The following is a 55227-nucleotide window of genomic DNA, read 5'->3' as shown; positions in this document are numbered from 1 at the left end:
GGCTGCTCGGCCGGGTGATCGGCGCCGCCTATCTGCTGCCGTTCCTGTATTTCCTGTGGCGCGGCACGGTGAGCGGTGAGCTCGGCCGCCGGCTGTGGGTGATCTTCGGCCTCGGCGCGCTACAGGGCGGCGTCGGCTGGTGGATGGTGGCCTCCGGCCTCTCGGAGCGTGTCGAGGTGTCGCAGTATCGGCTGGCGACGCATCTGGTGCTGGCGCTGCTGATCTTCGCGGCTATCGTCTGGACGTTGCGCCGCCTGACCGACCGTCCGCCCGTGATCGCGCCCGCCAGACTGAAGCTCACGAGCGCGGTGCTGCTCGTGCTCACTTTCGTGCAGCTCTATTTCGGCGCGCTGGTTGCGGGCCTGCGCGCGGGCAGGGTCTACAACACCTGGCCCGAGATCGACGGCGGCTTGATCCCGTCCGCCGATCGGCTGTGGTTCGAGACGCCGTGGTGGCGCAATCTGTTCGACAACACGCTGACGGTGCAGTTCGAACATCGCATGACCGCGTATCTCTTGTTCGCGCTGGCGATCGCGCATGCGATCGATGCCGTGCGGTCGCGCGCCGCCGGTGGCGTGATCGCAGGCGCCTGGTGGCTGGTTGCGGCGATCACGCTGCAGGCGACGCTCGGCATCCTCACGCTGCTGCATCAGGTCCCGATCGATCTGGCGCTGACCCACCAGGCGGTCGCGATCGTCGTACTGACGCTCGCGGTGCTGCAGGCCGAGCGGTTTGCCGCGCGCCGAACGGAACAAGGCCAGCCGAACCTCGTTCCGGCAGGCCAGTCCCTTTGATCGATCAGGACAGGTAGTCGAGCCCGATATCGAGCGCGGCCGAGCTGTGGGTGATCCAGCCGACCGAGATCAGGTCGACGCCGGTGGCGGCAATCGCTGCGGCAGTCGCAGCCGTGATGCGGCCGGAGGCTTCGGTGATCGCCTTGCCGCGCGCCATCTGAACCGCCTGGCCGAGCTGCTCGGTCGTCATGTTGTCGAGCAGAACAGCGTCGACGCCGAGCGCCAGCGCTTCCTCGAGCTGCGACAGCGTGTCGACCTCGACCTCGATCTTGACCATATGGCCGGCATTGGCCTTGGCGCGTTCGATCGCGGTGCGGATGCCGCCGGCGAGCGCGATATGGTTGTCCTTGATCAGCATCGCATCGTCGAGCCCGAAACGGTGATTGCCGCCACCCCCGGCGCGCACCGCATATTTCTCCAGCGCCCGCAGTCCCGGCGTGGTCTTGCGGATGTCGACGATTTGTGCGCGCGTGCCCGCGACCGCTTTCACCAGCGTGGCGGTTGCGGTCGCGACGCCGCTGAGATGGCAGAGGAAGTTGAGCGCGGTGCGCTCCGCGGTGAGCAGGCCGCGGGCCGGACCGTCGATGATCGCGATCACCTGGTCGGGCTCGACCGCGCTGCCGTCGGGTCGCTCGGTGCGCAGCTCGATTGCTGGTGACACCATCTGGAACGCTGACCGCGCCACGTCGAGGCCTGCGATCACGCCGGGCTGCCGTGCCCGCATCACCAGCCGCGCCTGCTGGCCGGCCGGCACGATCGCGTCCGCGGTGATATCGCCGGCGCGGCCTAGATCCTCGCGCAGCGCGGTCTGCACGATCGGCTCATAGAGCAGGGGCAAGAGGGGATTGAGGGTCATGATAGAGCACTCCTGGCTGATAGCTTGGATTCAACGATGTCGCGGGCGGCGGTGAGCGCATCGGCGCGGGTGAGGGTGGACGGCGCTGCCGACACAGCGGTGTGCGGGAAGTCGGTGCGGAAATGACCGCCGCGGCTTTCCTCGCGCCGGATTGCGGCGACGGCGATCATCAAGCCGACCAGCGCCGGGTCGGACGCTGCACCGTGGCTGCGCGCGAGCGGATAGAGGCTGCCGATTGCGCGTGCGATGCCGTCGCGGTCGCGCAGGACGCCGAGCCCTTGGGTGAGGATCGGGCGCACGGCGGATGGATCGGAGGCCGGCGGCGTCGCGTCGTCGCGCAGCATGGCGCGCGGACCTGCGCCCACGCCCTCGATGCTCTCGGCGACCCAGCGTGCGCAGACGATTGCCTCCATCAGCGAGTTGCTGGCGAGCCGGTTGGCGCCGTGCAATCCGGTGCGTGCGGCCTCGCCGCAGGCCCACAGGCCCTGCACGGTGCTGCGGCCAAAGCCGTCAACCGCAATGCCTCCCATGTGGTAGTGAACCGCCGGCCGGATCGGGATCGGGTCCGTGGCGGGATCGATGCCCGCCATCTTGCAGAACGCGCTGATCACGGGATAACGTTTGGCGAAATCCGCGCCTGGATGCTGGCGCGCATCGAGGAAGGTGCGATGCCCCGCGGCGCGGTGGCGCCAGACCGCGCGCGCGACGATGTCACGTGCCGCAAGCTCGGCGCCGGGTTGATCGGCCATGAAGCGCTGTCCGGTCTCGTCGATCAGAACGGCGCCATCGCCGCGGATCGCCTCGGTCAATAGCGGCATCGGCCGCGACGGCCCGTCGAAGGCGGTCGGATGGAACTGGACGAATTCGATGTCCGACAGTGTTGCGCCGGCATGTGCCGCAAGCGCGAGCCCCTGGCCGAAGCATCCCCCCGGGTTGGTGCTGTCGGCGAACAGCCCGCCGATGCCGCCGGTCGCGATCACCACGCGGTTGGTTGTGATGGTCAGCGCGCCGCGGTCGCTCGCCGCAAGCACGCCTCTGACCGCATTGTCCTCGACCAGCAGACGGCGCGCCTCGACGCCTTCCAGCAATGTGATCGACGGTGTCCGACGGACAGCGGCGATCAGCGCGCGCATGATCTCGCGGCCGGTGCCATCGCCGGTGGCGTGCACGATGCGATTGCAGCGATGCGCGGCCTCGAGGCCGAGGCGCCAGCTGCCGTCGGCATTCCGGTCGAAGGCGACGCCGAGCTCGGCGAGATGCTCCACGGCGGCGGGCGCCGCACGGACGATCCGGGATGCCGCTGCCGCGTCGCAGAGGCCGGCACCGGCCGCGAGCGTGTCGGCGAGATGCAAGGCAGGGCTGTCATCCGCACCGACCGGCGCGGCCAATCCACCTTGCGCCCACATGCTGGAGGCTTCCGCGCCGAGCGGGGATTTCGAGATCAGCACGATGGGCTCGGGCGCGAGCTGCAGCGCGGTCATCAGCCCCGCCGCGCCGCCGCCGATGATGACCGGGCGGCCGTTCAGATCGGAAAGATCGGTACTCATATGGCCAACATCCTTTCGACGCTCTTGCGCGCGCGATCGGCGATTTCAGGGTCGATCGTGACTTCATGCTGATTGGTCTCCAGCGCGTGGCGGATGTTCTTCAGCGTGATCCGCTTCATGTGCGGGCAGAGATTGCAGGGGCGGACGAAGTCGACGTCGGGATTGCGCGCCGCGATATTGTCGCTCATCGAGCACTCCGTCAGCAGCACGACGCGCGGCGGACGCTTGGTCTCGACGAATGTCTGCATCGCAGCCGTCGAGCCTGAGAAATCCGCTTCGGCGACGACGTCGGGCGGGCATTCCGGATGTGCCAGGACCGTGACGTCAGGATAATTCTCGCGCAGCTGGCGCACGTCTTCGGCGGTGAACAGCTCATGGACCTCGCAATGGCCCTTCCAGGCGATGATCTTCTTGCTGCTCTGCTTGGCGATGTTCTGCGCCAGATATTCGTCCGGCAGCATGATGACGCGCTCGGCATCGAGCGATTCCACGATCTTGAGCGCGTTGCCCGAGGTGCAGCAGATGTCGGACTCCGCCTTCACCGCGGTCGAGGTGTTGACATAGGCAACGACGGGCGCGTCCGGATAGCGCGCGCGCATCAGCCGCACGTCCGCGGCCGTGATGGAATCCGCGAGCGAGCAGCCGGCTTTGAGATCGGGGATCAGCACGGTCTTGGCTGGGTTCAGCAGCTTTGCCGTCTCGGCCATGAAGTGCACGCCCGCGAGCACGATGACGTCGGCGTCGACCTTGGTCGCTTCGCGCGCGAGCAGGAGACTGTCGCCGACGATGTCGGCAACGCCATGGAAGATCTCCGGCGTCTGGTAGTTGTGCGCGAGCACCACCGCGTTGCGGCGGCGCTTCAGCTCCAGGATCGCGTCGACGTCCTCGGCGAAAGTCGCCCATTCGAACGGCGGGATGACGCGTTTGACGCGCTCATAGAGCGGCGCGGTGCGGGTGAGAAGATCGGTATCGAGCAGGGCCATTTATACTCTCCGTGAGCATAAGATGGCTTATACTTATCCTGAGCATAAGGCGTGTCAAGTGCGCGAAAGCGGAAGCTTGGTGCCGGCGACGGCCCGTTCGGCCAATACGCCATGGCGGAAGCGGAACAGCTTGGCCGGCCGACCGACGGTATCGGCGGCCATTGCGCCAGTCTCTTCAACGAGTTCCTGCTGCTCGATCAGCCGGCGGAAGTTCTGCTTGTGGACCAGCCGGCCTGCGAGCGCCTCAACACTGCGTTGCAGTTGCAGCAGGGTGAACTCGGCCGGCATCAGCTCGAATACCACCGGACGGTATTTGATCTTGGCGCGCAGCCGCGCGATCCCGGTCGCGAGGATGCGGCGATGATCCGCCGTCATCGGCTTGCCCGGCACGACCGATACTTCACGACTTCGCGTGCGGTCGGCTTCCGGAATCAGCGACGCCTCCCAGAGGAGTTCGTAGCGCTGCAACACCAGCTCTTCGTTCCAGTCGCGGTCCTCGAGGCCGAAGGTGATGGCGCAGCGTTGCCAGCGCTCGCGCTGCAAGGTTGGTGAGGGGGCTGCCTTCGCCCACGCCTTCAGTTTCGGCGCGATCATCTTGGCGATAAACGCCGGTGCGCCATCGCGATGATCTTCCCAGGGAAAGTAGTCGTACCAGCCGGACCAGTGCGCCTCGAAGCCTTCGCCGACCCGGTCCTCGCGGGTCAGGCCGAGATAGCTGATCGAGACGCTGTGCGGCGACTTGGCGTCGCCGGACCGGCCGCGGTCGGCAAAGGTGTAGAGCTGTTCGACATAGCCGAGCGGGTGGCCGGTCTGCGCCTCGACCCAGGCCCGCAACGCGGTTTGCAGGGAGCGGTGGGTGAACTCGAACGGTCCGCTCGGCAGCGCGGCGCCGCCGGCGATGGTCATGATCTTGGGGGTGCCGTCGGTGACGGCGACCAGCACCGCGACGAGGTCGGCGGTGACCGCGTTGCCCGAAGCGTGTGCGCTGGTTTTCTGCGGCGATCTGGCCACGCGATCGTCCCGGGCTAGCAGTAGCCGTAGACGCCGCAGGCGTAGGGCAGGCGGTCCCAATAAGTCACATAGGCGCCGCCGTAATACGGGCCGAGATAGCTGTAGGAGCGGTGGTCGCCGTAATAGCCCGGCAGCGCCGCCGATCCAGGGAGCAGCGGTTCGCCGGGCGGGAACACGATGTACGGCTCTGAATTGAGCGGGATCACCTTGGGCTCGACGACCACGAGCTGGCGTCCCCGCCGCACATAGGTCGGTCCTGTGATGGTGGTGCGGTAGGCGTAGTGCCGGCGCGGCAGTCCCGCCGGCAGCTGGCGCGCAGCTTTCACGGCGGCACTCTTCGGGGGGACGGGGCCGTCGGCGGCGTCAGCAGGCGACATCGCAGACAGTGCAATCGCGAGCGGCAATATCCAGCGCAGCATCAATGGTCTCCCGAATCATCCGGAGCCTATCACTGCCACTTTAAGCCGGATTGAACGTTAACGAGAGACTCGTCGGAATTAAGCGTTAACGCGACCGTGGTTTGGGGAAATTGCCGGAGCGATGCGGGCGCACCGCTCCGGAACCAATGTGCATGATCCGGAAAAGTGCGGAGCGGTTTTCCGAAAAGATCATGCGTAAACAAGAATCTAAAGCGCGATCTCATCGCGCTTTAGATGGGGTCAGGCGCGCAGCGCCTGGTCGAGGTCGGCGATCAGGTCTTCCTTGTCCTCGATGCCGATCGAGAGCCGCACCACCTCGGGCGCCGCGCCCGACTTCACCTTGGCGGCGTCGTCGAGCTGGCTGTGGGTGGTGGAGGCCGGGTGGATCACGAGCGAGCGGGTGTCGCCGACATTGGCAAGATGCGAGAACAGCTTCAGGTTCGACACCAGATTGACGCCGGCGTCATAGCCGCCCTTGAGGCTGAAGGTGAACACCGCACCGGCACCCTTCGGCGCATATTTGCGCTGCAGGGCGTTGTATTTGTCGCCGGGCAGGCCGGCGTAGTTGACCGCGGACACGGCCGGGTGGGTGGAGAGGAATTCCGCCACCGCCTTGGCGTTGTCGCAGTGCTTCTGCATGCGCAGCGGAAGCGTCTCGATGCCGGTCAGGATCATGAAGGCGTTGAACGGCGACAGCGCCGGGCCGAGGTCGCGCAGGCCGAGCACGCGGCAGGCGATCGCGAAGGCGAAATTGCCGAAGGTCTCCTGGATCCGGATGCCGTGATATTCCGGGCGCGGCTCGCTCAGCATCGGATATTTGTTGTCCTTCGACCAGTCGAAGGTGCCGGCGTCGACGATGATGCCGCCGAGCGAGTTGCCGTGGCCACCGAGGAACTTGGTTAGCGAGTGCACGACGATGTCGGCGCCGTGGTCGATCGGCTTGATCAGGTAGGGTGAGGCCAGCGTGTTGTCGACGATCAGCGGCACGCCGGCCTTGCGCGCAACGGCGGCGATCGCCTCGATGTCGGTGATGCTGCCGGCGGGGTTGGCGATCGACTCGATGAAGATCGCCTTGGTGTGCGGTGTCACCGCGCGTTCGAAGCTTTCGATCTCGTCGGGATCGGCCCAGGCCACGTTCCAGCCGAATGCCTTGAAGGCGTGGGTGAACTGGTTGATCGAGCCGCCATAGAGCTTGCGCGCGGCGATGATCTCGTCGCCGGGCTTCAACAGCTGTTGCAGCACGACGAGCTGCGCGGCGTGGCCGGAGGCAACCGCGAGCGCCGCGGTGCCGCCCTCGAGCGCTGCGACGCGCTCCTCGAGCACGGCGTTGGTCGGGTTGCCGATCCGGGTATAGATGTTGCCGAACGCCTGCAAGCCGAACAGCGAAGCCGCATGGTCGGCGTCGTTGAAGACGAATGACGTGGTCTGGTAGATCGGCGTCGCCCGCGCGCCGGTGGTGGGATCAGGCTGTGCGCCGGCGTGCACGGCGAGGGTGGAAAATCCCGGGAGGCGATCGGTCATTCTTTGTGTCCTGTTGTGGCCTGGTCGAAATGCGCGGCATGCTGATGGTGGCGGCGCCCGCCGTCAAGCCGCGTTGGCGCGCGCGCCGTGGTTTGAAACGGGCATGCTGCGCTTGATCGGATGATCGCGACGATTATTCCGCCGAAACGTCAGGTCGTCTCGGTCTTGTTCTTCGCGGCGCGGTCGGATGCCGCAGTCTGGCCGCCGCCGAAGCTGGTGCGGTTGAGCGACAGCCGCATGCCCTGGGTCGGGATCGGCGCGCGCTTGGAGCTCAGCGTGCGCGAGTTGACGCCCATCCAGGAGATCTCCGACGACAGCCGGCCATACTCGATCTTGGGGCAGCGGTTCATCACCACCTTGAGGCCCGCGGACTCCGCCTTCTCGGCCGCGGCATCGTCGCGCGCGCCGAGCTGCATCCAGATCACCTTCGGCAGCGGTGATAATTTCAGCGCCTCCTCGACGACGGGCATGATGTGGCTCGAATTGCGGAAGATGTCGATCATGTCGATCGGACGATCGATGTCCGCAAGCGAGGCGACGAACGGCTTACCCATCAGCGCCTTGCCGACGTGGCCGGGATTGACCGGGATCATGTCGTAGCCGCGCTGCGCCAGGTATTTGAAGGCAAAATAGCTCGGCCGCACGTTGACCGGCGAGGCGCCGACCATCGCGATCGATTTGACGTTGTTCAGGATGCTGCGGATGTAGTTGTCGTCGTACGCGTCGTGATTCATTTTCTTACTTGTCTTGCCACTTCGGATCGCGCTTCTCGATGAAGGCGCCGATGCCTTCCTCTGCATCGCGTGCCATCATGTTTTCGGTCATCACCTCTGCCGCGAAGCGATAGGCGTCGCTGAGGTTCATCTCGGCCTGGCGATAGAACGCCTCCTTGCCGAGCTTGACGGTGTAGGCCGATTTCAGCGCGACCTTCTCGGCCAGCGCGATCGCGGCGTCGCGTTCGGTGCCTGCCGGCACCACGCGGTTGACAAGACCGATGCTCTGCGCCGTCGCTGCGGAGACCGGCTCGCCGGTCAGCAGCATCTCCATCGCCTGCTTGCGCGGCACGTTCCGCGACAGCGCCACCATCGGCGTCGAGCAGAATAGCCCGATGTCGACGCCCGGCGTCGCAAACGCCGCCGCGTCGGAGGCGACGGCGAGGTCGCAGCTTGCGACGAGCTGGCAGCCGGCTGCAGTGGCGATGCCCTGGACGGATGCGACCACCGGCTTCGGCAAATGCACGATCGCCTGCATCATCGCGCTGCAGGCGTTCATGATCTCAGCGAAATAGCCGCGGCCGCGGTCGGCGTCGGTACGGCGCGCGGTGAGCTCCTTGAGGTCGTGGCCGGCGCAGAACGCCGGGCCGTTGGCAGCGAGCACGACGGCACGGATGCTCTTGTCACCGCCGATATCGTTCAGCGCAGCGTGCAGCTCGCCGATCAGGCCTTCGGAGAGGCTATTGCGCGCCGCCGGGCGATTGAGCGTCAGTAGCGCGATACTGCCAACGGTCTCGCGCAGCAGGATCGGCTGATGTTGCGGCGCTTCCGCGCGGGCGGCTTGGGCGGACATGACGAAATTCCTCTATCGTGCCTGTGACAATTTAATGTAACAGGCAGGCTGAAGCGAGGGCAGGGACCGCATGGCGATTGCGAAAATGAGCGTGGCTGAGCTGGAAGAGTTCCTGCGCGAGGAATTTCCGCAGGCGTTCACCCACGACGACATCCGGATCGAAAGCGCCGATGGCGAGACGGCCCTGCTGCGCCAGCGCTTCAGCGAGCGCATGTTGCGCCCGGGCGGTACGGTGTCGGGACCGACCCTGATGGGGCTCGCGGATTTCGCCATGTATGTGGTGCTGCTGTCGGCGATCGGGCCGATCGGCCTGGCCGTCACCACCAATCTCAACATCAACTTCCTGCGCAAGGGCCAGCCGAGCCAGGACGTGCTCGCGGTCGCCAAGCTGCTCAAGCTCGGCAAGCGGCTGGCAGTCGGGGAGGTGAACCTGCTGTCCGGCACCTCGCCGGATCCGATCGCCCATGTCACGGCAACCTATTCCATTCCAAATCAATAGTCTTTCTCGCGGTATTATTGCACCATATTTATAAGTAGATGTTTTTGCTGATCTAATTCTCGTGCGGCGACGTTGACGCGCGCTCGCGGCTTCTCTAGAAAGCCGCCAGTTCGGCGCATACGGCGCCGATTTCTTTTTCACGGATTTCACACATGAGCACGTTCTCGGCTAAGCCCGCCGAAGTGACGAAGAAGTGGGTCGTGATCGACGCCAAGGGTCTGGTCGTCGGTCGTCTCGCCACCCTCGTCGCGATGCGCCTGCGCGGCAAACACCTGCCCACCTACACCCCGCATGTCGATTGCGGCGACAACGTCATCATCGTCAACGCCGCGCATGTGGTGCTGACCGGCCGCAAGCGCGACCAGAAGACCTACTACAAGCACACCGGCTTCATCGGTGGCATCAAGGAGCGCACTGCGAAGCAGATCCTCGAGGGTCGTTTCCCTGAGCGCGTCGTCGAGAAGGCGATCGAGCGCATGATCCCGCGCGGTCCGCTCGGCCGCATGCAGATGGGCAATCTGCGCGTCTATCCGGGTGCCGAGCATCCGCATGAGGCCCAGAGCCCCGAGAAGGTCGATATCGCTTCCCTGAACCGCAAGAACACGAGGGCCGCATAATGTCCGATACGTTGCAGTCCCTCGACCAGCTCTCGCAGGTCAAGCCGGCGGCTCCCGACGCGCCGAAGTACGTCAAGAAGGTCGACAAGTACAATCGCGCTTACGCCACCGGCAAGCGCAAGGACGCGGTCGCCCGCGTCTGGGTCAAGCCCGGCTCGGGCAAGATCTCGGTCAACACCCGCGAGTTCGAAGTCTACTTCGCCCGCCCGGTGCTGCGCATGATGATCCAGCAGCCGCTGGTCGCTGCCGCCCGCAACGGCCAGTACGACGTGATCTGCACCGTCGCCGGCGGCGGTCTCTCGGGCCAGGCCGGTGCAGTTCGCCACGGCATCTCGAAGGCGCTGACGAACTTCGAGCCCGAGCTGCGCGGCGTCCTCAAGAAGGGCGGCTTCCTGACCCGCGACAGCCGCTCGGTCGAGCGCAAGAAGTACGGCAAGGCGAAGGCCCGCAAGTCCTTCCAGTTCTCGAAGCGCTAATTCGAGTTGTAAAATTCGCGGCAATTGCCGCGTGCATCGAGTTGCAGAGGGCGCCGCGAGGCGCCCTTTTTGCTGCGCCCAACGGCGCGCGCTTCGACGTGAATTAGCGCAGTTTTTCATGAAAACTTGCGTGTGCGTGCAAACGAAATTGGAACTCGGGCCTTCTAGCGTGCGATCTCGCACTGGCGCTGCATCACCGTATTAATTGCGCCTGCGGACGTTGCATCACACCGGGCTGGGGTGACTTATGTCGTTCGATCCATCGACGCTTTATCTGTTCGCCACCATGGTCGCGGGCATGCTCGGCGCCATGCTCTGGTTGTTCGGCAGGCAGGAGAACATTGCCGCGCTGAAATGGTGGGGCACCGCTTATCTGCTCGGCGCGGCCTCGGTCGCGCTCTGGACGGTCGGCAGTACGACGCTTGATCCGATGGTTCTGCTGGGCCTCAATGCGATCGGCTTCGGCGCCTGCGGCATGGTCTGGAATGCTGCGCGCATCTTCCATGGCCGCAAGGCCAACCTGCCGGGACTCGTGCTCGGCCCGATCGCATGGATCGGCGCGGTGACGACGGTCGCCGATCCGGCGCTGCGCCTGACCATCGGCGCCGGAATCGTGGCGATCTACGCCGCGTTGACCGCCTCCGAACTCTGGAGCGAGCGCCGCCGTGCAATGCAGCGGCGCTGGATCGCGATCGTGATCCCGGTCGCCCATGGCTGCGTCCTGATGCTGCCGATCCTGGTCGGCGACGTGCTGCGGCTGAACGGCCAGAACTTCGTCAGCAACTTCTGGGTCACGCTGTTCTCGATCGAACTCGTGCTGTACGCGATCGGCACGGTGTTCGTGATCTTCATGATGGTGTCGGACCGCGCGGTGGCCGTGCACAAGACGGCTGCCTCGATCGATCCGTTGAGCGGCATGCTCAACCGCCGCGGATTCACCGAAGCCTGTACCCGGGTGATCGAGCGCGAAGCCGATGGCGGCCGGCCGGTGACGGTGATGATCTTCGACATCGATCACTTCAAATCGATCAACGACCGCTTCGGCCATCCGGCGGGTGACGAGATCCTGAAGCTGTTCTCCGCCGTGGTGGTCAACAGTCTCAGGATCAGCGATCTGTCGGGCCGGATCGGCGGCGAGGAGTTCGCGGCGCTGCTGCCGTGCTCGCTGGAGGAGGGCGTGCTGGTCGCCGAGCGTGTGCGCGAGGCGTTCGAGAACAGCAACATCAGTTGCGAGGAAGGCGCGGTCGAGACCACGGTCAGCATCGGCGTCGCCGGCGGACCCGCCGGGACCGAGCTCGAGGTGCTGCTGGCCGCGGCCGACACCGCGCTCTACCAGGCCAAGCGCGGCGGTCGCAACCGCGTCGAGGCGGCGGAGGAATTGCCGCTGTCGCTGGAGAATTGGCGGCGCAAGACCGCGGGCCTGCCGGCATCGGCGCGGCAAAAGCCGGCGAACGTCGGCGCGTGAGCGTGGTAACGACTCGTTAACCATTCGATCCCATGCTTTCGGGCATGGAGTCGATCCGCACCCGCAATCCGCAGTCTGCCCTGATGTCGCTCGAAGCCGACGCTGTTTCGGCGCGCAGCGGGTTCGCCTGCCTGTTCTCGGATTCCGAAGAGTACGAGACCGCGCTGATCGCCGAACGGCGCGCGCAGGGGCGGTACGAGCAGCGGAAGCATCACTGGCCGATCGCGATGCTGCTCGGCGTGATGCTGATGGTCCTGGGAACGGTGCTGCTGTTCTCCTAAATCCTGCCGTCATTGCGAGGAGCGACGGCGACGAAGCAATCCATGCTTCCGACTACGCCGCGCGTTGGATTCTTCGCTCGCAATGACGGGGATCAAGCAACGCGCAGCCCATCATCGTCACCCTTAGTGAGATCAGGCTGCTTTCGCCGGCGCCTCGTCCTCCGCCTTGAAGTGATCGATCATCACCTTGGCGATCGCCATCAGCGGCAGCGCCAGCGCCAGTCCCCAGATGCCGAATACGACGCCGAGCAGGATCTGGAACGCGAACAGCGTTGCCGGCGGGATGTCCAGCGCCTGGCGCTGGATGATCGGAGTCAGGATGTAGCTCTCCAGCGCGTGAACGCCGAGGAACAGGACGAAGGCCGACAGTGCCGCGATCCACCCCGTCGCGAGGCTCGCCAGCACCACGATCAGCCCGCCGAGGATCGCGCCGACCGTCGGGATGAAGGCGAGCAGGCCGGCCTGGATGCCGAGGATGAACGAGCTCGGAATGCCGATGATGGCAAGCCCGATCCAGGTGACGAGGAACACCGCGGTCATGGTGATGATCTGCGCGATCAGCCAGCGCTCCAGCGTCTCGCCGATACGGTCGACGATGATGGTCGCTTGCGCGCGGTATTTTGCCGGCGCCATGAACAGCAGCCCGGCGCGGTAGATGCTCGGCTGGGCCGCGAAGGCGAGCCCGAGGAACAGCACGATGAAGAAGTTGCCGACGACGCTGACGGTGCCGAGCAGCACCTTCAACGTCTGGCTGATGATGGCGCCGCCGCTGGAGGCCAGCGCGCCGGCGCCGGGGATGCCATGGGACTGCGACGTTGCCGGCGTGGTGGTCGTCGTGGTCGCCACGGCGGTGCCGTCCGGCTTCGCCTCGCCGGCGGCATTGGCGAAATCAAGATAGCTGGTGTCGACACCGTGCTGCTCGAGGAACTCCTTGACGCTGCCGAGCTGCGATTTGATCGTGTTGCTCAGCACCGTGGCCTGCTGCGCGATGGTGGCGCCGCCGAGGAACACGATGCCGGACAGCAGTCCCGCCAGCGCCAGGCAGACGATTGCAAGCCGCAGCGCATGCGGCAGCGGAAACAGCCGGCCGAGCAGGGTGGTCATCGCGTTCAGGCCGACGCCGAGCAGCATGCCCGAGAACAGCAGGAACAGGGTGGCGGCGAACTGCCAGGCGAACAGCAAGAGGGCCGCGAATAGCACGATGCCGATACCGCCGACGGCGATCGCCCACGCCATGTCGTTTCGCGCCTGCAGGCGATTGTCAGCCGAGTCTGTCACGGGTGATTCCCCCTTCGCGACGGTGTCCGGAGCAGTCTTTGGCGAAAACTCCGCCGGGATCAAGCTGCGAGCGCTGTGCCGGTTTGCCGCCGACCGTCGGTTGTGGCGGCGAGGCCGCCGGCTGGGGCGTTTCCGGCTCCTGGCGGCCGTTTGGGCATCGCCGGACCTGGCCTGTGCAGGACTGCAAGCCCCCCTGTGCAGAACTAGGCGGTTGATCCCTGGGGAACTCGAAGGCATGATTGTCTCCGCAACGTCGCAAACCTAGAAGAATCATTGCGCGAGACTTCAATAATGAGACGGCCCGTGGTCGGCGTGATCGGAAACGCCCATCGCATTGAAAATCGTTTCACAGTCCAGATGGTCGGAGAGCGCAACCTTCGCGCGGTTGCCGAGGTCTCGGGTGCCGTGCCGCTGATGTTCGCTGGCAGCCCCGAAATCACCGAGGTCGGCGCCTTGCTCGACGTGGTCGATGGCGTCGTGCTGACCGGGGCCCGCGCCAATGTCCATCCGACCCGTTTCAACACCGAGCCCTGTGCCGCGCACGAGCCCTATGACATCCACCGCGACGATGTCGCGCTGGCGCTGTCGGAGGCCTGCGTCGCGCGCGGCGTGCCGATCTTCGGCATCTGCCGCGGCCTGCAGGAGATGAATGTCGCGTTCGGCGGCTCGCTGCATCCGGAGATCCGCGAGATTCCTGGCCGCATGAACCACCGGATGCCGCGGCTGGAGAACGGCGAGATCCATCCTGATCCGACTGTGGTGTTCGCCGACCGTCACGACGTTGCGCTGACGCCGGGTGGCGCCTTCGCAAAGATCCTCGGCCGCGAGACCATTCGCGTCAATTCGCTGCACGGCCAGGGCATCCTCGAGCCCGGCAAGCGCGTCGTGATCGAAGGCATCGCCGAGGACGGCACCATCGAGGCGATCCGCATCGCGGATGCCACGGGCTTTGCGCTCGGCGTGCAGTGGCACGCCGAATACGATCCGCAGCGCAACCCGATCAATCGCGCGCTGTTCGAGGCCTTCGGCGACGCGCTACGCGAGCGGCGGCGGGCGGCGTAGGGGGCCCAAGCTCCACTGTCCCTGCGAAAGCAGGGACCCATAGGCCGCGGCGGTTGTTGTGAATGGGACTCGTCGTTCCGCCATCGTGCGACAAGCAGCATCGGTGGTTATGGGTCCCTGGCTTCGCAGGGACGACACCGAGTTTATGCCGCTGTCAGTGGTCATGCATCCGCATCTTCGCGACGTCATCCGTCCGCGCCTTGCGTTCTGGTGCCAGATCCGGACCAACCGGCGACGGGGAATGACCGTGTCTCCGTACTTATACGGACACGAAAGTGGCGGATTGCGGCGTCGGACTCGGCTAAGCAAGTGGGTGCAAGCCACCCGATATTGCCCCGGCGCCGACAATACCTTTCCTGCTCCTGTTTTTCTTTTCCATTTTCCGGTGCAACTGCTCACGATGAGTTGGTCGGGATGAATTTGTCGGGCCGTCTGGCGGTCGGGATGATGCTTCCCGTCGTCACACTCCTGCTCACACTGGGCTTCATCCATGGCGTGACCTGGCCGGGCATGGCGCTCGCCGGTGGCGCGGTTGCGGTGGTGTTGATGACTGCTGAGCTGATTGCGAGATCGCTGGCCAGGACGCCCGCCCAGTTGGTGCGGGCGGCGGACGCGCTGTCGCGCGGCCAGCCGGTCCCGAGCGGGGCAGTCGGCAATGACGAGGCCGCCCAGCTCGCCGCGACACTTGCCGAGCTCTCGGCGCAATTGGGCAGCCGGCAGCACCTGCTGGAGAAGACCGTCGAGAGCATCCGCGATCCGGTGGTGGTCGCCGATGAGCACGCGATGATCGTGATCGTCAACGCCGCGGCGCGGCGGCTGTACGGTGTCGAGCCCGGTTTTGACACCCTGACCGGCGTTCGCACTTTTCAGAACTATTATGCCGACGGCACCACCGAGATGCCGATCGCGGACACGCCGATGGCGCGCGCGCTGCGCGGCGAGGACATCGACGATTGCGAACTGATCGTCAAACCCCTGCGGCCCGAACCGGCCGTCTATCTTGTCGTCAACGCCAGGCCGTTGCGCGACGATGCCGGCAACCTGCGCGGGGCCGTCATCGTGCTGCACGATGTCACCGCGCAGCGTCAGGCGCATCAGGCGCTGGTGGAGAGCGAGCAGATGGCGCAGGCCATCGTCAGGACCGCGCTCGACGCCTTCGTGCAGACCGACCAGGACGGCATCATCCTCGATTGGAGCCCGCAGGCCGAAGCGCTCACCGGCTGGACGCGCTCCGAGGCGGTCGGTTGTCGCGTCGTCGAACTGGTGTTTCCGGAGGAGCTTCGCGTCGCGCACCGGCAGCGCATCACCCGCTTCCTGCAGGAGGCCGCGGGCGGCGGCATTGGCATGCGCTATGAGACCGCGTCCGTGCACCGCGACGGTCACCGCTTCCATGTCGAAGTGTCGCTCAATGCGCTGCGCCGCGGCGATGGCTGGATCATCAATTCCTTTGTCAGGGACGTCACCCAGCGCCGCATCGCCGAGGAGCAGTTGATCCAGGCGCAGAAGACGGAATCGCTCGGGCGGCTGACCGGCGGCATCGCGCACGACTTCAACAACATGCTGACGGTGATCACGGGCACGGTCGAGATCCTGGCCGATGGGGTCAAGGACAACCCGCAGCTTGCCGCGATCGCCAAGCTGATCAGCGATGCCGCCGATCGCGGCGCGCAGCTCACCTCGAGCCTGCTGGCCTTCGCGCGCAAGCAGCCGCTGCAGCCCGCCGAGACCGACGTCAACGACCTGATCGGCGAAGTAGTCCGCCTGTTGTCGCAGACGCTGGGGTCGCAGACCGAGATCAGGACGGAGCTCAACCGCAACGCCTGGCTCGCCTTCGTCGATCGCAGCCAGCTCGGCGCCGCGCTGGTCAATCTCGCCATCAACGCGCGCGATGCGATGCCTGAGGGCGGCACGCTGACGTTTGCGACCCGCAACATCCAGCTCGGCATTCCCGACGCCGTGGCGCACGGTGTCGAGCGCGCCGGCGACCACCTCGTGATCGAGGTCGCCGACACCGGCACCGGGATTTCGCCGTCGCATTTGGAGAAGATCTTCGATCCGTTCTTCTCCACAAAGGAGGTCGGCCAGGGCACCGGGCTTGGCCTGAGCATGGTGTTCGGCTTCGTCAAGCAGAGCGGCGGCGGGATCGAGGTCACGAGCGAGCAGGGCCGCGGCACCGTCTTCCGGATCTATCTGCCCAAGGCGGAACGCAGCGCGCAGCGCGCGACCGAGGAGGACGATCTGCCGGTCAGGGGCGGCGACGAGACCATCCTGTGCGTGGAAGACGACCCCACGATCCGCGACTATGTCACCGGCCAGCTCGAGAGCCTCGGCTACAAGGTGCTGGCGGCGGCGAACGCGGATGCCGCGCTCGAGATCGTCAACCGCGGCACCGCGTTCGATCTCCTGTTCACCGACATCGTGATGCCCGGCAGTATGAACGGCCGGCAACTGGCGGAAACCCTGATGGCCGGTCGCCCGGCGCTGCGGGTGCTATTCACCTCGGGCTACAGCGATGGCGTCCTGCCGGCGCAACAGGGGCGCGGCGGCCATGGCATTCCGCTGCTGACCAAGCCCTATCGGCGCAGCGAACTGGCGCGGGTGCTGCGACGCTGCCTTGATCTTCAGGTCGACTTCCAGGGCGATCCGGTTCCGCAGCCTTACTCGGTGCAGCCCGATCTCGAACGCTTCCTGCGCGAGAATCCGCCGGAAAAGAGCTAGGATGGGGACGCGCTGCGAGCGCGGCGGCCGCGCGAACATCGCGCACCGGGATCCACAACCTGCTGCCCAACCACCGCGTTCGCCGGGGAGAAGCCTGCAGTGACCATCACGATTACCGCCTTTGAGAGGTCGCCCGACGGCGGCAAGGGACTGGCGCGGGATACGCGGGTTCGCTGGGCGCTTGAAGAGGTGGGGCAACCCTACGCGGTCCGCTTCGTTTCATTTGCTGCGATGAAAGAGCCCGCGCATCTGGCGGTTCACCCGTTTGGCCAGATACCGACGTATGAGGCGGACGATCTCGTCTTGTTCGAGACGGGGGCGATCGTGCTCCACCTCGCCGAGCGCCATGCTGGCCTGCTGCCCGGTGACGCCAATGCCCGGGCGCACGCAATTGCCTGGATGTTCGCCGCGCTCAACACGGTGGAGCCGCCGATCCTCGAGTTCGCGACCGCAAGGCTGTTCGAGCGCGACAAGCCGTGGCATGCAGAACGCCTGCCGCTGGTCGAGGATCGTGTCCGTCAGCGGCTGGACTTGCTGTCGGATCGTCTGGGCGATGCCGACTGGCTCGACGGCGCGTTCAGCGCGGGCGACCTGATGATGGTGTCGGTGCTGCTCCGGCTCAAACCTTCGGGCATGCTCGACGGACATCCGAAGCTTGCGGCGTATGTCGCCCGCGGCGAAGCGCGGCCCGCTTACAAGCGGGCTTTTGCAGCTCAGTTGGCGGTCAATAATCCGCAAGTCGCGGGCTGACCCTACTTGGCGCAAGTTCGACGCGAGGAATGCACAGTGCAGGACCACACCATGATCGCGATCTTCGATGGCCACAATGATGCGGCTCAACACCTCGCCGAGTACCGGGAAGGCGGTCGGGACTTTCTCGTGCGCTCCGAGGAGGGGCATCTCGATCTGCCGCGCGCGCGGGAAGGCGGCATGGTTGGCGGCCTGTTCGCGATGTACGCCAAGGCGGAGCATCCGCGACAAGGCGATTTCACGCGAACCGCCGACGGGTACGAGGTGCGTCTTGCCGAGCCGCTCGATGCGGCCTATGCGCGCCGCACCATCGATGCCCAGCTGAGCGCGCTGGATGCCATGGTGGCCCGCGCCGACGGAAAAATCCGTTGGGCGACCACCGTGGATGAGATCGAGGCGGCGCGGCGGGATGCGGCGTTTTCGATCGTGCTGCATCTCGAGGGCGCCGAAGCGATCGACGCCGATCTCGACGGGCTGGCGAGGCTGTACGCGCGCGGCCTGCGGTCGCTCGGCCCGGTCTGGAGCCGGCCCAATATCTTCGGTCACGGCGTGCCGTTCGCCTATCCGCGTTCGCCGGACACCGGGCCCGGTCTGACCGACGCCGGGAAGGCGCTGGTGAGGGCCTGCAATGAACTTGGAATCATGGTCGATGCAGCCCACCTCAACGAGCGCGGTTTCTGGGATCTGGCGGCGATCAGCACGGCGCCGATCGTGGTCACCCACGCTTGCGCGCACGCGATCTGCCCCGCGACCCGCAACCTGACCGACCGGCAGCTCGATGCCGTCAAGGCGTCAGGCGGCGTCGTTGGTTTTAATTTCAGTGTGTCCGAGGTGCGCCCGGACGGGCACAGCGATCCCGACGCACCGATCGAGACGGTCGCCAACCATCTCGGCTATCTGGTCGAGCGGATGGGTGACGATCACGTGGCGCTGGGGTCCGACTTCGACGGTGCAGTGATGCCGCGTCCGCTCAGGGATGCAAGCCATCTCCAGAGCCTGATCCAGGCATTGCGCGGGCACGGCTTCGATGACGCCACGCTGGGCAAGATCGCCTTTGACAATTGGATGCGGGTGTTGCGCCAAAGTTGGCGATGACCGGTCGCCTGTAGTCCGTAGGATGGGTAGAGCGAAGCGAAACCCACCAGCTTTCGGTCGCAAGGAGAGATGATGGGTACCGCTTCGCTCCACCCATCCTACGCGCTATGCTCCCTCGACAATCGAGCGGCCGGTCAACGGCCCGATCTCAGGGAGCATGGGAATGCAGGACCGCAAATGGTCGAGACGCGACTGGCTCAAGGTGACGGCGGCCACCGCCGCCGGCATGGTGTTCGCCGAACCACTGCGGGCGGCGGCGCCGCCGGCTGAGGCCGTGACGCCGGAACTGGTTGCCGCGGCCAAGAAGGAAGGCAAGATCTCGTTCTACAGCGCGCTGGAGCTGAACACGGCCGAGCGCTTGGCGCGCGACTTCGAGCAGAAATATCCGGGCATCAGCGTCCGCGTCGAACGCTCCGGCGCCGAGCGGATTTTCCAGCGCATCGCCCAGGAGCAGGGCAGCGGCATCCACGCCGTCGATGTCGCCAACTCGACCGATCCCGCGCATTACCTCGACTGGAAGAAGAACGACTGGCTCGCGGCCTACATGCCGGAAGCCGTCGCAAAACATTTTCCGGCTGACCAGATCGATCCCGACGGCACCTCGGCGACCTCATGCGCCTGGTTCGAGGTGATCGGCTACAACACCGAACAGGTGAAGCGCGAGGAGGCGCCGAAGAGCTATGCCGATCTGCTTGATCCCCGGTGGCGCGGCAAGATCGTCAAGGCTCACCCGGGCTACTCCGGTGCGATCCTGACCGCGACCTTCGTGCTAGCGCGCGATCTCGGCTGGCCGTACCTGGAGAAGCTGTCGCAGCAGCGGGTGATGCAGGTGCAGTCGGCCGCCGATCCACCGAAGAAGATCCTGCTCGGCGAGCGCGCCGTCATGGCCGACGGCAACGACTACAACCTAGTGCTGGCCAAGGACCAGGGCAAACCGGTCGAGGTGGTCTACCCGGCCGAGGGCGCGCCGCTGATCATCGTGCCGAGCGGCATCTTCAAGAGCGCGCCGAACCCGAACGCGGCGCGGCTGTTCCAGAGCTATTTCTTCAGCGCCGAAACCCAGCAGATGCTGGCCGACGAATTCGCGCACCGCTCGTTCCACGCCGGGGTGAAGGAGAAGGCAGGGCACGTACCGCTCGACAAGCTGAAGATGCTGAAGGCCGATCCGGCCCAGGTGCAGGCGCAGAGCGAGGAGATCAAGGCGAGGTACGCGAAGCTGTTCAGGGTGTAGCGCGGGCCGCGGTCGGTAGGATGGGTAGAGCGCAGCGAAACCCATCTTTGCGTGGTTCGAAATTGACGGGTCTCGCTACGCTCTATCCGTCCTGCACGCTCCTCGTCCGACGCGGCTAGGCCGCTCGCATTGATCGCTGCGCGCGGTAGGCTTGCGGCGATGTCAGCGTCAGCTTTCGAAAAGCCTTGCGAAAACTGCTCTCGTCCTCGTAGCCGGTGGCGCGGGCGATTGCCTTGATCGGTTGCGCTGTGATCTCCAGCAGCGTGCGGGCGTGCTCGACGCGGCGGCGCGTGATGAAGGCCTGCGGTGGCTCGTGGGTCAGCTCGCGGAAGCGCCGGTTCAGCGTGCGTTCGCTCAGGCCCAGCGCCTGTGCGAGGCCCCGCACCGTGATCGGCGCCTTGCCGGTGCGGCGCACCAGCATGTCCGCCTTGATCAGCAGCGGGTCTTGTCCGAGCATGTAGCCGAGCGGCATGAAGATCGCCTGGGTGCGCTGCGCGGTGTCGATCACGGCATAGTCGGCGCAGATTTTCGCGACCTCAGCGCCCTCGACCAGTTCGATCAACCGCAGCAGCAGATCGACCCACGACATCGGCCCGGCGGCACAGACCAGGCGGTCGGCCTGCGTGATGACGGCATCGCTGGCGAGATCGATCCGGGGATGGCGGCGGCGCAGCTCGCTCTGCAGCCACCAGGTGATGGTGGCGCGGCGGCCATCGAGCAAGCCGGCATTGGCGAGCAGCAGCACGCCGCTGCAGAAGGCGCCGATCAGCCGGCCGCTGGCATGTTGCTGGCGCAGCCAGGCGCCGGCGCGGTCATATTGCGGCTGCAGGCGCTCGGCGGTGAGATGATCGACCAGGCTGCCGGGCACGATGATCGCGTCGAATGCCGCCCGCTTGCTGACTGCGCCGTCGACGGCGAGCAGCTTGCCGCCGCCGGCACGCACCGCCTTGCCGTCGAGCGAGAGCGTCTGCCAGCTGAAGCGCGCCTTGCCGCCGCGCAGCGCCATCACATGGTTGCCGAGCGTGAGGATGTCGGCGATGCCGGCGACCGCCGATTGCATGCAGCCTTCCAGCGCGAGGATCGCAAGCTTCATGGGACCTCCAGGCGTTGCCGTCATCCTACCCGATCGGCGCGATCAGGCGGTGGCAGATATTGCCCGATCTCTGTCTGATCGGCCACTGCCTGATCGCGCCGTGCCGGTCCATCTTCGCTGCGTTGTCACCACCTCTACAATGGAGAGAGACCATGCCTTACGTCACCATTTCCACCGTCCGCGGCATCTTCGATGTCGCCCAGAAGAAGGCGCTGCTTGAGCGCGTCACCGATCTCATGGTCGAGGTCGAGGGGCAGGGCGACCCGGACTTCCGCCGCAACGTCTGGGTCAAGATCGAGGAGGGCGAGCCGGCGAGCTGGTCGCTCGGCGGCATGATGCCGACGCCGGACCTGATCGCGGGCAAATTCGGCGCGCTCGATGCCGGCGGCCGGCGGGTTGCGAAAGTGAAGGCGTAATCGCCGAACAGGACAAAAGGCGCTTCCGGTAGAGGCGCCTTTTGCACACGTCAGCTCGATGCGTCTGACAAGCACGCGACCGCGGCTAGGGACGACGTACCTCGAAGTAGGTTTTGCCTCCGCGCAGAAAGCCCGCTTCCTCGTAGAAGCGGAGGGTGCTCTCCCGCTTCGAGCCCGTCGCCAGCAGGACCTTGTAGCAGTCGGCCTGCCAGGCAAGATCGAGTGCATGAGCAAGGACCCGCCGGCCGAGTCCGAGCCGACGGTAGTCGGCGTGAGTGACGACATTCTCGATCACGCCATATGACCTGCCGCCTCGAGACAGGTTGGGCACGATCGCGAGCGTGCACGAAGCGACCAGCAGGTCCGCCGCCTGTGCGACGATCACGGTCATGAAGCTGGATGCAAGCAGCGTCGACCAGACCCGCTCGGCAGTGGTTGTCTCCAGCTCGGGGTCGTGCGGATGAAGATGTCGATAGAGGTTCAACACCGCGGGCAGTTCGTGCTCTACCGCAGAGCGGACGACGGCTTCGGTCATGGGCTGACACCAGGAATCGCAGGGACACAGTCAAGACGCAGGACGGGTATCGCTTCGCTCCATCCATCCTACGGACGTCTACCCCGAAAACAAAAGGCGCTTCCGGTGGAAGCGCCTTTCGCATGCGTTCAGTGCTGCAAGCTTACAGCGAGTAGTACATCTCGAACTCGACCGGGTGCGGGGTCATTTCGAAACGGGCGACCTCGGTCATCTTCAGCTCGATATAGGCGTCGATGAAGTCGTCATCGAACACGCCGCCGTTCTTGAGGAACGCGCGATCCTTGTCGAGGCTCTCCAGCGCTTCGCGCAGCGAACCGCAGACGGTCGGGATCTGCTTCAGCTCTTCCTTCGGCAGATCGTAGAGGTCCTTGTCCATCGCCGGACCCGGATCGATCTTGTTCTTGATGCCGTCGAGGCCGGCCATCAGCATCGCGGCGAAGCCGAGATACGGGTTGGCCATCGGGTCGGGGAAACGCACCTCGACGCGCTTGGCCTTCGGGTTCGCGGTGTAGGGGATGCGGCAGGATGCCGAACGGTTGCGCGCGGAGTAGGCGAGCAGCACCGGCGCCTCGTAGCCCGGGACCAGACGCTTGTAGGAGTTGGTCGACGGGTTGGTGAAGGCGTTGATCGCCTTGGCGTGCTTGATGATGCCGCCGATGTAGTGCAGGCAGGTCTCCGACAGGTCGGCGTACTTGTTGCCGGCGAAGGTCGGCTTGCCGTCCTTCCAGATCGACTGGTGGACGTGCATGCCCGAGCCGTTGTCGCCGTAGACCGGCTTCGGCATGAAGGTGGCGGTCTTGCCGTAGATGTGGGCGACCTGGTGGATGCAGTACTTGTAGACCTGCATCTGGTCGGCCATCAGCGTCAGCGTGTCGAACTTCATTCCGAGCTCGTGCTGGGCCGAAGCGACTTCATGGTGGTGCTTCTCGACCTTGACGCCCATCTTGGCCATCGCGCCGAGCATCTCGGAGCGCATGTCCTGCACGGAGTCCTGCGGCGGCACCGGGAAGTAGCCGGCCTTGGTGCGGATGCGGTGGCCGAGGTTGCCGCCCTCATATTCGGTGGCCGAGTTGATCGGCAGTTCGGAGGAGTCGAGGCGGAAGCCGGTGTTGTAGGGATCGGCCGAATAGCGCACGTCGTCGAACACGAAGAACTCGGCCTCGGGGCCGACGAACACGGTGTCGCCCACGCCCATCGACTTCACCATGGCCTCGGCCTTCTTGGCGATGCCGCGGGGATCGCGGTTGTAGGGCTCGCCGGTGGTCGGCTCGAGCACGTCGCAGGTGATGACCATGGTGGTCTCGGCGAAGAACGGGTCGATCGTCGCGGTCACCGGGTCGGGCATCAGGCACATGTCGGATTCATTGATCGCCTTCCAGCCGGCGATCGACGAGCCGTCGAACATGGTGCCCTCGGCGAAGATATCGTCATCGATCATGCTGACGTCGAAGGTGACGTGCTGCCACTTGCCGCGCGGATCGGTGAAGCGCAGGTCGACGTATTTGACGTCGTTGTCCTTGATCGATTTCAGGACGTCTTTGGCGGTCTTCATGAATACCCCTTATGGATGTGCGGGTGTGTTTCCGGCGGTGGGCGACGTTATTCCCGCTTTTGGCGGGTTCGTGTGACTACTCAAACGAAATCAGGCTGCCGAAGCAGCCTTTTTTCTCTTTTGCGTCAGAAATTCCGGATAGCACCGCCCTTAAATAGCGTCCAGCCCGGATTCGCCGGTCCGGATGCGGATGGCTTCCTCGATATTGGAGACGAAGATCTTGCCGTCGCCGATCCGTCCGGTCTGGGCCGCGCGGCGGATCGCGTCGATCGCCTTCTCGACCAGGTCGTCGCCGATCACGATCTCGATCTTCACCTTGGGCAGGAAGTCGACGATGTATTCCGCACCGCGATACAGCTCGGCATGGCCCTTCTGACGGCCAAATCCCTTGGCCTCGGTCACGGTGATGCCTTGCAGTCCGACTTCCTGGAGCGCTTCTTTCACCTCGTCGAGCTTGAAGGGCTTGATGATGGCTTCAATCTTCTTCACTGAGCGCCTCCCGGGCATTGCAGATTGCAGGGTCGAGTTCGATGCGCGTGGGGCGCAGTCTGGTTGGTCTTAAGCTTCCGGCCGGTGGCCGGAAACACGCGCAATGGTCGCATCGAGCGGCCTGTACGCGGCTTCCTCAAAAGCAGGGTCTATGCCAAGTTGTTAAGGTCCCCGATTTCGGAATGTTATCAGCCTTTTAACAGGCAGTCGGTTGATATCGAACCACATGGGCTATGATATCCAAGCCTAACAAATAGGCAAATAGATCAATCCGTATGCAGGCGGCCAGTAGAAACCCCGAGAACGTCACAGGAATTGCCTCTCGAAAAGGCGAAGCGATTGAGGATTCGGCATGGACGTTCTGACCACCACCGAGATGGAGCGTGCCGACCGGCTGACCATCGCAGCCGGCACGCCGGGCTTCGCGCTCATGATGAGCGCCGGCCAGGCTGTCGCCGAGGCCGCGATGGACTTGGTCGAGGAGGGGCCGATCGTCGTGGTCGCCGGCCGTGGCAACAATGGCGGCGATGGCTTTGTCGCCGCCGCCGAGCTCGCCGCGCGCGGCCGTGAGGTCTCGGTGATCCTGCTCTGCGAGCGCGACAGCCTGCAAGGCGATGCTGCGCTGGCAGCGAAGGGCTGGAAATATCCCGTGCTGCCGTTCAACCCGCAGGCGCTCGGCAAGCCGGCACTGATCATCGACGCGCTGTTTGGCGCCGGTCTCAATCGTCCGGTGAAGGGCGATCCGCTGGAGATGATCGCGGCCGTCAACGCCAACGGTACGCCGGTGCTGGCGGTCGACCTGCCGAGCGGCATCAATGGCACCACTGGAGCCGTGATGGGCGCGGCGGTGCAGGCGACCGAAACCGTCACCTTCTTCCGCAAGAAGCCCGCGCATCTGTTGCTGCCGGGCCGGATCTATTGCGGCCGGGTCCGCGTCGCGGATATCGGCATCGACGCGCAGGTGCTCGACGAGATCAAGCCGCTGACCGCGGAGAATGCCCCGGAGGCCTGGCGATGGTCGTTTCCGGTGCCGCGGATCGACGGTCACAAATACGCAAGGGGGCACGCCGTCGTGGTCTCGGGCGATCTCGCCTCGACCGGCGCTGCGCGGCTCGCCGCGCGCGCGGCGCTGCGCGCCGGCGCCGGCCTCGTAACGTTGGCCTCGCCGCGCGATGCGCTTGTGGTCAATGCCGCGGCGCTGACCGCGGTGATGGTGCGCGCGGTCGATAACCCGATCCAGTTCGCCGAACTGCTCGGCGACAAGCGCCTCAACGCCTGTGTGATCGGTCCCGGTGCCGGGGTCAGCGCGCGCACCCGCGACTTCGTTCACACCGCACTCTCGGCGCAGCGGCACCTCGTGCTCGACGCCGATGCGCTGACCAGTTTTGCCGGTTCGCCGGACCGGCTGTTCGAGGCGATCAAGGCCTCCGACGGTCTCGGGGTGGTGCTGACCCCTCATGAGGGCGAGTTTCCGCGGCTGTTCAGCGATATCTCCAACAAGCATCCGGGCCGCTCCAAGCTCGAACGCGTGCGCGCGGCGGCCGAGCGCTCCGGCGCGGTGGTGCTGCTGAAGGGCGCCGACACCGTGATCGCATCTCCGGATGGGCGCGCCACCATCGCCGCCAACGCGCCGCCGTGGCTTGCCACCGCCGGCGCCGGCGATGTGCTCGCAGGCATCATCGCGGGCTTCCTCGCGCAGGGCGTCGCGGCTTTCGAGGCGGCCAGCATTGGTGTGTGGCTGCACGGCGAAGGGGCCAGCGAGGCAGGGCCCGGCCTGATCGCCGAGGACCTGACCGAGGTGCTGCCGGCCGTGTTCCGCCGCCTCTATGACGAGTTCGGCATTGAATACTAGGCGGCTCGCGCTTGCCGACATGGACGCCGCGGCGCGCGTGCATCGTGCGGCGTTCGATCACGCGCTGCCCTGGCTCGCCGGCCTGCATACGCCCGACGAAGACCGCTGGTTCTATCGCGAGCGGATGTTTTCGGTCTGCACACTGTGGGGCGCGTTCGACGGCGAGGCCATGAGCGGCGTCATCGCGTTCCACGACGACTGGATCGAGCAACTCTACGTGCTGCCGGCCGCACAGGGGCGCGGCATCGGCAGCGCGCTGCTCGATATCGCGAAGCAGGGCGCCGACCGGCTGCAACTCTGGACCTTCCAGCGCAACGCACGGACGCGAAGCTTCTATGAGGCCCGCGGCTTTGTCGCGGTGGAGCAGACCGATGGCAGCCGCAACGAGGAGAAGGAGCCGGACGTGCGCTATCTCTGGACGCAAGTGCCCGCGCGCGAGTGTCGAGACGCGGCGGTCCGTCCTGCAATGACGGACCGCCGCGGCGACTGATGCTGCTCAGGCAACGTCGGTGGAGAGCGAAACGTCCTTCCACGCAGCGAATTCGGCCTGCAGCAGTTTCATCTTGTCCTCGACGAGCCGAACGGCATCGCTGCCGAGCAGCAGGTGCGCCGGCGGATCGGCCGACAGTGCGAGTTTCAGCATGGCCTGCGCGGCCTTCTGGGGATCGCCAACCTGCCGGCCACTCATTTCCATGCGGCGTTTGCGGATCGGGTCGATGAGAACGTCATAGTCGGGGATCGATCGTTCTGCCCGTACCATCGATCGTCCGGCCCAGTCGGTGCGGAAGCTGCCGGGTTCGACCGCCGTGACCTTGATGCCGAGGTCATTGACTTCCTTGCCGAGGGTTTCGGAGATTCCTTCCAGTGCGAACTTGCTGCCGTGATAGTAGCTGAGACCGGGCATCGTGATGAACCCGCCCATCGACGTCACGTTGAGGATATGCCCGGCGCGGCGCCTGCGCATGAAGGGCAGCACCGCCTGGATCATCGCCACCGCACCGAAGACGTTGACCTCGAACTGGCGTCGCAGGTCGTCGATCGATGATTCCTCCAGAATGCCCTCGTGACCATAGCCGGCGTTGTTCACCAGAACGTCGATCGCGCCGATCCTGCGCTCGACCTCGGCGACGGCGGGCGCGATCGCTTCGAAGTTGGTGACATCAAGAAGTACCGCGTGCACGCCTTCGCCGAGTGCTTCGAACTTCTGCTTGTCGTTCTCGTTGCGCACGGTGCCGACGACGGCATGGCCGTCACCCAATGCAGCCTCGGCCAACGCGCGGCCGAAGCCGGATGAAACGCCCGTGATCAGGAAAGTCTTTGCCATAGGGGATGTCCTTTAGATCAGGTTGCCGATCCAGATTGCGGGCTCGATATAGCCGACTTGATTAGTGCAATAATCGGCATAAAGTGGCATGACCTGATGCAGGTAATCGTACAATGCAGCATGCTGGTCTTTTTGAGCTGAACGCGGTCGTCGCGATCTCGACACATCGCAGCTTTCGCGCCGCCGCGACCGAGCTCGGCATTTCGCCATCGGCGCTCAGTCATGCGATCGCCGGGCTGGAGAAGAAGCTGGGCGTGCGTCTCATCAACCGGACGACGCGCAGCGTCGCGCTGTCGGAGGCGGGCGAGCGCTTTCTCGCGAGGGTCAGTCCCGCGCTGCGCGAGATTGCCGGCGCGATGGAGGACGTGAACGAGTTCCGCGACACTCCAGCAGGCACGCTGCGCATCAATCTGAAGGAGCGCGCCGCACACCAGATCGTACGCCCCGTCGTCGTAAAGTTTCTGCGGCTCTATCCCGACATGAACGTCGAATTGACGCTGGAGGGCCGGCCCATCGATATCGTCGCGGAGGGCTTCGATGCCGGCATCCGGCTGGCCGAAGCCGTGCCGCAGGACATGGTCGCGATTCCCTGCGGCCCGGACACGCGTTTCATTGTCGTTGGCGCGCCCGGCTATTTCGCGCGCGCGTCGGTGCCGCGGTCTCCGCTTGATCTGCTCACCCATGAATGCATTCGCAGGCGGATGCCCAGCGGCAAGATCTATCACTGGGAGTTCGAAAAGCGCGGCGGCGAGCAGATGGCGGTGGATGTCCCGGGCAGACTGACCCTCGACGGCGACACCTTGATGGTCGAAGCCGCTCTCGAAGGGCTGGGACTGGCGTTCGTCAGTGATTTCTGGGTCGCCGGACATCTCGCGGCCGGAACGTTGCGGGCCGTGCTGGACGACTGGACGCCGCCATTCCCCGGCCTGCGTCTCTACTATCCGCGGCATCGGCACATGACGGCCGGGCTGCGGGCTTTCGTCGACATGATACGAGCAGAGACCAAGTCGGCCGCTAAAGGGGGCAGGGCCCTCCCACCCCCAGCCAAGCGATCGGGCGGTCATCGCAAGCGCGCTTGAGCTGCAGGGTGCTGCGGGCGATCGGTGACAACGCCGGCCGATTCACTCCGCGGCTGAAATCAGCGTGGTTTGGTTCACGCGCGTCTCGCCCTTCAGATTGTCGACGGTGACGTGCGTGTCGTACCAGGTCAGCCGCGGCCGGACCCCGAACCGCTCGGTGAGCTCCGCGACCTTGGCCTCGGTGAACCAAGCCTCGGCCTCTTGCCGGCTCTCCCACAAGTAGACGCCGCCGGTGCCGGCTTCTCCGTTGAGGTAGTCTTTGCGGATCAGCCCCTTTGTCGCGAGGTTTCGATAGATGGGGGCCGTGCTCATGCCGCCATTGATGGCCTGTTCCTCAGTCCGTTTCGGAAGGTCGAATTGAACGACGACGATGCACTGTGCCATCCCGGTTCTCCGATTTGAGTTCATATGGTGTCAGGCTTGCACGGCGGCTTGCCGATCAGGTCGCACGATACAGGATATTTCCAGCGCCGTCGCTTCGAGCGGCGTGGCCTCACTTCGGGGACGGCTTTGCGGGTCCCGGTCTCGTTTCACGAGACTTTTGATGGACAGGCGAAGAGGCGCGGGCTAAGTCGGCGGAGCATTCTCTCTCTCATTTTCCAGAAACCTCCCGTGACTGGCAGGCAGAACAATTTCCTCGCGCAAGCACTGCAGCAAGGCGCAATGGCGCTTCGAACCCAGCAGTTTGCGCAGGCCGAGCAGATCGCGGCCGGCATCCTGAAGTCAAACCGCGCGGACCGGAATGCAACGCTTCTCCTTGCGCATGCCCTGATGGGGCAGCGGCGGGGAGACGAGGCGATCGCGCCACTCGAACGGGTTGTGCGCCGCAGCGACGATGGCGAGGCCGAGACCCTGCTCGGTGCGTTGCTGTGCGGCGCGGGGCGCGTCCCGGACGGCATCGCGCAGCTTCGGCGCGCGGCGGCACGCCGCCCGGCATATCTGCCATCGTTTCAGGAACTCGCCGGGCAGCTCGCCAAGGCCGGTCAACACGACGAGGCGATCAGCACGATTGAGGCCGGCCTTGCGCTGCGGCCCGACAGCGTCGATCTGAAGCTCGACCTCGCGCGCCTGTTGCATGATGCCAATGAGATCGCGCGGGCTGCGAGCCTCCTGACCGCCGCGCGCGATGCCGCGCCGGGACGCCCCGATGTTCTCAACCAGCTCGGGCGGGTCCTGATCCTTCATGGTGATTATGCCGAAGCTGCGGATGCCTTCCGTCGCGTGCTCGCGCAGTACCCCGACGATCGCTCGACCCGCGCCTACCTCGCCACATCGCTTTTCGAGCTGGGTGAGTGCGAGGCTGCCGAGGCGACGCTCCGCTCCGTCATTCGCGGCCAGCCCCAACTGTTGGGACGCGCGGCATTCGTGATGGCCGCAGGCTCGCGCGGCCGCTTCTTCTTCTCGCAGAGCGACGCTGCGAAATTCCTCGGCGGTGAATCGGCTTGAGCGCGTCAAACCCGATCCCGTGGCGCTTCAAACCCTGAAGTTTCGCCGATAAAGATTGGGCTGCCGCCTGAGCTCGGTGCGAAATTCGCCGACGCGTTTGGCTTCCTCCGCTGTGAAGGACGAGGCCTGTGCAGTCCAGTCGTCGCGCTTGACCGGAATGCATTGTGCAATCGGCGTCCCCTTGGGGAGGATGCCTCTGAAATCCCTGTTGTGCCAGTACGCCGGAAAGTGCACCCAGTTGTCGCGATAGAGGTCGGAATTGACCAAGCCGCTAAGCGTCGTGAATGGCAGGTCGAAGCGGTTGACGGGATGCGTGAAGTAAACGGAATAGCCTTCGGGAGCTTCGACAGTCCACAAATTGTGGAATTTGAGAAAGAAGCGGCCCTGTTCGAACAGCGGCGTGCCGCTGACCTGACCCGGATCGTGGAAGCCGATCGGCGAACGGGGAAATTCGGGCGTGCCTCCCGGCGGCAGGTCGTGGTCCCAGGTGATTTCGCCGTCCTCGATCTTGAGGTCGCAAACCAGCGGCAGCAGGAATCCGCAGGTCATCGCGTCGACGAATGGCGGGCAGCGCTTGATGGTGTCTTCGTCGTGCAGGTTGATCGAAGAGAAGGCGGTCGCCGGCATTGCTTTGAGCCAGTCGGGAACGCCCTGCGCAGCTGGAATGGGCTGCGGGATCAGTCCCTCAAGTTCCGTCGGGCAACGGAATTTCAGCGTCAGCTTGTTGTTGGTGGACATTGAGCGCGCTCCGATGTCTTGATGGCCTACATCAATGCGCCGCAAAGGTGAAGCTTGCGATTGACGGTTTGCAGCCGGCACGCGCCGTCCGATTCACAATTGCCGCAGCGGGTCGGCTGCATCAGTTGCGCACGAAATAAAGCGGCGTTCTCAGCGTCAGCTGATAGGACGGCTTCGGCACCCACATGATCTGAGCCGTGACCCCGAACAGACGATTGTCGTTGTCGTCCATCCGATCGAGATCGAGCCGGACGACGGGCTCGGTGAAGGACGGAACCGGCGTAAAGTTCAGGAGCTGCGCGCCGCCGAAATGCTGCACTCCGACGCGGCCGGTGAATTTCCAGTTGCTGGGCCACTGATAATAGCCGCCGACATAACCGATGATATTGGGGTGAATCCGCGCGAGCGCGGTCGCCACTTCGACGCGGGTGTCCTGGATGCCGGCCAACACCCCGTACGTTTCGTCTTTGTCGAAGGCGTAGCCGAGCTCGAAAATGTTGTTGAATGTCGTCGTCCCGGTCGGCCCGTTCGGGATCGACTGGGTGATTGTGGATTGCCAGGTGATGGTCGGAATTGAACCGCCATTCTGGCTATAGACATCTGCCTGGAATCCGACGTTCCAACTGGTGATATCGAAGGATGACCAACCCTGTGTCTGGGCGTAGGTCGTCGTGCCGGAAACCCCGGCGTAGAGCGAGACCTTGTCGGTGACATCCACGGTCATCGGAAGATCGACGGCGACGGATTGCCGGGAGGGCAGCGATACGCTCGTCGGAAGCGTGGTGTTGTTCGCGAGCGCCAGCGATTGCAGCGCGGTGGAGAGAGCCGAGTTGCCGAAGCCGATCGGTAAAGCGCCGGCCGGCACCGTAGCGTAGCTGGTTCGCAAGTCGAGATAGATATTCGGCGTCGCGCCTATCGCTTTCGCGGCGCCGCTGTCATCGTCACCATCCTTGCCGAACGCTGGTCCGGTGAAGCATGCGCCGATCAGGCAGGCCAGGACGAGCTTCGGCAACACCAGGGCTCGTAGAACGAGATGGTCGAAACGCGAGGGGAGACTGGCAGGACCTTCGGGCTCTACGTCCATTTCGTCCTCGCGCTAGCTCACGAGATACTTCGCCACCGCCGGCTCGTTCCATTCGATGCCGAGCCCGGGACCGCGTGCGGTTACCGCGCCGTCGACGATCTCGGCGGGCGTTGCCAGGATCGCGCCGGCGAAGTCGAGGAATTCGAGCCAGTGCGCGGTCGGCGTCACCGCGAGCAGGTGCGCGCTGACTTCCGCGAACAGATGGCTCGACATCGGGATCGATGCCGCGTCGGCTTGCCCTGCGACCTGCATCCAGCCGGTGACGCCGCCGACCTTCATCACGTCGGGCATGATGAAGTCGGATGCGCCGGCTGCGATCGCCTCGGCGAAGCCGCGCGGAAACCACCAGTTCTCGCCGGCCTGGATCGGCGTCGGCGAGGTCTCTCGGACTTTTGCGTGGCCGGACAGGCTCTCCTGCGGCACCGGCTCCTCGATCCAGTGCAGGTCGTAGGGCGCGAGGCGCGCGATGCGACGGGTTGCTTCGGCCGGATCGAGCGACTGGTTGAAGTCGAGCATCAGCGCAATGTCGGGGCCGAGCAGGGCGCGCACACCTTTCACAACGCGTTCGTCATTGGCGGCATCACCGTCGCCACCCTTGATCTTGATGCCGCGAAAACCCTGGTCGAGCGAACGGCGCAGCGCGCGCTCGTCTGCGACAGGATCGACCGCGCCATAGCTGTCATAGGCCTTGATCGGCCTCGCCGAGCCACCGAGCAGTTCGACGAGTCGCCGGCCGGCAAGCTGGCCGAGCACATCCCAATAGGCCATGTCGAGACCTGAGACGGCCATGCCGACCAGGCCCTGCCAGCCGAGCAGCCGAAACTTGGCATCCATCGCCTTCATCAGGTCGAACGGCGCCACTGGCCTGCCGGCCAGTTCGCGACCGATCTCCTCGATCAGATAACAAAGCGGGTGAAGTGTGAGCTTGCTGTAGGCGAAGATGTAGGTACGGCCGGTAACGCCTTGATCGGTCTCGACATCGATCAGGACCAGCGGACCGGAATCGATCACGCCGAAGGCGGTCCTCACAGGACGCTTGAGGGGCACCACGACACCTCGCGCCTTAACTCCGCGGATCGCTGCAACTGTCTGGCTCATGGATGTCCCCTGCGCGTTTCCCCAGATGCTTCCTCTTCTTGTTATTGGACATTGTACCATCGGACGAGCCGCGGCGCCGCCCAATCGGCCGCAACCTGTTCGATCAGATAGCGGCCGGGATATTCGGCGAGGAAGGCGATGCGCTGCGTCTCGCCCGGTTCGACCGCCAACGTGTCGAGCCAGAACGGCTTCCAGCCGTCGTCAAGCTTGTCCAGCAGGCGGAAATGATGGCCGTGCAGGTGAAAGACGTTGGTGATCGTGCCGCGATTGGTCAAAGCCAGCACGACCGGACGGCCTGACTTGGCCTGAAAGGCGGGGGTGGCTGACGGCTTGAAATCCGCCGGCCGGAACCATTCGGTCGGCATGCCCAGTGCCAACTCGAATCTGGCGGCGCTTCTGAGATCGAGTTGGGCCGGCATGTCGTTGCCCGGGAGCGGTGGAGCAGGAGGGAACGGCGCGGCCCGGATCGGCGCGTCGTTCGAGACGACAAGCTTGCCGGCTGGGCGGGCCTGCTTGCCGTCGTGCAGCAGGATCGGGAAGCTCGTTCCGGCCGGACCAGCGATATCGACAAAGACATCGGTTCGACTTCCGGGTGCCAGCACCAGCGCACCGTTGCGGGCCGGGAACGGTTCGGCCGGCTGGCCGTCGATCGCCATCACCCTGACGTCGAGGTTCTCCAGCTTGACCGCCAGCACGCTGCGTGGGCTGCCATTGATGAAGCGGAGTCTGAGCCGGGCATTGGCCGGAGCCGAGACCTCGTATGAGGTCTTGCTGTTAACCGTATGAATTGGCGTCGAATCTTTCGAAACTGTTCCGGGCGGAATCGCGGTTCCGTCGGGTTGCAGGCGCCACTCCTCGATCAGCAGGGTCTCGTCACGATCCACCGCGACGGGCGAGGTGCCGGTCACGATCAACGGACGCGGGCGCGTCGGCATGGTCGTGCCATCGCCGAGCAGCGGCTCGCACAGGAAGGTACCAGCATGCCGGAGCGGGAGCTGGAAGCTATCCTTGGCCCCTGTGGCAAGCGGTGCCCGGGAGGCCAACGGCTCCGCGGCCGGGACACCGTCAAGCCCGCGGCAATCGAGCACGGCCGCGACCGGCAGCTCGTTGCCAAACGTCACGTCGAGTACCTCGCCGCGCCTGAAACGGAGGTCGCCGCTGCCCAGCGACCAGATGGGCGTGTCCGGCCCGTCAGGGCGAAGCACGATGCGATCGATTCTGGCCTGCAGCGCGACTGCCGTCCGGCCCTGCGCCGAGCTGGTGGCCGGCCAGGCCGGGCAAAGCGCCGCAGCGCCGAGCGCGGCCATCAGGTCGCGCCGGCTGAGCCAAGATTCGGGACTTGCTACGGGGCTTGCCATTCGACCGATGCGGACCATTTTCAAGCCTACCTGTCCAGTCGCGATCGGTCGCAGGACGGGCTCTCCAGCGGCCATTTTTTTGCTGCGAACCGGTGGGCGCATGTTATAAGCCCGGCCGCCCGCGGCATCGCGGCCGGACTGGATGCTTTTCGCGCGGGCGTGGCGGAACTGGTAGACGCGCTGGATTTAGGTTCCAGTGACGAAAGTCGTGGGGGTTCGAGTCCCTCCGCCCGCACCAAGCGCTTACAGCGTTTGCATGACGAATTCTTGGAGAACCTTGGCCCCGCAGGGGACGAGGGTTCGCCGAACCCACAGACGTCAAGGCCGCAAGGCTCAGCGTCGATTTGATTGAACACTGCCACGGCCGCTCGGGCCGCGGCAAAAGCGGAAGAAGATTGATACCATGCAGGTCACCGAGACCCTCAACGAGGGACTGAAGCACGAATTCAAGATCAGCGTTCCGGCATCCGATCTCGATGCCAAGGCGGGCGCCAAGCTGGTCGACCTCAAGGACAAGGTCCGTCTCAACGGCTTCCGTCCCGGCAAGGTGCCGGTCGCGCATCTGAAGAAGATCTACGGCCGCTCGGTCATGGCCGAGACCATCGACCAGACCATCAGCGACACCAACCGGCAGCTGTTCGAAGATCGCGGCTTCCGCCTCGCCGGTGAGCCGAAGATTACGATGCCGACCGAGAAGGACCAGGTCGAGGAATTGCTGTCGGGCAAGACCGACCTGACCTACACGGTCGCGATCGAGGTCGTGCCGCCGATCCAGCTCGCCGATTTCAAGTCGTTCTCGGTCGAGAAGCCGGTGGTCGAGGTCTCCGACGCCGACGTCGACGATGCCATCAAGCGGATCGCCGAAGGCAGCCGCCCGTACAGCGCCAAGACCGAAGGTGCGGCGGAGAAGGGCGACCGCGTCACCATCAGCTTCAAGGGCACCATCAACGGTGAGGCCTTCGAGGGCGGCACCGGCGAGGGCATCCAGGTCGTGATCGGCGCGGGCCAGTTCATCCCGGGCTTCGAGGAGCAGCTGATCGGCATCGGCACGGGCGAGACCCGCACGCTGAAGGTTGGTTTCCCGAAGAACTACCTCAACGACAAGCTTGCCGGCCAGCCGGCCGAGTTCGAGACCACCGCGACGCTGATCGAGGCGCCCGGTGAGGCCACGATCGACGACGAGTTCGCCAAGACGCTCGGCCTCGAGTCGCTCGACAAGCTGAAGGAAGCCGCGCGCGAGCGCCTGACCGCCGAATTCGCCGGCGCGACCCGCCAGAAGGTCAAGCGCGCGCTGCTCGACCGTCTCGACGAGAGCCACAAATTCGAGGCGCCGCCGTCGCTTGTCGCCGAAGAGTTCAACCTGATGTGGAACTCGATCAAGGCCGAGATGGACTCGACCGGCAAGACCTTCGCCGACGAGAACACCACCGAGGATGCGGCCAAGGAAGAGTACCAGAAGATCGCCGACCGCCGCGTCCGCCTCGGCCTCGTGCTGTCGGAGATCGGCGAGAAGAACAAGATCACCGTGACCGACGACGAGGTCTCGCGCGCCGTGATCGAGCGCGCGCGCCAGATGCCGGGCCGCGAGAAGGAAGTCTGGGATTACTACCGCAGCAACGCCCAGGCGCTGGCCCAGCTCCGCGCCCCGATCTACGAGGACAAGGTCGTCGACTTCGTGCTGGAGCTCGCCAATGTGACCGAGAAGAAGGTCACCAAGGATGAGCTGTTCAAGGATGAAGACGCCGAGAAAACTGCCGCCTAATTCCGGCACCTCGCGTTAATGATGAACCGCGAAAGCGCGCCTGGCGAGGATCCCTCGCTAGGCGTGCCGCCGCGAATCGGCTTGAACGTCTGCGACCTGCCCAGTTGGCTAGTGGCGGCCTTGTCGGCCGGAAATTGGCCCATATCTGGTTTAAGCCTTGAGCCGGCCAGCTTTGAGCCAGTAGTCTTGAGCGAAGCTAGTTCTGGGCAGAGTTCTGCATCACCCCTAACCCCTGGGTTCTTTCATGCGCGATCCCGTTGAAACCTACATGAATCTCGTGCCGATGGTCGTCGAGCAGACCAATCGCGGCGAACGCGCCTACGACATTTTCTCGCGCCTTTTGAAAGAGCGCATCATCTTCGTCACCGGTCCGGTGGAAGACGGCATGTCGACCTTGATCGTTGCGCAGCTGCTGTTCCTCGAGGCCGAGAATCCGAAGAAGGAAATCTCGATGTACATCAACTCGCCGGGTGGCGTGGTGACGTCGGGCCTTGCGATTTACGACACGATGCAGTTCATCCGCCCGCCGGTGTCGACGCTGTGCACGGGCCAGGCGGCCTCGATGGGCTCGCTGCTGCTGGCGGCTGGCGAGAAGGACATGCGCTTCACGCTGCCGAACTCCCGCATCATGGTGCACCAGCCCTCCGGCGGTTTCCAGGGCCAGGCCACCGACATCATGCTGCACGCGCAGGAGATCCTGAATCTCAAGAAGCGCCTCAACGAGATCTACGTGAAGCACACCGGCCAGACCTACAAGGCGATCGAGGACGCGCTCGAGCGCGACAAGTTCCTGACCGCCGAAGACGCCAAGGCGTTCGGCCTCGTCGACAAGGTCATCGACAAGCGTCCGGAAGATCCGTCGGCCGCCAAAGCCGCCTGATCTGGACAAGCTCCCGGGGCGCCGGTGTGATCTCCAAATTGGCGCCTCACATAATCGGCAAAAGCAGGACGGGCGGAGTACCCCGCAAGTGCCTGTGCGCGGGCGAAAGGTTCCGCTTTCGTGCTCATTGGCCGGCGTGGTAATCCCGCAACGTTCCGTGGATTTCGACGCGTATTCCGCGTGCGATCGTTGAAAATCACGGTATTGTCACGGTCTTGAGCCGGCCATCCGATTAGCGAATTCTTGATAGTCGGGTGCCAGCATGGTTGGCTGTAATGCATCGGCTATGATCGCGGAGATTCGAATAAACCGTGATTCGTACGGTCAGTATTGCGTAGGGTCTTTTTTGGTACGGAATTTGCTCTATCTACCCAAGACGCCGGTTATGTGCCGGATTGGGTCGATCTGGCAAACGAGATCGAACGGCGGACGGAGATAATGAATGAGTAAGGTCGGCACGAGCGACGCCAAGAACACGCTATACTGCTCGTTCTGCGGCAAGAGCCAGCATGAAGTTCGCAAGCTGATTGCCGGACCGACTGTCTTCATTTGCGACGAGTGTGTCGAACTCTGCATGGACATCATTCGCGAGGAGAACAAGTCCTCGCTGGTGAAGTCGCGCGACGGCATCCCGACGCCGAAGGAAATCTGCAAGGTCCTGGACGACTACGTGATCGGCCAGAGCCATGCCAAGAAGGTGCTGTCGGTCGCCGTCCACAACCACTACAAGCGGCTCAACCATCAGACCAAGCACAACGACGTCGAACTGGCGAAGTCGAACATCCTGCTGATCGGTCCGACCGGTTCGGGCAAGACGCTGCTCGCGCAGACGTTGGCCCGCATCCTCGACGTGCCGTTCACCATGGCTGATGCGACGACGCTGACCGAAGCCGGCTATGTCGGCGAGGACGTCGAGAACATCATCCTGAAGCTGCTGCAGGCGGCCGACTACAACGTCGAGCGCGCGCAGCGCGGCATCGTGTATATCGACGAAATCGACAAGATCAGCCGCAAGTCGGACAATCCCTCGATCACCCGCGACGTGTCGGGTGAGGGCGTCCAGCAGGCGCTGCTGAAGATCATGGAAGGCACGGTGGCCTCGGTCCCGCCGCAGGGCGGCCGCAAGCATCCGCAGCAGGAGTTCCTGCAGGTGGATACCACCAACATCCTGTTCATCTGCGGCGGTGCGTTCTCGGGCCTCGAGAAGATCATCTCCGCGCGCGGCCGTTCGACCTCGATCGGCTTCGCGGCGCAGGTGCTCGCGCCGGAGGATCGCCGTACCGGCGAGATCTTCCGTCACGTCGAGCCGGAAGATCTGCTGAAGTATGGCCTGATCCCGGAATTCGTCGGCCGTCTGCCCGTCGTGGCGACGCTGGAGGACCTCGACGAGACCTCGCTGAAGAAGATCCTGACCGATCCGAAGAACGCGCTGGTGAAGCAGTACCAGCGGCTGTTCGAGATGGAGAACATCGAGCTGACCTTCGCCGACGAGGCGCTTGGCGCGGTCGCCCGGAAGGCGATCGAGCGCAAGACCGGTGCGCGCGGCCTGCGGTCGATCCTGGAGAGCATCCTGCTCGAGACCATGTTCGACCTCCCGGGCCTGGAAGGCGTCGAGGAAGTCGTGATCTCGCGCGAGGTCGTCGAGGGCACGGCGCGTCCGCTCTACATCTACGCGGATCGTTCCGACCGCGCCGTCGAGAGCAGCGCGAGCGCCTAACCGCACGCGTCTCGAACCGCTAAAATTGCACGGCTGCCGGGCGATCCGGCGGCCGTTGCGGCGCAACAGCAGCGCCGTTGTGGCATCGCAGTAAATGCCTGTTTAGCCTGAATTTCCGGGCACTTCTCAGACTTGACACCCCCCCGCCTGATAGCCACCTAATGCTATCGGTGACGGATCTCATGTGTTGAGATTCGTCGCTTTTCGATGCGGAATAAGCGGCTGCCGACGGCAATCTCGTTCCGGATCACCAAGGCACCTTGTGGCGGTTGCGCAAGCAGGCGGACTGCGTCCAAGGGGGCAAAACAAAAGGATAAGGCCATGACGACCTCAAAACCCCGGCCAACGATCGTCCACGGCGAAAGCCATTCCTATCCGGTGCTGCCGCTTCGCGACATCGTCGTCTTCCCGCACATGATCGTGCCTCTCTTCGTCGGCCGCGAGAAATCGATCCGCGCGCTCGAAGAGGTGATGAAGAACGACGCGCTGATCATGCTCGCGACGCAGAAGAACGCGTCCGATGATGATCCGGCGCCCGATTCAATTTACGAGACCGGTACGCTCGCCAGCGTCCTGCAGCTGCTGAAGCTGCCCGACGGCACCGTGAAGGTGCTGGTCGAGGGCCTCGAGCGCGCGCGCGTCGAGAAGTATTCCGACCGCAGCGAATACTACGAAGCGACAGCGGTCGCACTCGCCGACACGGACGCCAACTCGGTCGAGGCCGAGGCGCTGGCGCGGTCGGTCGTGTCCGACTTCGAAAGCTATGTGAAGCTGAACAAGAAGATCTCCGCCGAAGTCGTCGGCGTGGTCCAGGCGATCACCGATTTCGCCAAGCTCGGCGACACCGTTGCCTCACATCTCGCGGTCAAGATTGCCGATCGACAAGCGATCCTGGAGACGTTGTCCGTCACCCAGCGCCTGGAGAAGGTGCTGGGCCTGATGGAGAGCGAGATCTCGGTGTTGCAGGTCGAGAAGCGCATCCGCTCGCGCGTCAAGCGCCAGATGGAGAAGACCCAGCGCGAGTATTACCTGAACGAGCAGATGAAGGCGATCCAGAAGGAGCTCGGCGACGACGAAGGTCGCGACGAACTGGCCGATCTGGAGGAGAAGATCTCCAAGACCAAGCTCTCCAAGGAAGCGCGCGAGAAGGCGCAGCACGAGCTGAAGAAGCTGCGCCAGATGTCGCCGATGTCTGCGGAAGCGACCGTCGTGCGCAACTACCTGGATTGGCTGCTGTCGATTCCGTGGGGCAAGAAGTCCAAGGTCAAGAAGGACCTCGAGGCCGCGCAGGCGGTGCTGGACTCCGACCACTACGGGCTCGAGAAGGTCAAGGACCGTATCGTCGAGTATCTCGCGGTGCAGTCGCGCGCCAACAAGCTGACCGGACCGATCCTGTGCCTCGTCGGGCCTCCCGGCGTCGGCAAGACTTCGCTCGGCAAGTCGATCGCGAAGGCGACCGGCCGCGAGTTCGTGCGCGTGTCGCTCGGCGGCGTGCGTGACGAGGCCGAGATCCGCGGTCACCGCCGCACCTATATCGGCTCGATGCCCGGCAAGATCATCCAGTCGATGCGGAAGGCGAAGACCTCGAATCCGCTGTTCCTGCTGGACGAGATCGACAAGATGGGCGCCGATTTCCGCGGCGATCCGTCGTCGGCGCTGCTTGAGGTCCTGGACCCCGAGCAGAACTCGACCTTCAACGACCACTACCTGGAAGTCGATTACGACCTGTCCAACGTGATGTTTATCACGACCGCGAATACGCTGAATATTCCCGGCCCGCTGATGGACCGCATGGAGATCATCCGGATCGCCGGTTACACGGAGAACGAGAAGGTCGAGATCGCGCGCAAGCATCTGATCCCGAGCGCGCTCTCCAAGCACGGTCTGGACTCCAAGGAATGGTCGATCGACGACGCGGCCCTGCTGCTGATGATTCGCCGCTACACCCGCGAAGCGGGCGTGCGTAACCTGGAGCGTGAGCTCTCCACACTCGCCCGCAAGGCGGTGAAGGAGCTGATGATCTCCAAGAAGAAATCGGTGAAGGTCACCGAGGCGAACATCGAAGAGTTCCTCGGTGTGCCGAAGTATCGCTTCGGCGAGATCGACGACGAGGATCAGGTCGGTATCGTCACGGGTCTGGCCTGGACCGATGTCGGCGGCGAGCTGCTCACCATCGAAGGCGTCATGATGCCCGGCAAAGGCAAGATGACGGTCACCGGCAATCTGCGCGACGTGATGAAGGAATCGATCTCGGCGGCGGCGTCCTACGTCCGCTCGCGCGCGATCACCTACGGCATCGAACCGCCGATGTTCGACCGCCGCGACATCCACGTTCACGTGCCGGAGGGCGCAACCCCGAAGGACGGTCCGTCCGCCGGTGTTGCGATGGCCACCGCGATCATCTCGGTCATGACCGGCATTCCGGTCCGCCACGATGTCGCGATGACCGGCGAGATCACGCTGCGCGGTCGGGTGCTGCCGATCGGCGGTCTGAAGGAGAAGCTGCTGGCTGCCGCGCGCGGCGGCATCAAGACGGTGCTGATCCCGGAGGACAACGCCAAGGATCTCACGGAGATTTCCGATGCGATCAAGGGCGGCATGGAGATCATCCCGGTCTCGCGGCTGGATGAGGTGATCGCCAAGGCGTTGGTTCGTGTGCCGGCGCCGATCGTCTGGGAAGAGGAGGCCAGCAAGGTCGACGTCAAGCCCGACGCTTCGGACGAAGCATCCGGCGGCCTGACGGCGCACTGAAGCGAGCTACGATTGAAATAGAAAACGGCGCCTTCGGGCGCCGTTTTTGTTTTGTCGTCACGAGGAGGCGGGCAGGCGACTACTCTTTTTTCTCGACGACGAAATTGCCGAGCGCTCCGAGCGCCATCAGCACGCTGGTACCGAGGAACACGGCGCGCATGCCGATATGGCCGCCGATGAAGCCGCCGGCGAGCGGGCCGATCACCTGGCCGGCATATTGGGCCGAGATCGAGTAGCCTAGCATGCTGCCGGTGACCGCATCGGGCACGTTGTGCCGGATCACGCTGGCGATGCACGGCAGCAGGCCGCCGAGCGCGAGACCCATCAGGAAGCGCAGCAGGATCAGCTGCCAGCCGCTGACGACGAAGGCCTGCGGGATCAGCAGCACCGCCGAGGCCGCAAGACAGATGATGATGATCCGCCAGTGGCCGACACGATCGGCGAGCTTGCCGAGATGCGATGACGACAACAGGCTGCCGAAGGCCGCCGCCGACATCACGAGGCCGGCCACGAACGTCACCTGCGGCGCCTCGACCAGTTGCGCGACATAGACCGTGATGATCGGCTCGATCGACATGTTGGCGATCATCAGCAGCAGGCCGGTGCCCCACATTGCGATGACCGGCCGCTTGTCCGGAACGAGCGACCAGCCGCCACGCGCCTTGCTGCCTTTCGCCGCCTTCGGGCGCGCCTCCTCGCGGATCAGGAAGGTGGTGCCGAGGAAGGTGATGAAGATGACCCCGCCGATCAGGAAGAAGGTCTTGCGAATGCCGATCAGGCCCGGCAGCACGCCGCCGATCAACGGGCCGACCAGGCTGCCGGCCATGATCCCGGCGGACAGCACGCCGATCGCCCAGCCGGACCGCGCCTTCGGCGTCTGCGCTGCGACCAGCACCGTCGAGCCCGAGGCGTAACCGCCGAGCAGGCCGGTCAGCAGTCGCAAGCCGACCAGTTCGTAGACATTGTGCGCCATGCCGATTAGCGACATCGCGATCGCCATCCCGAGGCTCGCGCGGATCAGCATCAGCTTGCGGCCATAGCGATCCGCCAGCCGTCCCCACAACGGCGCGGTCAGTGCCGCGCTGAAGAAGGTTGCGCCATAGGCGACGCCGGACCATTGCACGATGGCGGCGTGATCGGTCACGCCGAGCTGCTCGACATAAAGCGGCAGGAACGGCAGCAGCAGCGTCATGCCGACGATGGTCGTGAAGGAGCCGAGCACGCAGACGATCAGGTTGCGTCTCCAGGGTCCCGCATCGAGGGCTGCTTCGCGATCGATTTCCATATTCATGTCAGCGCAGACCGATCACGGCGAAACCACGCGCCCGCAGGCCGCGGCGGTCCTCGTTCAGCGAGTGCAGCAGACGGTCGCGGGTCTCCGTGATGTGGGCGGCGGCCTCGCGCGCGGCAGAATCCGGATCGTTGGCCTTGATGAAGCCGAGGATGCGCCGATGCTCGCGCCAAGCCTGCTCGCGCGACGGTTCGGTCCACACTTCGAGCCAGCGCGCCCGCGACAGCCGGGTCATGGCGCCGGCGATCGCCTTGACGATGAACGGATTGCCGGAAAGGCGCGCGATCTCGACGTGGAAATCGGTGCCGACGCGATGCCATTCCTCGCGCGGCGCGCCCGATTGGCAGGCATCCAGCATCTCTTCGACGCCGGCGATATCGGCCGCGCTTGCGCGCGCACAGGCGAGGCCGACCGCGGTCGTCTCCAGCGGGATCCTGAACTCGGCGAGCGCTTCCAACTCACCGAGGTCGATCGGCGCGACGATCCAGTTGCGACCGTCGCGCCGCACCAGCTCTTCGCCTTCGAGCCGCACCAACGCAGCACGGATCGGCGTGCGCGATCCCTCGAACCGGCTCTCGAGCCAGCGCTCGGTCAGCCGCTCGCCGGGGCCGAGATCGAGAGAGAGGATCATCTCCCGGAGCTGGTCGTGGATCTGAAGCATCTGCGACATGGGCTGTCCGCCGGTGTGGGAATAGTTTGGTTGGCGTATCCCGAATTGGTATCCCAAACAATCCCATTTTGGGATACCAGGATTGTGCCCGTGGCGTGGTCCGATCTGGGGGACCAAGCCGCGCGGGAAAGCCCCTCCGACGATCGCGAGGGAACGACTGCGCCGGAACTGCCTTGTTGCACGACGTTGAGTTGGAGAGCGCCGATGCGGATCGACGGGCAATGCCATTGCGGGGCCGTGACCTTCCAGGCCGAGATCGATCCCGAACGGGTGTCGATCTGCCATTGCACCGATTGCCAGGCGCTGACCGGCTCGTCCTATCGGGTCACGGTGATTTGCGCCGCCGAGCAGGTCGGACTGACGCAAGGCGCGCCGAAAGTGTACGGCAAACGCGGCGATAATGGCCGGATCCGCTTCCAGCATTTTTGCGGCGATTGCGGCTCCCCGCTGTTCACCAGCGGCGAGGATGGAGGTCCCGATGATTGGGGCATCCGCTGGGGCAGCATTCGCCAGCGCGGCGAATTGACCCCGCGACGCCAGGTCTGGTGTCGCTCCGCCGCCCCCTGGATCAATGACCTCCAGGGATTGCCCGCGCGGCCCGAGGATTGGAGCTCAAGCTGACGGATTGAGGCTTTGCGGCCTTGCACCTCGGGGCCGGGCGAGGCTAAAGAGGCGCGCAGGTCAGGGCGGTTAGCTCAGCGGTAGAGCGCTGGTTTTACACACCATTGGTCGGGAGTTCGATCCTCTCACCGCCCACCAGCCTTCGCGACTTACGGGCTACGGTTGAAGCATCCTGATTGTCGAGATCGGCCACTTCCCAATGTGCCCTGCGATCGAGATGCGCAACCCGTGCGACTCGTCCAGAAATACGCCTTCAACGGTCAGCGCAGTTCCGTCGGTGAGAACAGCGGCCCTTCCGACCAGTTCGGCCTCCGCTTGCACGTGCTCGCGCAGAATGATGGTGGCGCGTGTTTCACGAGCTGCAAAGCGGTCTCTGGTTGAAGAGCCCTACCTAGCAAGGCCATTGCGCGGCCCTCTGTGAGCGCGTGGAGAGGGCGCGATCCCGACCGTGGGGTAGCATGTGGGGTGGCCGGGACCGCGCTTGCTCCGCGCTGGCCTGTGCAATGTCGTTCGGTGGCCGATGGCGCGAAAGGTGCCGAAAGTCACGTGTGCGGGTTTGATGCCGGCCTTGCTGCGATGCTATTCTCTTCGCCTAACCCGGGAACTTGATGCATGCGCAAAATCGCCGCGATTTTACTCCTCACCATGATTGGCGGACCCGCACTGGCGCAGTCGGACCATGTTCAGCGCTATCGCGAAGAGGTCGAGAAATCGCCGGCCGATGCGGCCAATGAGGCGCGGCAGCAGCGCGCCTATCAGCGCGCGCTGAGCGGTGTGCCGGACCAGAAGCCGACTGACCCCTGGGGTATTGCGCGCCCCAATGACGGCCAGGGCGCTACCAAGGCAAATGCCGCCAAGACAAAGCCGGCCAAGCCCACGAGCGCAGCCGCCAAATAGTCAGCGAACGCGGACCAGGTCGATGAAATACTACGTCTGCAAATTGATCGGACCGCGCCCGACCTTCCCGCAAGACATGACGCCGCAGGAAGTCGCCATCATGCAGGCGCACGTCGCCTATTGCGGCGAATTGCTGCAGGCCGGCAAGGCGCTGATCTTCGGGCCGGTCGCCGATCCCGCCGGCGTCTGGGGATTGGGCGTGCTGCAGCTATCCGACGACGCCGATCCGCAGGAGATCGTCGCCAACGATCCCGTCACCAAGGCCAATGCCGGATTCACCTATCAGGTCATGCCGATGTTGCGCGCTGCGACGCGCGAGACTTGCTAAGGCATGATGGGGAAAAGTGCGAAGCGGTTTTCCGACAAAGATCATGCCCAAACATGAGACACGAGACGTCTTCCCAACGAGGTTGATCGCATGAACGCAGGCCATCCGCAGAACGCCGATCAGATTGCATATTGGAACGGGCCGGGTGGTCAGCGTTGGGCCTCGAGACAGGCCGCGCAGGACGTCGTGCTGCAGCCGGTGCTCGACCTGCTGATCGATCGCGCCGCGCCGAAGGCTGGCGAACGCGTCGTCGATGTCGGCTGCGGCAGCGGCGCATCGAGCTTTGCGCTGGCGGCAAAGGTCGCGCCCGCGGGCCGCGTGCTTGGCGTCGATGTCTCGGAGCCGATGCTGACGCGGGCGCGGCAGAGCGCGCCGCAGGGATTGCCGGTCGAATTCACGCTTGCCGACGCCACCGTTTATCCGTTCGCGCCTAAGAGCTTTGATCTGTTGGCCTCGCGTTTCGGCGTGATGTTCTTTGCCGATCCCGCGACATCCTTTGCCAATCTGCACAAAGCGATGAAGCCGACCGGCCGTCTTGCCTTTGCCTGCTGGCAGGAGCCGCGCGAAAATCCGTTCTTCATGGCGCCGTTGCAGGCGGTCTACAAGCACGTGCCGAAACTGCCGCAGCTTGGCCCCGAGGATCCCGGCCCGTTTTCATTTGCCTCCGAAGCCCGGGTGAAGCGGATTCTCGGCGAAGCCGGTTTCTCCGGCGTCGCCATGGAGCCGTGCAAGGTCGAGCTAGATGTTGCAACCGGCCGCGGCGTCGACGCGGCGATCCAGGGCGCGCTCGAGATCGGGCCGGCGAGTCGCGCGCTGGAAGGCCACCCGGATGAGGTGCGCTCCGCCGCGATCGCATCGATACGCGAGGCACTGGCGCCGTTCGTCAAGGGCAATTCCGTGCCGCTGCCGGGTGCGATCTGGATCGTGACGGCGCGGGCGTAGGAGAACGAGTTAGTTGTATCGTCATTGCGAGGAGCGTAGCGACGAAGCAATCCATGTATCCGCGCGTTGAGATATGGATTGCTTCGCTTCGCTCGCAATGACGGGGAGAGAGTAGCGACGAGCCTACGCTCGCTCTTCCCAGATCATCGCCAGATGCACGATGGTCTGCACCGCCTTTTCCATGTCCTGCCGGCTGACCCATTCGAGCCGTGAGTGGAACGCGTGCTCGCCGGCGAAGATGTTTGGGCAGGGCAATCCCATGAAGGACAGCCGCGAACCGTCGGTGCCGCCGCGGATCGAGGTCTTCACCGGCGTCAGTCCCGCGCGCTCGATCGCCTCGATCGCGTAGGCGACGATCCGCGGGTGGCGGTCGATCACCTCTTTCATGTTGCGGTACTGCTGCTTGACCTCCATGCGGTAGGTCGAGCGCGGATACCCCTTCATGACATCCTTGGCGATCGTATCGAGCAGCGCTTCCTTCTGCTTCAGGCCGGCTTCGGTGAAGTCGCGCACGATGAAGTCGATCCGCGCATGCTCCAGCGCGCCCGAGATCGCGACCGGATGCAGGAAGCCTTCCTTGCCTTCGGTGGTCTCGGGCGAGCAGGTATCCTTCGGCAGCCGATCGACGATTGCGGCCGCGATCTTGATCGCGTGCTCCATCTTGCCCTTGGCGAAGCCGGGATGGGTCGCGACCCCTTCGATGATGATACTGGCGCCGTCGGCGGAGAAGGTCTCGTCCTCGATATGGCCCGCGGTCTCGCCGTCCATGGTGTAGCCGAAATCGGCCCCGAGCTTCTTGATGTCGACCTTGTCGACGCCGCGGCCGATCTCCTCGTCCGGCGTGAACAGGATCTTGATGGTGCCGTGCTTCACCTGCGGATTGGTGATCAGGAAATGCGCGGCATCCATGATCTCGGCGAGGCCGGCCTTGTTGTCGGCGCCGAGCAGGGTGGTGCCGTCGGTCGTGATGATGTCGTTACCGATCTGGTCGGCGAGCGCTTCATGCTCGGCGGCGCGGATCACCTGCGTGGAGTCGGCGGGCAGCACGATATCGCCGCCGCGATAGTTCTTGACGACCTGCGGCTTGACGTTCTTGCCGGTGCAGTCGGGTGAGGTGTCCATGTGCGAGCAGAAGCAGATCACGGGCACCGTCTTGTCGGTGTTGGCGGGGATCGTCGCATAGACGTAGCCATGCGGATCGAGATGCGCGTCGGCGATGCCCATCGCCTGCAGCTCGGTAACCAGCAGGCGGCCGAGATTCTTCTGCTTCTCGGTGGACGGGCAGGTCGGCGAATCCGGGTCGGACTGGGTGTCGATCACGACATAGCGCAGGAAGCGTTCGGTGACGGTGTGATTGAAGTCGAGAACCGGTGCCAGCATGGAGACCGCGCAAGGTAGGGACGGGGACAACGCGCCTTGGCGAAGTTGGTTCGCGCAAGCAAACCGCATCGAGGCGAGCCAGGAGACTACTCTATAACAGAAAAGCGCCACTCCGGGGCCGCGTCGCGGGCCGGAATGGCGCTTTGTCTTAACGGAGAGAGAGAACCCTATAGAGTTTTCAAGCGAAGCGGGTACCGGTTGGCGTGAAGAAAACGCGCAAAACAAGAATCTAGAGCCCCATTCCGATTCAATCGGAATGGACCAGGCTCTAGACGGCTTCCTTCAGCTCCTTGGCGGCGCGGAAGGCGACCTTCTTGCTCGCCTTGATTTGGATCTGCTCGCCGGTCGCCGGGTTGCGGCCCATACGGGCGGCGCGCTTGCGGACCTGGAGGATGCCGAGGCCGACGATGCGAATCCGCTCGCCCTTCTTGAGGTGCTTGGTGATGCGGGTGACCATGTCGGTCAGGATCGCCTCGGCCTGCTTCTTGGACAGCTCCTGCTCTTCGGCGATGGCCGCCGCCAAGTGCTTCAGCGTGATCGTCGCCGGGGTCGCTGCTTTCTTCGCCATGTGTGGCCCTCCTCGTTGCTGAATGGCTGGATTGCTGCATTTCACGCGAATGGCGCGCCGTTCGCGTCGGGAAAATGCGTCCGGAAAACTCCTGAAACCGCCGGTTCTGGGAACGGGCAGCGCCGGGCCCGGCCACAGGAAACCCAGACGTATCAGGCCTTATTTGATTCGGAGCCTTGCTGACACCACCGTTTCCCTTGAAAACAGCCGACAACTCGCGTCCACAGCGCAAAAACGGCCTTGCCGCGCAGGGATCCGCAACGCGCTTGACTATCGGGATGCGGGCCTTTATGCCCTCGGTCCTGCGCGGATCAATCCGACGATCGGCATCCGCGGGAGTAGCTCAGTTGGTTAGAGCGCCGCCCTGTCACGGCGGAGGCCGCGGGTTCGAGTCCCGTCTCTCGCGCCAGTCTTATCAGGCACTTAGCCCCAAGTTCCAGATTTGAGACGTGCCACGCTACGCGCGTCATGACGCTTTGGACGCCACCCCGTCCGGGCTTTCCAGCACGCATCTTCGAGATCCCAGAGCCGCGCCAAGCTCACATCTTTCAGACGATCTCAATCGCCGGTTCGCCCCCGGCGATCGCATGATCGTCGTTCACGCGCGCAATCCGGCATTCCGCCACGCCTGACACGATCAGCCAGGTTTCCGGCTGTGCTCCTTCTCCGATGACGACCGTTGCGTCCTGATCAGGGAGTGCCTGGAGTGCTTGGATGAGCTCGCGGACTTTCATCGACACGGTTCCTGGAGGCCGCACGGCTGGAGCGCCCTCACGCGAGCATCAAACAGGCGAACGCGGTAGTGACTATCGCCACCCGGGGTGGTGGAGAAATGGAAGCAGCGCAGGTCGCGGTTCACATGTGCAGCGTAACGCGCCAGCCTGACGTCAACCTTACTTTGCTCGGCTGAAGTCGAGCCGATGCCGTCGCTGCTGTATCCGGCGGGATAAACTACTTAAAGTTGTTATAATTACGAGCTACACTTGACGAAAGCGGTCGCAAGGCTTGCAGCAAGAGCCGCGTTCGCGGTTCCACCTCGTTCCGGAACTCACGCGTATGACGCGTCTTAAAGGTGCCGAAGAAATCATCGACAGTTTCGCAAACGCTGGCGCGGCAAGGACCGACAAACAGAATAGGAGACCTGCGGATGGATTGGAGCCTGTGGCTGAACGAATACTACAAAGACGAGCTGGCGAGGACGGAGGCCGCATGCGGAAGGGGAGAGTCTGCGTACGAAGCGTTCAAGTGGATCGACGATCCCTATCTTTGGAGCGTGCTGCTCTGGAAGGAGTATGATGGCTTCGACGCCATCAAGGCGACGATTCCCGATCCGCCCGATGCAGGCACCCAGAAGAGCTGGAGCGGTCGTTCCGGGATGGAGCTCGGCGCCGCGGTGATCGAAACCTATCGGCTGATACATGACAAACTCAGGCTGCATCTGGACAAGCCGTTCGAAGAGTGTTCGGTGCTGGATTACGGTTGCGGCTGGGGCAGCGTGCTCAGATATTTCATGAAGGACGTGCCGCTGCGCAATTTGCATGGGTGCGATCCCCACAAGGGCATCATCCAGGTCGCGCAACGCTCCAACCCTCGCGCCGATATCGTGGTGTCGGACAGTCTGCCGAAGCGTCTTCCATTCAACCAGAAATTCGATGTCGCCTACGCACTGTCGATCTGGACGCATCTCTCCGCGGTCGCGAGCGACGTATGCCTCGACGCGGTCCATGCCGCGCTGGAGGATCGCGGTCTCTTCCTTCTGACGGTGCGGCCGCCGGCATATGCATTCTATGAGCCGATCTCGAAATTGCCCGGGTGGGATCAGCAAAAGATCACCGAAACGGTGCGGCGAGACGGCTTCTACTTCTATCCCCTAAGCTATCCGGTCGATGGCGAGATGACATACGGTGAGACCATCATCACCAAGCAGTACATCGAGGAGCACTGGACCGACCGGTTCGATATCGTCGACGTCGGCATGAACGGGATCTCGCCCTATCAGAGCATTATCGTTCTGCGAAAGAAGGTAAGGCCACATTGATCGGGTCGCCCGCGTGTCGGCACTGTGCCTTGCGCGCCCGCCATGTCGCCGGGCGTGCAAGATCAGGACACCGCGAGGCCGACGACGCCGACCTGCCGCGCGGCGTGCTCGGGATTGCGGGATAATTCCGCGCGCTGTTCCGGCGTCAGCCACCACAGCAGGAACAGCAGCGCGATCCCGTTCGAGACCAGGCCCGTGGTCAGCGGCACGTTCATGATGGCCTGAACGGCGATGCCGGATGACACCGCGATGAAGCGCGGCGACAAATGCCGCGAGACCGTCGACCCGACCGACAGGATCAAGCCACACACCAGCGCCGAAACCGGGGCCAGCGCGAGACCGACCGACGCGATGCCTTCGGTCGCGAGGAAGGACGCGTTGAAATTGCCGTCGCGATAGATCGCTCCGAGCGTCGGGCCGAGTTCGCCATACGGGCAGGCGGTCACCTGTCGCAGGATCGTTATCTGGCAGAACCGGGTCAGCTCGCGGTGCGCAAAGAAGTCGGCGTATTGATCGAGCGCCAGTGACGGGATCGCGAGGAAGCGCAGGTTGATGGCGCTGAACACGACATAGTCCTTGTCGGCGGCCAGAACGGCGAACGCCGTCAGCCCGATGGACGCCGGCAGCACGAATGCGAGCACCGTGGCCAGCCGCGGATTGAAGTGGCCGTAGAGCCAGAACAGGAATGGCAGCCAGATCGGCAACAACAGGACGGTCTTGTTGTTGACGACTGGATAGAAGCACAGCGCGAACAGCAACATGCAAGCCGCCTGCAACCATTGCCGGCGCGATGCGAAATGCGCAAACAGATAGGGCAGCACCGCTCCGATCATGATCCCGGTGAGGTAATTCAACAGGGCCGGTCGGGCGACGGCGTTGCGGGCCGCGCCGTAGGGATTGCCGAGATTGACGCCGTAGGAGATGTCGAAGATCAGCACGGCGACGGACGCCGCCAGCAGCAGCAGCGCAACGTGCTTGATCGCGGCCTCCGACAGGCGGGGCCGCCAGACCGGTATGTTCTGGAACATCAGCGGGAGCATCGCGGCGGCCAGCGCGGCGATCATGGCCCAACGGGCGATCGCGTGCGGATAGTCGAACGCGCTGAAGAAGCTGAGCCAGACGAAGCCGAACACGGCTGACAGCAGCGAGAAGCTCACCAGATAACCGAAGCTGAACCGTCCCGCGGCGAATGCCGGGATGAAGATGGCCATGATGGCGGTGCCGAGGATGGCCTCGGCGGTGATGCCGGATCGCCAGACATGCATCGCCGGGAACGCGTGCCCGCAGGCGATCAGCGAGGCGGTGCTGACGGCGAAGAACCCGAGGATCGTGCCCCCGACAACCAGGTCATCGCGCGTCATTGCATCGGCCCGTTCGAATTGAGAGCTGTGCAGCAACTAGCCAGCCGGCTTCGATCGAATCAAGTCAGGCAACGTTGAGCGACGTTGCGGTCTGTATAGTAATGTTTCTGTTGTGCGATCGGTCACCGCGGCGCCGCATTGAACGCGCAATCGGCAACAGGTTGCCCTGATCAGGCAAAGAATGCGGCAACCGCGTTCAGGTCGGATTGTCCCGGCGCATCGCCGCGCAAATTCGCGTCGATGATGCGGCGGCAGGCGTCAACCGTGTTTGTATCGCCCAATTCGTTGGCGGCTTCGAGGATCGACCAGACCGTATCCAGGGGAATGTCGTTCTGCATGGTCGCGCTCGGATCTGACAGCATCGGCGGAGCCGGGTTAGAATTCGAACAGGTCGCGGCCCCGCCGCGCCAGGGTGTGCAGGTCCGCCACCGTGCCGCGCACGGCGTTGCAACGGCGGCATTCGATGATGGTGTCGCCGGAGGCGTGCGCCGGATCGGCGACCTTGATCGCCAGGCTGCCGCAATCGGTACAGATGATCTTGAAGCCGGTGGAAATTACTTGCTGCTGCAAATTCATTGTGGGCCCGCGCCTCTGTTGACGCCCACCTTACGGAACAATTTTTAAGACGGGGGTCGTGGAGCGGATCGCAATCGAATGACCGCGTTAGGACGCGGTTAAGATTTCGCCGCGGCCGCGCGATCCGGCAGATGCAACGTCGGCTTGCCGAGCGCGGCGACGGCGGCGCGCAAGGCTTCGCGCGCATTGACGGTGATGATTCCGGCGGCGTGCGCCCAGACCAAAAGATCGGATGTGCAGTCGCCGGCATAGATGAAGCCCCCGGGAAACCTCTTCACCAGCAGGCCCGCCTTGTTGGCGCCCTTCAGGTTGTGCTTGCCGTCCGAGGCGAGCACGTCGTCGAGCCAGGGCAGAAGCGATGCAAGCTGGTTCGCGAGCAGCGCGTCGGCCGCGGTCGCCAGCACGACACGGCGGCCGGCGGCCTTTTCGTGCTCGGCCAATGCGACGACGTCCTGGTGCAGTTCGAGCCGGCTCCAGTCGATGCGCTGGCGCAGTGCGAGCTGGCGTTTCAACGCCGCGCGGCCGCGCGTCAGCCAAACGGCGCATGCGAGAACGATCAGCGGATTGCGGCGCAGGATCGAGAAGAAGCTGAGATGGAGCAGGTCGCCCCTGATCAGCGTGCCGTCGAGGTCGAGCACCAAGGGCAGTGACGTCGGCAGCCCGAGCAGGGTGGACATCCCGCCGGCGCGGGGAGTGTCCTGCGGCTCTACAAGTAGGTCGCCCGCGAGGCGAGGCTCAGTCATTCGCGACGCTCTGCCGGCTTGCGACCTTGCACGCATCGATCTCGCGCGCTGGTCTCGTTGGTCCTGCAACCGCCGTAGCCGAACCCGGCGGCAAAGGCCATCCCGTCCTGGCCGGCGCTCGATACGATCAGGCCCAACAAAAAGGCCGCCCGAAGGCGGCCGTTTTGTCTGCCGAAGCTTGATAAATGCTAGCGGACCGTCGAGGTCCCCGAGGACGTGATCGCGACCGGCTTGCCGGCCTTGATGACTTGGGTGGTCTGGGCGGTCTGGGTGAAATCCGCGTTGTTCCGCGCCGAGATGCCGAGAGCCGCAATCCCGATGGCCGCAACGAGGGCAACCACCACGATCTTGAGGTGGGTCGCGCGATCAGCTGAATGGATCGAGTGGTTCATGGTCGCCTCCGGGCGTCTATGCGCCGTCTATGGCAGCTACTGGTAAGCCCGATCTGTTTCCGGATCGTTTCGTGAGTTCCTTGAAATGGTTTCGTGCCACGGCAGGATTAGTTTCACCGTGCCTTGCGTCACACAGGCGGAGGGCCGAAACTCACCCCAGGCGCGGGATGCGCCCGGGAGAAAAACAATAATGAAAACAACGAATATGACCCGCCGCCGGGTGCTGGGCGCCGGCTCTGCGGCAATGGCCGCCACGATGTTTGGTAAGCCGGTTCTTGCCGCGGCCGAGTTCGACTTCAAGCTCGGCGTCAACACTCCGGAAACCCACCCGCTAACAATCCGTCTGGCCGAGGCGGCCAGAGCTGCCGGCGCGCAGTCGGGCGGCCGGCTCAACATCACGGTGTTTGCCAACAGCCAGCTCGGCGGCGATCCGGAGATGCTGTCGCAGGTCCGCGCCGGCGGTATCGAGCTATTGGCCGCACCCAGCATGACGCTGTCGACGCTGGTGCCGCTGTCCGGTCTGCCCAGCATCGGTTTCGCCTTCCAGTCCTATGACCAGGTCTGGGCGGCGATGGACGGCGGCGTCGGCGACCTCGTCCGCGAGGCGATCGCCAAAACCGGCGTGGTGCCGCTGAAGAAGGTCTGGGACAACGGCTTTCGTCAGATCACCTCGTCGTCGAGCCGTCAGCTCAACAGCGTCGACGATCTCAAGGGCTTCAAGATCCGCGTGCCGGTGACGGCATTGCTGACCTCGCTGTTCTCGGGGCTCGGCGCACTGCCGTCGAGCATCTCCTACAGCGAGCTCTATTCGGCGCTGCAGACCCACATCGTCGAGGGGCAGGAGAATCCGCTGGCGCAGGTCTCGACCGGAAAGCTCTACGAGGTACAGAAATACTGTGCGCTTTCGAACCATTGCTGGAGCGGCTACTGGATACTCGGCAACCGCCGCGCGATGGCGGGCCTGCCACCGGATCTGCTCGAGATCATCAACGCCGCGTTCGACGCCGCGGCGTTGAAGGAGCGGTCGGACCTTGTCGAGATGGACCGCTCGTTGCAGGCCGAGCTGACCGAGAAGGGCATGACCTTCAACAAGCCGGATCCCGTGCAGTTCAGGGCCGCGCTGGTCAAAGCCGGCTTCTACACCCAGTGGCAGAAGACCTACGGCGCGGACGCCTGGACGTCGCTGGAGAAATTTACCGGCAAGCTGACGTAACGGCACAAAGTCGCGAGCAGTAATGCAACGGCCGATCGCGCGCGCAATGCGATGCGCGATCGGCATGCTTGCGCAAGTATCCCGGCAAGCTCTCACACCAACGCGTCGCGCTGGTGCGACGACATGCGGGGACATCCTTTGTGGCGCAGAAAGCACACCGTCGGGCTTTCGGTTCCATTTTCGTTTTTTGTCATGCGGCAGGATGTCTCAGGGGATACAACCTCACGCTGAGAGTTTCAGTGGCCGCGCGGCGCGCGGTCCGAGTTGGAATGCCATGCGCGTGCACGTTGTGGAACGCTTCCGTTTTCTCCGTCTGCAACGGGTCGCGGTAACCCTTGCATTGCTCGTCGGGTGCGGGACCGGCGCACACGCCCAAACGGTGCTGAACGCCAGCGATGGAGCGAGCCTCGTCACAGCGCTGACGACGATCGATAACAATCCGGGCACCAGCTATACGCTCAACATCACGAACAACATCACGCTGACCAGCGGGACAACGCTGCCGGTCATCAATTCGAGCAGCAGGGTCACGATCAACGGCGGCAACTTCACGCTCGACGGCGGCGGCGTGCAGCGCGGGCTCTTCGTCTACTCGGGCACCGTTGCGGTCAATAACCTGACAATCCAGAACGCCGTGGCCAAGGGCGGCAATGGCGGCAACGGGTTCGATGGCGGCGGCGGCGGCGGTATGGGCGCCGGCGGCGCGCTGTTCGTTGCCAACGGCGCCAATGTCACGGTGAACAATGTTGCGCTCGCCAGCAACCAGGCCAACGGCGGTAACGGCGGCAATTACGGCGCAGGCGGCAGCGGGGGTGGCGGCGGCGGCCTTGGTGGCAATGGCGGTAATGGCGGCAACGCCGGCGC

At 64.4% G+C, this 55227-nt stretch carries 56 protein-coding genes, 3 tRNA genes and 1 pseudogene (1 of these 60 only partly in view); 30 read left to right on the top strand and 30 right to left on the bottom strand.

The features are described from left to right. A protein-coding gene (locus CK489_RS30185) for a COX15/CtaA family protein (RefSeq protein WP_095734914.1) crosses the window boundary here: on the top strand, positions 1 to 794 show its 3' portion. The gene continues 292 nt to the left of window position 1, outside the view; 794 of the gene's 1086 nt are visible here — the last part of the coding sequence; its start codon lies off the left edge, out of view; it ends in the stop codon at positions 792 to 794. Positions 795 to 798: 4 nt separating this feature from the next. Here CK489_RS30185 and nadC read toward each other — a convergent pair whose 3' ends face one another. The 8 genes from nadC to CK489_RS30145 form a co-directional block, all read right to left on the bottom strand. Continuing rightward, complete coding sequence (nadC, locus tag CK489_RS30180; RefSeq protein WP_050627350.1) at positions 799 to 1650, bottom strand: carboxylating nicotinate-nucleotide diphosphorylase; 852 nt, start codon at positions 1648 to 1650, stop codon at positions 799 to 801. After that, positions 1647 to 3197: an L-aspartate oxidase gene (locus tag CK489_RS30175; RefSeq protein ID WP_095734913.1), complete on the bottom strand. Its 1551-nt coding sequence runs from the start codon at positions 3195 to 3197 to the stop codon at positions 1647 to 1649. The genes nadC and CK489_RS30175 overlap by 4 nt, the downstream gene beginning before the upstream one ends. Then, positions 3194 to 4180, bottom strand: a complete 987-nt coding sequence (gene nadA, locus CK489_RS30170; RefSeq protein WP_095734912.1) for a quinolinate synthase NadA — start codon at positions 4178 to 4180, stop codon at positions 3194 to 3196. The genes CK489_RS30175 and nadA overlap by 4 nt, the downstream gene beginning before the upstream one ends. Before the next feature lie 54 nt (positions 4181 to 4234). Continuing rightward, positions 4235 to 5191 (bottom strand): NUDIX hydrolase, encoded by a 957-nt coding sequence (locus tag CK489_RS30165; protein WP_095734911.1) that lies wholly within the window; start codon positions 5189 to 5191, stop codon positions 4235 to 4237. Between the two features lie 14 nt (positions 5192 to 5205). After that, positions 5206 to 5610, bottom strand: coding sequence for a hypothetical protein (locus CK489_RS30160; RefSeq protein WP_050627348.1), 405 nt, complete (start codon positions 5608 to 5610; stop codon positions 5206 to 5208). 240 nt (positions 5611 to 5850) lie between these two features. Continuing rightward, the gene (locus CK489_RS30155) at positions 5851 to 7131 is read right to left on the bottom strand and encodes an O-acetylhomoserine aminocarboxypropyltransferase (protein ID WP_063695442.1); all 1281 of its coding nucleotides are present in this window, start codon (positions 7129 to 7131) and stop codon (positions 5851 to 5853) included. Positions 7132 to 7280: 149 nt separating this feature from the next. After that, positions 7281 to 7865 (bottom strand): CoA-binding protein, encoded by a 585-nt coding sequence (locus CK489_RS30150; RefSeq protein ID WP_050627346.1) that lies wholly within the window; start codon positions 7863 to 7865, stop codon positions 7281 to 7283. A gap of 4 nt (positions 7866 to 7869) precedes the next feature. Next, positions 7870 to 8697, bottom strand: coding sequence for an enoyl-CoA hydratase (locus CK489_RS30145; RefSeq protein WP_095734910.1), 828 nt, complete (start codon positions 8695 to 8697; stop codon positions 7870 to 7872). A gap of 70 nt (positions 8698 to 8767) precedes the next feature. Here CK489_RS30145 and CK489_RS30140 point away from each other — a divergent pair, with 70 nt between their 5' ends. The 5 genes from CK489_RS30140 to CK489_RS30120 all read left to right on the top strand — a co-directional run bounded on the left by CK489_RS30140 (position 8768) and on the right by CK489_RS30120 (position 12035). Further along, complete coding sequence (locus tag CK489_RS30140; RefSeq protein ID WP_050627344.1) at positions 8768 to 9196, top strand: PaaI family thioesterase; 429 nt, start codon at positions 8768 to 8770, stop codon at positions 9194 to 9196. 152 nt (positions 9197 to 9348) lie between these two features. Next, positions 9349 to 9813 (top strand): 50S ribosomal protein L13, encoded by a 465-nt coding sequence (rplM, locus tag CK489_RS30135; RefSeq protein ID WP_021079117.1) that lies wholly within the window; start codon positions 9349 to 9351, stop codon positions 9811 to 9813. Then, complete coding sequence (rpsI, locus tag CK489_RS30130) at positions 9813 to 10289, top strand: 30S ribosomal protein S9 (RefSeq protein ID WP_028333930.1); 477 nt, start codon at positions 9813 to 9815, stop codon at positions 10287 to 10289. Before rplM ends, rpsI begins: the two co-directional genes overlap by 1 nt. A 247-nt stretch (positions 10290 to 10536) precedes the next feature. After that, on the top strand, positions 10537 to 11754 hold the full coding sequence (locus tag CK489_RS30125) for a GGDEF domain-containing protein (RefSeq protein ID WP_050627343.1): 1218 nt from the start codon (positions 10537 to 10539) through the stop codon (positions 11752 to 11754). Positions 11755 to 11798: 44 nt separating this feature from the next. Continuing rightward, positions 11799 to 12035 carry a hypothetical protein gene (locus CK489_RS30120; protein WP_050627342.1) on the top strand — a complete coding sequence of 79 codons (237 nt, stop codon included), beginning with the start codon at positions 11799 to 11801 and terminating at the stop codon, positions 12033 to 12035. Between the two features lie 132 nt (positions 12036 to 12167). Here CK489_RS30120 and CK489_RS30115 read toward each other — a convergent pair whose 3' ends face one another. After that, positions 12168 to 13313, bottom strand: a complete 1146-nt coding sequence (locus CK489_RS30115; RefSeq protein WP_095734909.1) for an AI-2E family transporter — start codon at positions 13311 to 13313, stop codon at positions 12168 to 12170. A 291-nt stretch (positions 13314 to 13604) separates the two neighbouring features. Between CK489_RS30115 and CK489_RS30110 the strand changes: the two genes are divergently transcribed. The 5 genes from CK489_RS30110 to CK489_RS30090 all read left to right on the top strand — a co-directional run bounded on the left by CK489_RS30110 (position 13605) and on the right by CK489_RS30090 (position 20169). Next, entirely contained in the window at positions 13605 to 14375 is a 771-nt protein-coding gene (locus CK489_RS30110; protein WP_050627340.1) for a gamma-glutamyl-gamma-aminobutyrate hydrolase family protein, read from the top strand. Between the two features lie 444 nt (positions 14376 to 14819). Continuing rightward, entirely contained in the window at positions 14820 to 17093 is a 2274-nt protein-coding gene (locus CK489_RS30105) for a PAS domain S-box protein (RefSeq protein WP_158226522.1), read from the top strand. 99 nt (positions 17094 to 17192) lie between these two features. Beyond that, positions 17193 to 17843 carry a glutathione S-transferase family protein gene (locus tag CK489_RS30100; protein WP_095734907.1) on the top strand — a complete coding sequence of 217 codons (651 nt, stop codon included), beginning with the start codon at positions 17193 to 17195 and terminating at the stop codon, positions 17841 to 17843. 36 nt (positions 17844 to 17879) lie between these two features. After that, positions 17880 to 18938, top strand: a complete 1059-nt coding sequence (locus CK489_RS30095; RefSeq protein WP_244486037.1) for a dipeptidase — start codon at positions 17880 to 17882, stop codon at positions 18936 to 18938. Positions 18939 to 19101: 163 nt separating this feature from the next. Further along, positions 19102 to 20169: an ABC transporter substrate-binding protein gene (locus CK489_RS30090; protein WP_050627474.1), complete on the top strand. Its 1068-nt coding sequence runs from the start codon at positions 19102 to 19104 to the stop codon at positions 20167 to 20169. A 115-nt stretch (positions 20170 to 20284) separates the two neighbouring features. On the opposite strand, the gene CK489_RS30085 is transcribed toward CK489_RS30090, so the two are convergent. Continuing rightward, positions 20285 to 21262 carry a GlxA family transcriptional regulator gene (locus CK489_RS30085; protein ID WP_095734906.1) on the bottom strand — a complete coding sequence of 326 codons (978 nt, stop codon included), beginning with the start codon at positions 21260 to 21262 and terminating at the stop codon, positions 20285 to 20287. 152 nt (positions 21263 to 21414) lie between these two features. On the opposite strand from CK489_RS30085, the gene CK489_RS30080 reads away from it, so the two are divergent. After that, complete coding sequence (locus CK489_RS30080; RefSeq protein WP_095734905.1) at positions 21415 to 21678, top strand: tautomerase family protein; 264 nt, start codon at positions 21415 to 21417, stop codon at positions 21676 to 21678. Between the two features lie 85 nt (positions 21679 to 21763). Here the strand turns inward: CK489_RS30080 and CK489_RS30075 are convergent, their stop codons facing one another. The 3 genes from CK489_RS30075 to CK489_RS30065 form a co-directional block, all read right to left on the bottom strand. After that, positions 21764 to 22213 (bottom strand): GNAT family N-acetyltransferase, encoded by a 450-nt coding sequence (locus tag CK489_RS30075; protein WP_095734904.1) that lies wholly within the window; start codon positions 22211 to 22213, stop codon positions 21764 to 21766. 142 nt (positions 22214 to 22355) lie between these two features. After that, positions 22356 to 23765, bottom strand: a complete 1410-nt coding sequence (gene glnA / locus CK489_RS30070; protein ID WP_050627332.1) for a type I glutamate--ammonia ligase — start codon at positions 23763 to 23765, stop codon at positions 22356 to 22358. Positions 23766 to 23915: 150 nt separating this feature from the next. After that, positions 23916 to 24254, bottom strand: a complete 339-nt coding sequence (locus tag CK489_RS30065; protein WP_011441447.1) for a P-II family nitrogen regulator — start codon at positions 24252 to 24254, stop codon at positions 23916 to 23918. Positions 24255 to 24606: 352 nt separating this feature from the next. On the opposite strand from CK489_RS30065, the gene CK489_RS30060 reads away from it, so the two are divergent. Together CK489_RS30060 and CK489_RS30055 are read left to right on the top strand one after the other, a co-directional pair. After that, positions 24607 to 26106 (top strand): NAD(P)H-hydrate dehydratase, encoded by a 1500-nt coding sequence (locus CK489_RS30060; protein ID WP_095734903.1) that lies wholly within the window; start codon positions 24607 to 24609, stop codon positions 26104 to 26106. Beyond that, positions 26081 to 26596: a GNAT family N-acetyltransferase gene (locus tag CK489_RS30055; protein WP_095734902.1), complete on the top strand. Its 516-nt coding sequence runs from the start codon at positions 26081 to 26083 to the stop codon at positions 26594 to 26596. Before CK489_RS30060 ends, CK489_RS30055 begins: the two co-directional genes overlap by 26 nt. A 6-nt stretch (positions 26597 to 26602) precedes the next feature. Here CK489_RS30055 and CK489_RS30050 read toward each other — a convergent pair whose 3' ends face one another. Next, positions 26603 to 27430, bottom strand: coding sequence for an oxidoreductase (locus CK489_RS30050; protein ID WP_095734901.1), 828 nt, complete (start codon positions 27428 to 27430; stop codon positions 26603 to 26605). A gap of 113 nt (positions 27431 to 27543) precedes the next feature. Here CK489_RS30050 and CK489_RS30045 point away from each other — a divergent pair, with 113 nt between their 5' ends. Beyond that, positions 27544 to 28509 (top strand): LysR family transcriptional regulator, encoded by a 966-nt coding sequence (locus CK489_RS30045; RefSeq protein WP_095734900.1) that lies wholly within the window; start codon positions 27544 to 27546, stop codon positions 28507 to 28509. Positions 28510 to 28551: 42 nt separating this feature from the next. Here CK489_RS30045 and CK489_RS30040 read toward each other — a convergent pair whose 3' ends face one another. Then, complete coding sequence (locus CK489_RS30040) at positions 28552 to 28893, bottom strand: hypothetical protein (protein ID WP_050626338.1); 342 nt, start codon at positions 28891 to 28893, stop codon at positions 28552 to 28554. A 228-nt stretch (positions 28894 to 29121) separates the two neighbouring features. Here CK489_RS30040 and CK489_RS30035 point away from each other — a divergent pair, with 228 nt between their 5' ends. Continuing rightward, entirely contained in the window at positions 29122 to 29955 is an 834-nt protein-coding gene (locus CK489_RS30035) for a tetratricopeptide repeat protein (RefSeq protein WP_502694153.1), read from the top strand. A gap of 27 nt (positions 29956 to 29982) precedes the next feature. Here CK489_RS30035 and CK489_RS30030 read toward each other — a convergent pair whose 3' ends face one another. From CK489_RS30030 to CK489_RS30015, 4 genes are all read right to left on the bottom strand, one after another. Next, entirely contained in the window at positions 29983 to 30693 is a 711-nt protein-coding gene (locus CK489_RS30030; protein ID WP_050626340.1) for a hypothetical protein, read from the bottom strand. 121 nt (positions 30694 to 30814) lie between these two features. Beyond that, complete coding sequence (locus CK489_RS30025) at positions 30815 to 31705, bottom strand: hypothetical protein (protein ID WP_347336270.1); 891 nt, start codon at positions 31703 to 31705, stop codon at positions 30815 to 30817. 84 nt (positions 31706 to 31789) lie between these two features. Next, entirely contained in the window at positions 31790 to 32875 is a 1086-nt protein-coding gene (locus tag CK489_RS30020; RefSeq protein WP_095734898.1) for an enolase C-terminal domain-like protein, read from the bottom strand. Between the two features lie 41 nt (positions 32876 to 32916). After that, entirely contained in the window at positions 32917 to 34251 is a 1335-nt protein-coding gene (locus CK489_RS30015; protein ID WP_095734897.1) for a multicopper oxidase family protein, read from the bottom strand. Positions 34252 to 34386: 135 nt separating this feature from the next. Between CK489_RS30015 and CK489_RS30010 the strand changes: the two genes are divergently transcribed. The 5 genes from CK489_RS30010 to lon all read left to right on the top strand — a co-directional run bounded on the left by CK489_RS30010 (position 34387) and on the right by lon (position 41343). Continuing rightward, a tRNA-Leu gene (locus CK489_RS30010) sits at positions 34387 to 34471 on the top strand. 165 nt (positions 34472 to 34636) lie between these two features. Next, positions 34637 to 35995: a trigger factor gene (gene tig, locus CK489_RS30005; RefSeq protein ID WP_050626342.1), complete on the top strand. Its 1359-nt coding sequence runs from the start codon at positions 34637 to 34639 to the stop codon at positions 35993 to 35995. A 244-nt stretch (positions 35996 to 36239) separates the two neighbouring features. Next, positions 36240 to 36875 (top strand): ATP-dependent Clp protease proteolytic subunit, encoded by a 636-nt coding sequence (locus CK489_RS30000; RefSeq protein WP_021079148.1) that lies wholly within the window; start codon positions 36240 to 36242, stop codon positions 36873 to 36875. A 442-nt stretch (positions 36876 to 37317) separates the two neighbouring features. Continuing rightward, positions 37318 to 38592 carry an ATP-dependent Clp protease ATP-binding subunit ClpX gene (clpX, locus tag CK489_RS29995; RefSeq protein ID WP_018271869.1) on the top strand — a complete coding sequence of 425 codons (1275 nt, stop codon included), beginning with the start codon at positions 37318 to 37320 and terminating at the stop codon, positions 38590 to 38592. Between the two features lie 321 nt (positions 38593 to 38913). Then, complete coding sequence (gene lon / locus CK489_RS29990; protein ID WP_021079149.1) at positions 38914 to 41343, top strand: endopeptidase La; 2430 nt, start codon at positions 38914 to 38916, stop codon at positions 41341 to 41343. A 79-nt stretch (positions 41344 to 41422) separates the two neighbouring features. Here lon and CK489_RS29985 read toward each other — a convergent pair whose 3' ends face one another. Both CK489_RS29985 and CK489_RS29980 read right to left on the bottom strand, forming a co-directional pair. Continuing rightward, positions 41423 to 42634 (bottom strand): MFS transporter, encoded by a 1212-nt coding sequence (locus CK489_RS29985; protein ID WP_095734896.1) that lies wholly within the window; start codon positions 42632 to 42634, stop codon positions 41423 to 41425. 1 nt (position 42635) lies between these two features. Then, the gene (locus CK489_RS29980) at positions 42636 to 43304 is read right to left on the bottom strand and encodes a GntR family transcriptional regulator (protein WP_095734895.1); all 669 of its coding nucleotides are present in this window, start codon (positions 43302 to 43304) and stop codon (positions 42636 to 42638) included. A 204-nt stretch (positions 43305 to 43508) separates the two neighbouring features. Between CK489_RS29980 and CK489_RS29975 the strand changes: the two genes are divergently transcribed. Further along, positions 43509 to 43925, top strand: coding sequence for a GFA family protein (locus CK489_RS29975; RefSeq protein WP_095734894.1), 417 nt, complete (start codon positions 43509 to 43511; stop codon positions 43923 to 43925). 63 nt (positions 43926 to 43988) lie between these two features. Continuing rightward, positions 43989 to 44063 (top strand) — tRNA-Val (locus tag CK489_RS29970). Between the two features lie 18 nt (positions 44064 to 44081). Here CK489_RS29970 and CK489_RS42410 read toward each other — a convergent pair. Continuing rightward, the gene (locus tag CK489_RS42410) at positions 44082 to 44264 is read right to left on the bottom strand and encodes a photosystem reaction center subunit H (RefSeq protein ID WP_095734893.1); all 183 of its coding nucleotides are present in this window, start codon (positions 44262 to 44264) and stop codon (positions 44082 to 44084) included. Between the two features lie 273 nt (positions 44265 to 44537). On the opposite strand from CK489_RS42410, the gene CK489_RS29960 reads away from it, so the two are divergent. From CK489_RS29960 to CK489_RS29950, 3 genes are all read left to right on the top strand, one after another. Beyond that, entirely contained in the window at positions 44538 to 44822 is a 285-nt protein-coding gene (locus CK489_RS29960; protein ID WP_095734892.1) for a hypothetical protein, read from the top strand. Between the two features lie 22 nt (positions 44823 to 44844). Next, complete coding sequence (locus tag CK489_RS29955; protein ID WP_095734891.1) at positions 44845 to 45150, top strand: YciI family protein; 306 nt, start codon at positions 44845 to 44847, stop codon at positions 45148 to 45150. Between the two features lie 90 nt (positions 45151 to 45240). Beyond that, positions 45241 to 46092, top strand: coding sequence for a class I SAM-dependent methyltransferase (locus CK489_RS29950; RefSeq protein WP_095734890.1), 852 nt, complete (start codon positions 45241 to 45243; stop codon positions 46090 to 46092). A gap of 123 nt (positions 46093 to 46215) precedes the next feature. Here CK489_RS29950 and pepT read toward each other — a convergent pair whose 3' ends face one another. Then, complete coding sequence (gene pepT / locus CK489_RS29945; RefSeq protein WP_095734889.1) at positions 46216 to 47472, bottom strand: peptidase T; 1257 nt, start codon at positions 47470 to 47472, stop codon at positions 46216 to 46218. A 268-nt stretch (positions 47473 to 47740) separates the two neighbouring features. Beyond that, positions 47741 to 48064, bottom strand: a complete 324-nt coding sequence (locus CK489_RS29940; protein ID WP_283806241.1) for an HU family DNA-binding protein — start codon at positions 48062 to 48064, stop codon at positions 47741 to 47743. A gap of 308 nt (positions 48065 to 48372) precedes the next feature. On the opposite strand from CK489_RS29940, the gene CK489_RS29935 reads away from it, so the two are divergent. Next, positions 48373 to 48449: transfer RNA gene (locus CK489_RS29935), tRNA-Asp, on the top strand. A gap of 139 nt (positions 48450 to 48588) precedes the next feature. Here the strand turns inward: CK489_RS29935 and CK489_RS29930 are convergent. After that, positions 48589 to 48774: a hypothetical protein gene (locus tag CK489_RS29930; RefSeq protein ID WP_095734888.1), complete on the bottom strand. Its 186-nt coding sequence runs from the start codon at positions 48772 to 48774 to the stop codon at positions 48589 to 48591. Between the two features lie 413 nt (positions 48775 to 49187). Between CK489_RS29930 and CK489_RS29925 the strand changes: the two genes are divergently transcribed. Continuing rightward, positions 49188 to 50078, top strand: coding sequence for a class I SAM-dependent methyltransferase (locus tag CK489_RS29925; RefSeq protein WP_095734887.1), 891 nt, complete (start codon positions 49188 to 49190; stop codon positions 50076 to 50078). A 62-nt stretch (positions 50079 to 50140) separates the two neighbouring features. Here the strand turns inward: CK489_RS29925 and CK489_RS29920 are convergent, their stop codons facing one another. The 5 genes from CK489_RS29920 to CK489_RS29900 all read right to left on the bottom strand — a co-directional run bounded on the left by CK489_RS29920 (position 50141) and on the right by CK489_RS29900 (position 53150). Continuing rightward, the gene (locus CK489_RS29920) at positions 50141 to 51439 is read right to left on the bottom strand and encodes a hypothetical protein (protein WP_095734886.1); all 1299 of its coding nucleotides are present in this window, start codon (positions 51437 to 51439) and stop codon (positions 50141 to 50143) included. 170 nt (positions 51440 to 51609) lie between these two features. After that, entirely contained in the window at positions 51610 to 51777 is a 168-nt protein-coding gene (locus CK489_RS29915; protein WP_244485931.1) for a hypothetical protein, read from the bottom strand. A gap of 37 nt (positions 51778 to 51814) precedes the next feature. Beyond that, complete coding sequence (locus CK489_RS29910) at positions 51815 to 52015, bottom strand: hypothetical protein (RefSeq protein WP_050405629.1); 201 nt, start codon at positions 52013 to 52015, stop codon at positions 51815 to 51817. Between the two features lie 98 nt (positions 52016 to 52113). After that, a complete protein-coding gene (locus tag CK489_RS29905; RefSeq protein ID WP_095734885.1) occupies positions 52114 to 52758 on the bottom strand; it encodes a hypothetical protein in 645 nt (214 codons plus the stop codon). A gap of 188 nt (positions 52759 to 52946) precedes the next feature. Then, positions 52947 to 53150 (bottom strand): hypothetical protein, encoded by a 204-nt coding sequence (locus CK489_RS29900; protein WP_016847743.1) that lies wholly within the window; start codon positions 53148 to 53150, stop codon positions 52947 to 52949. A 256-nt stretch (positions 53151 to 53406) separates the two neighbouring features. On the opposite strand from CK489_RS29900, the gene CK489_RS29895 reads away from it, so the two are divergent. Together CK489_RS29895 and CK489_RS42685 are read left to right on the top strand one after the other, a co-directional pair. Next, positions 53407 to 54363, top strand: a complete 957-nt coding sequence (locus CK489_RS29895; protein WP_095735185.1) for a TRAP transporter substrate-binding protein — start codon at positions 53407 to 53409, stop codon at positions 54361 to 54363. Positions 54364 to 54385: 22 nt separating this feature from the next. Then, positions 54386 to 55227 (top strand): annotated as a pseudogene (locus CK489_RS42685) (hypothetical protein); the annotation flags it as partial.

The organism is Bradyrhizobium sp. UFLA03-84 (assembly GCF_002289535.1).
Taxonomy (GTDB): domain Bacteria; phylum Pseudomonadota; class Alphaproteobacteria; order Rhizobiales; family Xanthobacteraceae; genus Bradyrhizobium; species Bradyrhizobium viridifuturi.
This window is presented reverse-complemented; position numbering and strand designations above follow the sequence as displayed.

What these genes read in the sequence shown, in the direction of transcription:
- nadC (WP_050627350.1), bottom strand. Translation starts at nt 1,650, where the DNA reads ATGACCCTCAATCCCCTCTTGCCCCTGCTCTATGAGCCGATCGTGCAG.
- CK489_RS30175 (WP_095734913.1), bottom strand. Translation starts at nt 3,197, where the DNA reads ATGAGTACCGATCTTTCCGATCTGAACGGCCGCCCGGTCATCATCGGC.
- nadA (WP_095734912.1), bottom strand. Translation starts at nt 4,180, where the DNA reads ATGGCCCTGCTCGATACCGATCTTCTCACCCGCACCGCGCCGCTCTAT.
- CK489_RS30160 (WP_050627348.1), bottom strand. Translation starts at nt 5,610, where the DNA reads ATGCTGCGCTGGATATTGCCGCTCGCGATTGCACTGTCTGCGATGTCG.
- CK489_RS30155 (WP_063695442.1), bottom strand. Translation starts at nt 7,131, where the DNA reads ATGACCGATCGCCTCCCGGGATTTTCCACCCTCGCCGTGCACGCCGGC.
- CK489_RS30150 (WP_050627346.1), bottom strand. Translation starts at nt 7,865, where the DNA reads ATGAATCACGACGCGTACGACGACAACTACATCCGCAGCATCCTGAAC.
- CK489_RS30145 (WP_095734910.1), bottom strand. Translation starts at nt 8,697, where the DNA reads ATGTCCGCCCAAGCCGCCCGCGCGGAAGCGCCGCAACATCAGCCGATC.
- CK489_RS30140 (WP_050627344.1), top strand. Translation starts at nt 8,768, where the DNA reads ATGGCGATTGCGAAAATGAGCGTGGCTGAGCTGGAAGAGTTCCTGCGC.
- rplM (WP_021079117.1), top strand. Translation starts at nt 9,349, where the DNA reads ATGAGCACGTTCTCGGCTAAGCCCGCCGAAGTGACGAAGAAGTGGGTC.
- rpsI (WP_028333930.1), top strand. Translation starts at nt 9,813, where the DNA reads ATGTCCGATACGTTGCAGTCCCTCGACCAGCTCTCGCAGGTCAAGCCG.
- CK489_RS30125 (WP_050627343.1), top strand. Translation starts at nt 10,537, where the DNA reads ATGTCGTTCGATCCATCGACGCTTTATCTGTTCGCCACCATGGTCGCG.
- CK489_RS30120 (WP_050627342.1), top strand. Translation starts at nt 11,799, where the DNA reads ATGGAGTCGATCCGCACCCGCAATCCGCAGTCTGCCCTGATGTCGCTC.
- CK489_RS30110 (WP_050627340.1), top strand. Translation starts at nt 13,605, where the DNA reads ATGAGACGGCCCGTGGTCGGCGTGATCGGAAACGCCCATCGCATTGAA.
- CK489_RS30105 (WP_158226522.1), top strand. Translation starts at nt 14,820, where the DNA reads ATGATGCTTCCCGTCGTCACACTCCTGCTCACACTGGGCTTCATCCAT.
- CK489_RS30090 (WP_050627474.1), top strand. Translation starts at nt 19,102, where the DNA reads ATGCAGGACCGCAAATGGTCGAGACGCGACTGGCTCAAGGTGACGGCG.
- CK489_RS30085 (WP_095734906.1), bottom strand. Translation starts at nt 21,262, where the DNA reads ATGAAGCTTGCGATCCTCGCGCTGGAAGGCTGCATGCAATCGGCGGTC.
- CK489_RS30080 (WP_095734905.1), top strand. Translation starts at nt 21,415, where the DNA reads ATGCCTTACGTCACCATTTCCACCGTCCGCGGCATCTTCGATGTCGCC.
- CK489_RS30075 (WP_095734904.1), bottom strand. Translation starts at nt 22,213, where the DNA reads ATGACCGAAGCCGTCGTCCGCTCTGCGGTAGAGCACGAACTGCCCGCG.
- glnA (WP_050627332.1), bottom strand. Translation starts at nt 23,765, where the DNA reads ATGAAGACCGCCAAAGACGTCCTGAAATCGATCAAGGACAACGACGTC.
- CK489_RS30060 (WP_095734903.1), top strand. Translation starts at nt 24,607, where the DNA reads ATGGACGTTCTGACCACCACCGAGATGGAGCGTGCCGACCGGCTGACC.
- CK489_RS30055 (WP_095734902.1), top strand. Translation starts at nt 26,081, where the DNA reads ATGACGAGTTCGGCATTGAATACTAGGCGGCTCGCGCTTGCCGACATG.
- CK489_RS30050 (WP_095734901.1), bottom strand. Translation starts at nt 27,430, where the DNA reads ATGGCAAAGACTTTCCTGATCACGGGCGTTTCATCCGGCTTCGGCCGC.
- CK489_RS30045 (WP_095734900.1), top strand. Translation starts at nt 27,544, where the DNA reads ATGCAGCATGCTGGTCTTTTTGAGCTGAACGCGGTCGTCGCGATCTCG.
- CK489_RS30040 (WP_050626338.1), bottom strand. Translation starts at nt 28,893, where the DNA reads ATGGCACAGTGCATCGTCGTCGTTCAATTCGACCTTCCGAAACGGACT.
- CK489_RS30030 (WP_050626340.1), bottom strand. Translation starts at nt 30,693, where the DNA reads ATGTCCACCAACAACAAGCTGACGCTGAAATTCCGTTGCCCGACGGAA.
- CK489_RS30020 (WP_095734898.1), bottom strand. Translation starts at nt 32,875, where the DNA reads ATGAGCCAGACAGTTGCAGCGATCCGCGGAGTTAAGGCGCGAGGTGTC.
- CK489_RS30015 (WP_095734897.1), bottom strand. Translation starts at nt 34,251, where the DNA reads ATGGTCCGCATCGGTCGAATGGCAAGCCCCGTAGCAAGTCCCGAATCT.
- tig (WP_050626342.1), top strand. Translation starts at nt 34,637, where the DNA reads ATGCAGGTCACCGAGACCCTCAACGAGGGACTGAAGCACGAATTCAAG.
- CK489_RS30000 (WP_021079148.1), top strand. Translation starts at nt 36,240, where the DNA reads ATGCGCGATCCCGTTGAAACCTACATGAATCTCGTGCCGATGGTCGTC.
- clpX (WP_018271869.1), top strand. Translation starts at nt 37,318, where the DNA reads ATGAGTAAGGTCGGCACGAGCGACGCCAAGAACACGCTATACTGCTCG.
- lon (WP_021079149.1), top strand. Translation starts at nt 38,914, where the DNA reads ATGACGACCTCAAAACCCCGGCCAACGATCGTCCACGGCGAAAGCCAT.
- CK489_RS29985 (WP_095734896.1), bottom strand. Translation starts at nt 42,634, where the DNA reads ATGAATATGGAAATCGATCGCGAAGCAGCCCTCGATGCGGGACCCTGG.
- CK489_RS29980 (WP_095734895.1), bottom strand. Translation starts at nt 43,304, where the DNA reads ATGTCGCAGATGCTTCAGATCCACGACCAGCTCCGGGAGATGATCCTC.
- CK489_RS29975 (WP_095734894.1), top strand. Translation starts at nt 43,509, where the DNA reads ATGCGGATCGACGGGCAATGCCATTGCGGGGCCGTGACCTTCCAGGCC.
- CK489_RS29960 (WP_095734892.1), top strand. Translation starts at nt 44,538, where the DNA reads ATGCGCAAAATCGCCGCGATTTTACTCCTCACCATGATTGGCGGACCC.
- CK489_RS29955 (WP_095734891.1), top strand. Translation starts at nt 44,845, where the DNA reads ATGAAATACTACGTCTGCAAATTGATCGGACCGCGCCCGACCTTCCCG.
- CK489_RS29950 (WP_095734890.1), top strand. Translation starts at nt 45,241, where the DNA reads ATGAACGCAGGCCATCCGCAGAACGCCGATCAGATTGCATATTGGAAC.
- pepT (WP_095734889.1), bottom strand. Translation starts at nt 47,472, where the DNA reads ATGCTGGCACCGGTTCTCGACTTCAATCACACCGTCACCGAACGCTTC.
- CK489_RS29930 (WP_095734888.1), bottom strand. Translation starts at nt 48,774, where the DNA reads ATGAAAGTCCGCGAGCTCATCCAAGCACTCCAGGCACTCCCTGATCAG.
- CK489_RS29925 (WP_095734887.1), top strand. Translation starts at nt 49,188, where the DNA reads ATGGATTGGAGCCTGTGGCTGAACGAATACTACAAAGACGAGCTGGCG.
- CK489_RS29920 (WP_095734886.1), bottom strand. Translation starts at nt 51,439, where the DNA reads ATGACGCGCGATGACCTGGTTGTCGGGGGCACGATCCTCGGGTTCTTC.
- CK489_RS29915 (WP_244485931.1), bottom strand. Translation starts at nt 51,777, where the DNA reads ATGCAGAACGACATTCCCCTGGATACGGTCTGGTCGATCCTCGAAGCC.
- CK489_RS29910 (WP_050405629.1), bottom strand. Translation starts at nt 52,015, where the DNA reads ATGAATTTGCAGCAGCAAGTAATTTCCACCGGCTTCAAGATCATCTGT.
- CK489_RS29905 (WP_095734885.1), bottom strand. Translation starts at nt 52,758, where the DNA reads ATGACTGAGCCTCGCCTCGCGGGCGACCTACTTGTAGAGCCGCAGGAC.
- CK489_RS29900 (WP_016847743.1), bottom strand. Translation starts at nt 53,150, where the DNA reads ATGAACCACTCGATCCATTCAGCTGATCGCGCGACCCACCTCAAGATC.
- CK489_RS29895 (WP_095735185.1), top strand. Translation starts at nt 53,407, where the DNA reads ATGTTTGGTAAGCCGGTTCTTGCCGCGGCCGAGTTCGACTTCAAGCTC.